Source organism: Maricaulis sp., assembly GCF_039978735.1.
In the GTDB taxonomy this organism is placed as follows: Bacteria; Pseudomonadota; Alphaproteobacteria; order Caulobacterales; family Maricaulaceae; genus Maricaulis.
Genome location: NZ_JBDWAS010000039.1, coordinates 57,672 through 101,057, shown reverse-complemented (window position 1 = coordinate 101,057; position 43,386 = coordinate 57,672). Strand labels below are relative to the sequence as shown.

Here is a 43,386-nt window from a genome sequence, read left to right as displayed (position 1 = left end):
CGCCCTCATCACCCGCCTCGCCATGAGCCTCCTGCAGCGCATCGACGACCCCAAAACATCCATACGAAGACGCATGAAACGTTGCGCCTGGGAAAACGACTACCTCCTCAACGCCATCGCCCATATGCGATAGCCCTGCCGTTGGGGGGAGAGGGAGAGAATGCCCCCTTCTCCCCCACCGGGGAGAAGGGGGGCGAAGCCCGGATGAGGGGCGCGCGGCCCCGCCGCGCCTTCAAAATCCTCGCGTGCCGCTTGCGCGGCGCCCCCTCAGTCGGCTACGCCGACAGCTCCCCCGCAAGCGGGGCGAGCCCTTGTCCAGAACCCGGCCCATGACCTTCACCACGCGTTTCGCCCCCTCACCGACCGGCTATCTCCATCTCGGCCATGCCTTTTCGGCGTGGACGGCGTTTTCGGCGGCGCGAGAGGCTGGCGGGCGGTTTATTTTGCGGATGGAGGATATCGACACGGTGCGCTGCAAGCCGGAATTCGATGCCGCCATCCTGGAGGATCTGGCCTGGCTGGGGCTGGAATGGGAGGAGCCGGTGCGGCGGCAGTCGGCGCATTTCGGCGATTTCGACGGTGTGCTGCAGCGGCTGCAGGAACGGGGTGTCGTCTATCGCTGTTTCAAGACGCGGCGGGAAATCCTGGAGGATATCGCCCGCGCGCCGCATGGCGTCGGCGATGTCTATCGCGGACCGGCCGAACCGATGGGCGCGGACGAGGAAGCGGCGCGTGTCGCGGCGGGCGAGGCCTATGCCTGGCGGCTGTCGCTGGAACGCTGCCGCGATGTGCTGGGCGAGCGCTTTGCGGCAATGTGTTTTGTCGAGGAGGGGCGCTTTGTCGAGGAGGGGCGCTTTCTCGAGGATGGCCGGGGGGAGATCGCTGCCGATCCCGATCCGCTGGGCGATGTCGTGCTGGCGCGCAAGGATGTCGGCACGAGCTATCACATCGCCGTCGTGCATGACGATGCCCTGCAGGGCATCACCCATGTGATCCGCGGGGTCGACCTTTATGATCTCACCCCGCTGCACGTGCTGTTGCAGACGCTGCTGGATCTGCCGACCCCGGTCTACCGCCATCACCGGCTTCTGACGGATGCGAAGGGCGAACGCTTCGCCAAGCGCAACAAGGCCGCCACACTGCGCGCCATGCGAGCAGCCGGCGAGACACCGGCGGATATCCGGGCGCGCTTCGCCTGAGCGTCCACATGAGCGGGATTTAATCCGTCGTCGCGCATCCGGACGGCGGCCGCCACGCATCACCCTCACAGGACGCACACAATCCAGAACGGGGACATCATGCCACTGCTTTCACTCTCGCTCGCCGCGGCCCTGGCCGCCACGACGCAAACCGGTCCGGCGCCGTCGCAGGCCTTCGACGAAACGCTGGTGTTCGGCGCGGACCGGGCGAGCGTCGAACAGGCGCTCGAACCGCGCTGCGACAGCCTGCAGGCCGTCTCCCCGCCAACCGCCGGCTTCCCGCTGGCGCGCGAGCAGGAAACCCATCTCGTCTGCACCGGCTTCACCTTTGACAGCGGCGAACGGCTCGACGCGGCGGTCTTCACCCTCGCCGACGGCGCACTGGTCCAGATCGAGGCCCGCGGCGACACGGCCCCGCTGACCGTCAATGCCGGCGACAGCGTGTCCTATGCCCACTGGACCGCCTATCCGGCCGCCGGGCTGATTCTCGACGATGCCGCAGGCACAGCGCACATCCTCTCGGCCGACGGGCTGCATGCCAATCTTTTCGCCTGGCACAATCCGCTACTGGACGGTGAAACGCTCGACTACGCGCCGCTCGATGTCTCCATTCCTCCGGAAGTGCGTCCGGGCGCCAGCCTCGAGACCCTGATGCCGGAGATCGAGGCGGCCTGCCCCGTCGTCCAGGTGCGCGAGATCGATCCGCCCAGCCTGCCGACCGAGCCGGCGACCCAGACCCAGATCAATTGTTTCGGCTACCCCGTCGCCGGTTTCGAACGCAAGATCGAGTTCGTGTTCGGCGATGACCAGCTTGTGCTGGCCTGGATCCTGACCGGGCGCGGCGAATCCGGGCGCCTGCAGACGGCGATGGATGCGGCCTATGGCACCCCCGTCTATGCCGGTGACACGTTCCGCTTCTACGAGGAGGGCCGGATCGCGCTGCGTTTCGACAAGCCGGAAATCCTGGTCGTCGAACAATCGCTGGGTGCCGGCTATATCGACCAGCTCAACGGGGCGGAGGCGGCCGACTAGTCGGTCAGGCGCCGCGCCTCGACACCTTCCACCCACTCGCCGGTGCGCACCAGCCGGCCCTCGCGCCAGGTGTATTCGCGCACGGTGATGCCGCCGCCCGGCACACCGCGCGCATTCTCCCGGATCTCGATCCGGCTCTCCTGATAATGCTGCACGATGCGCGCCTGATTGCCGGACATCAGGGCCACGGTCTGCCAGGCCTCGCCCTGCGACACGATCAGCGGGAAGGCACAGCTGCCCGTGCCGCAGAAATAGGCCACGGCCGGCCCGTCGCGGCGGGCCTGGCAGTTGAGACTGCGCGTATCGACGACATAATCGGGCCGGCGATCGGAATTGATGTCGCCGGACACCGTCGCGGCGGCAGCGATATCGCCGTCACGGCAAACGAGCGCGCCGCCGCTGATCCGGTCGAGATGATCGTGAAAGGCCGTGAGCACGCCGGCGGGCAGCGCGCTTGCCGGTATGTCGGCCGCGTCCTGCTGCGAGCAGGCCATGGCGGTCAGGGCAGCTGTTCCGGCCAGGCCGAAACGCCGCAAAGCGCGTGTCCACATCGCCGCACCCCGTTTGCGCGCCCCAGCGCTGGCATCAGACTAGGGCCCGCAGGCGGCGCCCCGCAAGCGGATATGCCGCAGGTTTAATGCGGTCTCCATGCTAGGCAGGCGGCACCGGACACGCTATCAGGCGATCCATGTTCGTGCGTGATCTCTGGTATTTCGGCTGCCTGTCGAGCGAGCTCAAACCGGGCCAGCATCTCCATCGCGAGTTGCTGGGGCAACCTATCCTGTTTGGCCGCGACCATAATGGCAAAGCCTATGCGCTGAAGGATATCTGTCCGCACCGGGGCATCCTTCTGTCCGGCGGCGAAGCCCAGCAGCATGATGGCGAGACCCATGTGGAATGCCCCTATCATGGCTGGCGTTTCCGCACGGACGGGTCCTGCGCCGCCATCCCCTCGCTGACCGCCGAGCAGGCCAAGGCGATGGACCTCACCAAGATCCGCACCCGCGCCTTCCCGGTGCACGAGGACCAGGGGCTGATCTGGATCTACTACGCCCGCGAGGAAGACGCCGACAAACCGCCCGCCGTCGAGCCGCCGAAGCTGGATATTCCCGAGGGGGAAAAGCCGCGCCTGGTCGTGCGCGACGTGTTCAACTGCCATGTCGACCATGCCGTGATCGGCCTGATGGACCCGGCCCACATCCCCTATATCCACCGGCAATGGTGGTGGCGCTCGGCCAAGTCGGTGCACGAGAAGGAAAAGAAGTTCGGCCCGGTTGAGCGCGGCTTCACCATGCTGCCGCACACCCCGTCGAAGAATTCCTATCTCTACCGCCTGCTGGGCGAGCCGCAGACCGAGATCCGCTTCCAGCTGCCGGGCCTGCGCACCGAATACGTCAATGCCGGCGGCAAGCATTTCACCGGTTTCACGGCCGTGACGCCGACCAATGAAAACTCCACGGCCATCACGATCGTGGTCTACTGGAACCACCCGCTGATCCACGCCATCCCGAACTTCCTGCTGAAGATGGGTATCTCCATCTTTGTCGGGCAGGACCGCGATGCGGTGAACGCCCAGCAGGTCGGCCTGGCCTATGATCCCAATCTGATGCTGATCCACGATGCCGACGTGCAGGCGAAATGGTATTTCGCCCTCAAACGGGCCTGGGACAAGCACCGCGATACGGGCGAGGCTTTCAGGAACCCCGTCAAGCCCGCCACCCTGCGCTGGAGAAGCTAGGGAAAGAGCCCAGCACTCTGACTATCTGAGCGCTTCCCGGATGCGCTAAGTCAGCAATCGTCGAGATTATCGAGATTGTTCTCGTCGTGCCCGTCCGGCGTGGTCCTCAAGTATGTTGGATTGTCTTTAGGGACAGCGATGACATCGGAGGAATGACCATCTTCCTTCACGTAATAACTGTAGGTCGCTCCTTGGATATCCTTGATCGCCTCCGCGACCGTGCGCTTTCCCCAAACGGCAGTATTCCCGATGTGGGTAATGTCGCCATCATCGTCTCTGGTTACGCAACGCACTCTACGGCGAATAGCCATATCTTCTCTCCAACAGTTGCCGCATGAAAATTCATGCACCTTGGGGATTTGATACGAGCGCAGTACAACCAGTCACCGGGAGGTTTTGGGAAAATTTCCCGTTGACACCGATAACCGGAACAAACAGGGGGCGGCGATGACAATTCACACCAAGAAGCATAGATTGAAACAAGCCATTCGAGAGGTCGTTAGATCCAATGGCGGCGTCGAGGCCGCCGTCGAAGGTCTACGTGTCCAGAAGACGCATCTTGCGCGGTACGGATCAGCGAATGACATGTCCTACTTTATGCCGATCGATATCGTGTGCGAACTCGAAGCCAAATGTAGCAAACCGATTGTGACACAAGCGCTCGCACACGAACTTGGCTTCGAACTTTTCCGAATCCCGCCAACCGATGCGGAAGGCCAAGTTTCGGAGCAACTTCGAAAGGTCTTCAAGGAAAGCGGAGAGGTTTTTGTCGCAGGCGCCGACGCGCTCGCAGACAATCGTGTCGACGAAGAAGAGGCCATCGGCCTGCTAAAGGAAACCGATGAAGCGATTGGCGCACTTGTACGTCTGCAAAAACTCCTTGAGAGAAGGATTGAGGGAAGAAGCGAAGTAGCTGCGGCTTAGCCTTGAACCCGCAAAAACTGCGGGGCATCGATGGGCAATCCCCCTGCGCTGGAGAAGCTGATGCCGCCGATCGACGATATTCTCACCGGACTGCTCTACCTCGCGATGATCGCCGTCGTGGCCGTGCTGGCCTTCGGCATCATCAATCTCTATCGCGGTGACGAGAAGGCGCGCTCGCGCTCGAACAAGCTGATGCGCCTGCGCATCGTGCTGCAATTCTCCGCCATCCTGATCATCATCGCGATCTTCCTGGTCCGGCAGAATTTCGGCGGCTGAACCCGTCAGTCCGCCAGGCCCTGCAGCGCGTCGCGCACGGGCCCGGCCACCCGGTCGATGCGGCCGTCATTGACGCCCACCGCGCGCACCTCGCCCGCCACCGGATCGACGGCGACCACGACGAACCACATCGTGTTCGACCCGGCGTGCTGCAGCCGGCCGCCCTCGCCGACACCCCAGCCCATCGCATACTCGCCGCCGAAGGGTGGGGTGTGCAGCAGCGCCCAGCTGTCGGCAGAGAGATAGTCTTCCGGCTGCTCCAGATGCGCGGTCAGGAAGCGGGCGATATCGCTCATCGAGGCGTGCACCGTGCCGGCCGGTCCCATCACCGGCGGATTGTCGGCACGCGGCCCGGGCACCACGAGATTCAGCCCGCCGAACAGGCCGGCGCGGTGACCGCGCGGCTGGTCGACCGTGTCCGCCGAACCGGGCGCGCCGAAACCGGCGCTGGTCATCCCCAGCGGTTCGAACACCTCGGCCCGGATCAGGTCTTCCCAGCTTTCGCCCGTCACCTGTTCCAGCATCGCCCCGGCGATCACATAGCCGGCATTGGAATAGAGAAACTCCGTCTCGGCCTGCGCCGCCGGTTCGCGCGCCAGCATGTTGGCGGCGTAGTCGAGACGCTGCTCGCCCAGGGGCGCGTCATTGGTGGCGAAACCGACCAGGGCCAGCATGCCCGGATTGGCGTCCAGCCCGGCACGGTGCGAGAGGAGATGGCGGAAGGTCATGTCGCGATAGGCCGGATGGACTTCCTCGACGCGATTGCCCAGATGTTCGGCGACCGTATCGTCCCAGCTCACCACGCCGCGCTCGGCGAGGCGGGCAACCAGGGTCGCGGTCATCGCCTTGGTGTCCGATCCGATATGCCAGAGATCGTCCGGCGCGATCGCGGCCTCGCTGCCGCGGGCCCGCACGCCGGCCGTGCCGATGCGGATATCCCCGCCACGCGCCACCATGACAGACGCGCCCGGCGATCCGGTTTCCCCGATCAGCTGTTCGGCCGTCACGGCAAGTTCGGCATCCTGGGCGGCCGGGGCTGCGGCCTGCAGCATGATGACGGGCGCGGCGGCGAGGCAGAGCGGTGACAGCATGGATATCCTCCGGTTTGCCGGCCGGGCTTTCGCGCGCGGCGCCGGGGCGCTAGACAGGCGGACATGGTCCGACTGACGAAAATCTACACCCGCACCGGCGACGCCGGCACCACCCGGCTCGGCGACATGTCCGAAACAGTCAAGCACGACCCGCGGGTCGATGCCTACGGGGATGTCGACGAAACCAATTCCTCTCTCGGCCTCGCCCGCGCGGCGCTGGGCCCAGGCCATGAGCTCGATGAGGATCTGGCGCGTATCCAGAACGATCTGTTCGATCTGGGCGCCGATCTGTGCGTGCCCGAGAGCGACACACCGCCGGATTTCGAACCCCTGCGCATGACCGCCGGACAGGTGGAACGCCTCGAGGCGGCCATCGACCGGCTGAATGCGCGCCTGGAGCCGCTGAACTCCTTCATCCTACCGGCTGGGAGCGAAGCCGCCGCGCGCCTGCATTTTTCCCGCACGGTCTGCCGCCGCGCCGAACGCAGGATTTCCGCCCTGATCGCGTCGGGCGCCCGGATCAATCCGCAAGCCCTGAAATACGCCAACCGCCTGTCCGACCTGTTGTTCGTGATGGCGCGGATCGCCAATCTGGAGACCGGCGGCGATGTGCTGTGGGTGCCGGGAAAAGACCGCTAGCCACGCGATTGTTTCCGCGCAGGAAACACGAAAGTGATATCTGCCCGGTCGACATGCGCTGCAGAACGCCTATCTCTGGCTGCGACAATTCAGCTCATCCGGAGACCCGCATGACCCGCTTTCTGACTGCCACTGCCGCCCTCGCCCTGATCGGCGCCGCCGCCCAGGCCGAACCGGTTTCGTTCGAGTTCGACAAGTCCCACACGATCATCCAGGCCAGCTGGGTGCACCAGGGCTATTCCACCCAGTCGCTCCAGTTCACCGATTATGACGGCACGCTGGACCTCGACCTGGAAGACCCGTCCGCCTCGACGGTCGACATCACCTTCAACCTGGCCGACGGCATCTGGGCCGGCGCCAACCAGGAGCGTTTCCTGGGCCACCTCGCCTCGGACGACTTCTTCGGCCTGGACGCCAACCCGACGGCGCATTTCGCCGCCACCGGCTTCGAGACCGAGGATGGCGAGACCGGCACGATGACCGGTGACCTGACGATGAACGGCGTCACCGCACCGGTCACGCTCAACGTCACCCTGAACCAGGTCGGCGAGACCCAGGACGGCAATACCAAGGCCGGCTTCACCGCGACCGGCAGCCTGATGCGTTCGGAATGGGATATGGGCTTCGCCGTCCCCTACGTCTCCGACGAGATCGAACTCTTCATCTCCACCGAGCTCGTCGCTGCGGCGGAATAGTCAGAACCATCGCGTCACGGAAGGCCCGGGCGACACGCTTCACCCGGGCTTTTCTGCCCCTGCACGTCCCCACACAAGACGGGACTCGATGCTACACATGTAGCATCATTAACTTGCCGCCCGCATGACCTGCCGCCAATACTCCTCCCGGTCAAACCGGGAGAGACCGAACATGCCCGCTCACCGCCCCGTGGCTCATATCGTTCTGGCCCTGTGCCTGACCGGGTTGGCGGCCTGTCAGAACCCGGAGACCGCGACACGGGAGGCCGGTCCGCCCGACCCCCAGGCCCTGGTCGAAGCGGCCGTAGCCGACGCCCCCCTGTTCTCCGGCATTGCCGTGATTTCCCGTCAGGGCCGGATTGCCGGCATTGCCGTCCAAGGTATCGCCGATAGGGAAACGGGTCGTATGGTGACACCGGACACCCTCTTCTCCATAGCGTCGGCCGGCAAGATGCTCACCGCGCAGGCCATCGACAGACTGGTCCGGGAGGGCCGGCTCGGCTTCGACACGCCGGTCGCGGACCTGCTGCCGGAACTGGCAGACGCGATGCCCGCGCACCTCACAGTGGACCACCTCCTGCAGCACCGGTCCGGATTCCGCATTACCCGCACGCCCGACGACGCCGCGCTCGACGCCGTCACCGGCAATCACGACATGTTCGCGCTCTACATGACACTGGGTCTGTCCAGCGAGGGCCCGGCCGATTTCCGGTACGATAATGCGAACTTTGTCCTGCTGGGCGAAATCGTCGCCCGCCTGTCCGGCGAGCCCTATGAGAGCCTCGTACAACGGGCCGTACTGGCGGATCAGGGTCTCGAGACACCCGTCTTCCAGCAACCGGCCGCCGGCCGCGACCGGCTTGTGGCGCACCCCTATATGCCGGTCGATTTCCAGACCTGGTGGAACAGCGAAACGCCGGTCCGCGGCGATCGCGCGGATGACTATGTCCATCCGGCTCCCGTCCCAGCGCCAACGGCGGGCGGCGGCGCGCTGGCTTCGGGCCCGGACATGGCCCGTTTTGTCGCCTCATTCGCCGCCTCGCCCGTCGGCGAGCGGCTGTGCGGGATCGTCGCGGCGACCGAGGCACGCGGGTACGGGCGCGGCTGCGCCGTCCGTACCGGCCCGTACGGTCGACGCTACGGACATACCGGATCGACCGCCGGCGTGCAGGCGCGCGTCTTCGCCTATCCAGACCGCGGCTATGAGATCGTGGTGCTGTCGAACCATGACGGAGAAGCAGCACCCGTGTTCGACGCGCTTGAAGCGCGCCTGTTCGCCCTCGCGCCGCCCGTGGACGGCACCGGGGAATAACATACCTGTTATTCTATTTTGCCCGCGCCGCCGGACCACATCGAGGATTGAAAGACGCACGGGTCCGCTTGCGGGGTCGATATGCCGAACTGTCGACCGCGGCAAAGCAAGATACCGCAGCTGCGAATTGACGCATGCGTAAGCCAGCGGGCTGCATTGACTTACCGCACGCGCGAAGGCAGTTTCGCCGCCTGTTCTTTGTAGGTGCGCAGAATATCCCGCGCGCGGCCAACCGGAGCCCCAGCATGAAGATTCTCGTCCCCGTCAAACGGGTCGTCGATTACAACGTGAAGGTCCGCGTGAAGCCCGATCAAACGGGCGTCGACCTCGCGAATGTGAAGATGTCCATGAACCCCTTCTGCGAGATCGCCGTCGAGGAAGCGATCCGCCTGAAGGAAAAGGGCGTCGCTGAAGAAATCGTCGTCGTGTCCATCGGACCGGCGCAGGCCCAGGAAACCCTGCGGACCGCCCTCGCCATGGGCGCCGACCGCGGCATCCTGATCCAGACCGACGAGACCGTCGAACCGCTCGCCGTCGCCAAGCTGCTGAAAGCCGTGACCGACGAGGAGAAGCCGGAAGTCGTGCTGCTGGGCAAGCAGGCGATCGACGATGACGCCAACCAGACCGGCCAGATGCTGGCCGCGCTGCTGGACTGGCCGCAGGGTACGTTCGCCTCCAAGGTCGAGATTGCCGACGGCAAGGCCACCGTGACCCGCGAGGTCGATGGCGGCCTGCAGACGATCGCGCTGGAACTGCCGGCCGTGATCACCACCGATCTGCGCCTGAACGAGCCGCGCTACGCTTCGCTGCCGAACATCATGAAGGCCAAGCGCAAGCCGATCGACACCAAGGCTCCGGACGATTTCGGCGTCGATATCGCCAAGCGTCTGGAAGTCGTGAAGGTCTCCGAGCCGCCGAAGCGCGAAGCCGGTATCAAGGTGGAGAGCGTCGCCGAGCTGGTCGACAAGCTGAAGAATGAAGCGGGAGTGATCTGATCATGACGGTTCTCGTTATTGCCGAGCACGACAACAGCGCGCTCAACGACGCCACCCGCGCCGTGATCACCGCCGCCAAGAAGATCGGTGGCGATATCCACGTCCTCGTGGCCGGCAAGGATGCCGGTGCCGTGGCCGAAGCCGCCGCCAAGCTGGACGGTGTCGCCAAGGTGCTGCACGCCGAAGCCGACGTCTTCGCCTCGCCGACGGCGGAAGCCATGGACGCACTCGTCACCCCGCTGATGGACGATTACGACGCCGTGCTGTCGGCTGCGACCACGATGGGCAAGAACTTCATGCCTCGAGTCGCCGCCCGCCTCGACGTGATGCAGATCTCCGACATCACCGCGGTGGAAAGCGCCGACACTTTCGTGCGTCCGGTCTATGCCGGCAACGCGATGATGACGGTGAAGTCCAGGGACGCGAAGAAAGTCATCACGGTCCGCCCGACCACGTTCGAGAAGGCCGGTGACGGTGGCTCGGCCTCGGTCGAGGATCTCGGTGCCTCCTCCGGCCCGTTCAAGTCGGAATTCGTGTCCGAGGAGCTGTCGGAATCGGATCGTCCGGAACTGACCCAGGCCAAGATCGTCATCTCCGGCGGCCGCGGCATGCAGTCCGGCGACAATTTCCACCTGCTGGACAAGATCGCCGACAAGCTGGGCGCCGCCGTCGGTGCCTCGCGCGCCGCGGTCGATGCCGGCTTTGTGCCGAACGACTACCAGGTCGGTCAGACCGGCAAGGTCGTCGCGCCGGAACTCTACATCGCGGTCGGCATTTCCGGTGCCATCCAGCACCTGGCCGGGATGAAGGACTCCAAGGTCATCGTCGCGATCAACAAGGACGAGGAAGCGCCGATCTTCCAGGTCGCCGATTACGGCCTCGTCGCGGACCTGTTCCAGGCCCTGCCGGAACTGGACGAAGCGCTGGGCTGAGCCCCGCCGCACCGGACAAATCAGGAAACGCCCGGCCATCCAGCCGGGCGTTTTCTTTTTGGGGCTGTCCGCCAAGAATTCTTGAGTGGTCGCATTTTCGAACCGCAAAACCGGTCCCCACTTTTGCTGAAAATGCTTTAGCCAATCGCCAGCAGATGCCGGCCCAGCCGCCACCAGGTGCGAAGCTCGGACGGCTGCCGCCCGGCCTCTTCCAGCGCATCGAGCGCATCGCGGTCGAGCCAGCGCCCGTCGCGCATCACACCGCGCGGTGCGTAGAGGATGGACGGGCTGGTCAGCGGGTCACCGTCGACCAGAACCAGATCGGCAAAGCAGCCCACGGCCACACAGCCGATCTTGCCGTCCAGCCCCAGCACATCGGCCGGATGCACGGTCGCCGACCGGATTGCCTCCAGCGGTGTCAGCCCGGCCCGGACCAGAAGCTCGATCTCGCGCACCGTCGACACGCCATGCGGCGAGGCCATGATGCCGGAGTCCGAACCAACCGTCAGACGCACGCCGGCCTCGTGCATCATGCCGGTGAAGGCCTCGTAGAAGGCTTGCATCTGCGTGCGGTCCTCATGGACATAGCGCGACCAGAAATCGAACGTGTCCCGCTCGAAGCCGGCGACCACCGGGTTATAGCCTTCCATCTCCGGGCGCAGCAGATGTGCGCCACGCGTCTCGACGATCCGCGCCAGGTTCTCGTGCACGACAAGCGTCGGATCGACCGTGGCACCGGCCGCGGCGACCGCCTGTGCCAGGGTCTGTGCGCCCTCGGGATCGGTATCGTCGGACAGGCCATGCCAGACAATCGACTCGGTGTGCTCGATCGTGGCGAAATCCGCCGGCAGCGTATCGGTGAAGGGCAGCGGGTCGTCTTGGGTACCCTCGACCGGGTGACCGCTCATCGTCATCCCCAACGCTGCCGCCTCTTCGCGGATCGCGGCAAAGCTCTCGCGCGACAGGTTGGAATAGAGTTTGAGGTGGCGGAAACCGGCTGCGTATTGACGCCGGACGGCCGCGCGCGCCTCGTCGCCACCGCTCACCAGCTCGTGCAGCAGGTTGGCATTGCGGCCGCCGCGCTCATTGATGATCGCGCCTGTCGTGATGAGGCGCGGGCCATAGAGACGGCCCGCATCGATGCGGCGGGCGAGCGGCAGATGGAAGGGCATGCCGCCCATATTCCGCACGGTCGTCACGCCAACTGCCAGCCCGGCCGCCAGGTCCACCTCGTCGAAAACATGGACATGCATGTCGATCAGGCCCGGCATCAGGGTGCGGCCCTGGGCATCGATACGCGGAATGTCCGGATCGATGCCGGACATTCCGTCCGGGCCGATGCGGGCGATCTGCCCGTCCTGCACCAGAACCGACTGGCCGGCCTGCCGCGTGCCGGCGTCCGGATCGAACAGTGTGGCGTGCTCGATCAGCCAGGTGCGCGATGCGTTGCGGTCCGGCACCATCGCCCCGGGCAGCCGGGCGATGATGAGGGCCGAAACGGCGATCGTGGCGAGGATGACGGCAAGGCCGCCGGCGAGGATGCGAAGCATGGATCTCTCCCGTCTGGATTTCGGGAGAGATCAGCATGTCCGGAGACCGGCATCGTCCGGAATCCGGATTCCGGACGTGCGGAATTCGTCAGGCGCTGCGGATACCGGAAACCGGTCCGCCCTCACCCTCGCGCAGGCGCGCCGCATAGGCCGAGGGCGTCTCGCCGGTCTCGCGCTTGAAAACGGCATTGAATACGGATTTCGAGGAAAATCCGGCCGTGAAAGCCAGGTCGATCACGCGCTGGGCGGTGCCGGCGCGGGCATCCTCCTGCATCATCGCGCACACATCCTCGATCCGCAGGTTGTTGATGTAGTCGTTGAAATTGCGCCCCGTCGCCGTCTTGATCGCGCGTGACACGGCCCGCTCGCCCAGCCCTGCTGCCGCCGCGACTTCCGTCCGGGTGAGACGCGGTTCTGAATAAAGCGCCTCGCCGCGCACGGCCTCATCGATGCGCCGGAAGTCCTCGGCCTCGGCCGCCGCATCGCCCGGCGCCGGTGTGGCCGGCTCGTCACGCGGGCGATCCAGCGCACCGGGCTCCAGCCCCTCGAACAGGCGGCTGTGGCGGACGGCGATCAGGATCAGCACCACCACGAAGACCAGCGAGACACTGATCTGGAAGAGATAAGCGGTCTGGGTCTCCAGCCAGGGCCAGTAGGGATGGATCCAGTGCGCATCCATCCGCAGCACGTCAAACACGCCGTCGACGACATAGAAGCCGATCAGGGCATAAAGCCCGTTGAGCTGGATCGCCTGCGCGTCGGAGCGGGTCTCGCGGGTCGCACGGCGGAAACGGTGAATGAGCCAGATCGCGGCAGCGGAGTAGACGAACAGGCTGATCCGGGCGGCGTGCTCGACCCAGGCGATCTGCGCCGTCAGCGCCAGCGCGATGAGGAAGGGCACGGCATGCGGCCAGTCGCGCCAGGTCAGCGCCGGGCCGGCGATCATGATGCCGCGGACAGTGAGATAGACGAGCGGCGGATAGGCCAGGCGGAAGGCCGGCGTGACGAGCCAGATGTCGCGAAACCCGGCCGTCTCCTCCAGCACGTTGAAGATCATCCAGGTGCAGGACATCGCCATCAGCGCCGACACCGCCCGAAGGCGCGGCTGCGAGACGGTCAGCAGCACACCCAGACCGGCAATGGCGATCAGGGCGATGTGGACGAGATTGACCGGCTGGAGCGTCATGACAGGCAGATTAAGGACTGGGACCGGCCTGCCTACCCCTTCCAGCCGCGAAAGTCGCGGTATTCGGCCAGGGCGGACACGGCGCGGCGCAAGAGTTGCGGCGCATCGGGGGTCTCACGCTCGCAAGCGTCGTAGGCGGCGTGCACACTGTCGAAGATGTGCTGAGGGGCTTTGATGAGCGCGTCGCCGGCCTGGCCGGTGTCGATACCGGGCCCGCCGGCAACCGGCCTCTCGCCACGTTCCAGCAGGACCAGGCGGGCGGCGAGATCGCGTTCGATCACGCCGAGCTGCCGCGCCAGCCCCCGGTCCCGGCTGCGGTGCAGCCAGACCAGGGCAATAATGGCGACAAGAAGAATGAGCGGAAGAAGCAGGGCCATGCGGCCCGGACTACTCCGCCGCGCTCCCGCCTTCCAGCACAACGGTCAGCGAGCGCAGGTCGACGAATTTGAAATTCTGGCCGCCGGTCTCGTTCTCATCGTCCTGCACGACGAATATCCCGCCGGGGAAAGTCTCGCCCAGATTGGCGGTCGAGATGTCCAGACCGTCGGTATGGGTCACCCCGTCCACGGCGCCGTCGACGATCCGGAAGCGCGTGACGAAGTCGTGCGTTTCCAGATCATAGGCCGCATAGGCATTGTCGCTCTGGGAAGAGACGACCAGCCAACCGCCGGTCTCGCCGCGCGGCAGAAGGGCGGCGCCTTCGGCGTCGGCGCTGAGCTGCTGGCCATCGACGGCGGCGATCTGTACCGGTTCGGCCGGATCGGTGGGCTCGGCCCCCATCATCCAGACGCCGACATTTTCTTCATTCATGTAGACCGTGCCGGTGCGCTCGTCCGCGACACAGCCTTCCGCGATCGTACCCAGCGTGACGCGGCGGACTTCCTCGGCGGTGACGCTCTCGCCATTCCAGCCCACGCGGACCTGGACGAAAGTGCCCGGATCCTTGTCGGAGACGAAGGCATAGAGTTCGCCATCCTGGCGGCTGCGGTAGAAGCAGAAACCGTAGGGTTCGACGATATTGTCCAGCGGCACGGCGCCGGCATAGCTCACATCGCGGGTATCCGGATCGATGAAGAAGAAGGCGATGCCGATGTTGGAACGGTCGGAGGCGCCGGCAATGTCGACGACACGATCGCCGAGCGCGAAGTCGTAGCGGACATCGACATTGTTGAGACGGCCTTCGGGCAGGTAGGCATGCTCTGCGCCGGTCATGGTGTAGACGTAGACGCCATTATCCTTGTCAGTGCCGAAGATCAGGCTGTCGGCCGGATTGTCCGAGACCCAAACGGCCGGATCATCGGCCGCATCGCCCGTACCGGCGACGCTCGCCGTTTCCAGCACGGCCTCGATCTCGACAGCCGGCAATCCGCCGCCGCAGCCGCCCAGTGCCAGTGAGAATGCCGCAAGGCCGAGAATCCGCTTCATGACTGTCCCTCCAGAAGTCCGGTCCGCCGCGCCATAGCACGGGTTCAACCGAAATGGCACGCGGACAATCGTGACACTTCCTTGACGGGGTGATGCAATTTCGCACCGTCACAAAACTTCAATCCAAACGACACGGAAGTGCAGCCATAGCGTCATCAGTTTGTCGCCGCTTTTCCCCCAATAAGGCGCCGAAATCGGACTGCCAGGCCCGACTCGCCAGTCATTTCCTGAAGGGGGACATCATGACCAGGACATTCGCCATGCTCGGCACCGCCTCGGTGCTGGCACTTGCTGCTGCGACCGCCGCCCAGGCCGGCACCATTGCCGGCCGCGTGATGGACGGTTCCCGGACCGTGGGTCTGGAAGGCGCCACCATCCGCATCGTTGAAACCGGCCAGACCGTTGCCGCCGGTTCGGACGGCGCGTTCCGCATCGTCGGCCTCGCGGCCGGCACCTACACGCTGCGCATCAGCTATGTGGGCGCCGAGCCGGCCGAAACCTCGGTCACGCTCGCCAGCGTCACCGACACGGCGACCCCGGTCATCACGATCGGCGAAGACGTCGATTATGTCGAGAACATCCTGGTGATCGGCCAGCGCGGCGCGCTCAACTCCGCCCTGTCGCGCCAGCGCGCCAATGACGGCAATATCGTCGTCCTCTCCGCCGACGCGATTGGCCAGTTCCCCGACGAGAACGTCGCCGAAGCCGCGCGCCGCGCCGTCGGCGTGAACGTGCTGAACGACCAGGGCGAAGGCCGGTTCGTCTCGATCCGCGGCCTGGATCCGAACCTCGTCTCCACCTCGATCAACGGCGTGCGCCTGACCTCGCCGGAAGCCGAGGACCGCCAGGTCGGCCTCGACGTCATCGACGCCGACGTGCTCTCCAGCGTCGTGATCAACAAGTCGCTGACGCCGGACATGGACGGCGACAGCGTCGGCGGCAATGTCGAGATCGAAACCACTTCGGGCCTCGATGTCGACCATCTCTACATCCGCGGCCGTGTGGCTTCGCTCTACTCCGATATCGAACAGGATTTCGGCTGGCGCGGCTCGGTGAACTTCGCCAACAACTTCCTCGACGGACGTCTCGGCGTGGCCGGTTCGCTGTCGCACCAGGAACGCGTCTTCGGCTCGGAAAGCTATGAGGTCGACGGCGGCTGGGAAACGGACGAAAGCGTGCCTTTCCCGAACGAAGTCGAGATGCGCAACTACCAGATCACGCGCGAACGCACGACGGCGGCCCTGAACTTCGACTATCGCTGGTCGAACGAGCTGAGCTTCTACCTGCGCAACACCTGGTCCGATTTCTCCGATGCGGAGCACCGCAACCGCGTCGAGGTGAAGCTGGAAGACGCCGAGTATAATGACGCGGCCTCCTCCGGCGATCTGGCGGCTTTCGTGGCCGAAGAGATGGAAATCGACCGTGACATCAAGGACCGTCTGGAATCCCAGATGATCTTCGCCACCGACTTCGGCGGCGAATGGCTGCGCGGCAATACGACGGTCGACTGGTCGCTCTCCTACGTCCACTCCGAAGAGGAAGAGCCGAACCGTCTGGACACGGACTTCTCCTATGAATTCGAGGATGACGAGGTCTTCGGCGTCAACGTCTCCAACCCGCTCATGCCGCAGCTGGTCTATGGTGGCGGCGCGACCACGGACGCCGTCTTCGATCCGTTGATCTACGAGAATCAGGGCTTCGAGGTCACCAACGGCCTGTCCCAGGACCGCGAATACGCCGCGGCGCTGAATATCCGTCACGATTTCAACTATGGCGGCATGGCCACCTACATCCAGTACGGGGTGCGGGCCCGCCTGCGCGACAAGAAGTATGTGCTGGATTTCGACGTCTATGAGAGCGACGACAATCTGACGCTCGACCAGGTCGTGCGTTCGGTCGACTACTCGCAGGACCGTCTCGGTCCGGTGCCGGATCCGGTCGCGGTTCGCGACTATTTCAACGCCAATTTCGGCAGCCTGGAACTGGATCCGATCGCCAGCGACATCGACAGCTATGGCGCGACCTACGGTGTCGAGGAAGACATCATGGCCGCCTATCTGATGGGCTCCATCGAGAACGGCCCGCTCAGCGTGGTCGGCGGCTTCCGCATCGAGCAGACCGACGTGTCGGCCTATGGCTATGAAGCCTTCCTCGCCGAGGAAGGCTCGACGGTCGGTGGCGTGCTGCAGGATCAGGACACGGTGATCGTCACGCCGCAATACGTCTCGGACGACTATACCGACGTGCTGCCCTCCATCCTCGCCCGCTATGAAGTGGCCGAGAACTGGATTGCTCGCGCCTCCTATTATGCCTCGATTCAGCGCCCGAATCCGGGCCAGTTCGCGCCGCGCCTCCTGGTCGAGCAGAACAAGAAAGACGAGATCGAGGGTGAGCTCGGCAATCCGGACCTGCAGCGCCTGGAAGCCGACAATTTCGAGATCTCGCTGGAATGGTATCCGAACAACGACGCCGTCGTTTATCTCGGCTATTTCTACAAGGATCTGGAAAACGTCATCGGCCCGATCCAGTACTCGGACCGGGTCATCAATGGCCGCCTGTTCGACGAGGCCGACAGCTATATCAACCTGCCGGAAGCGGAAGTGTCGGGCTGGGAATTCAACTACCAGCAAGCGCTCGACTTCCTGCCGGTCGAAGGCTTCATCGCCGGTTTCAACGCCACCCTCGCCGACAGTGAGGCAACCCTGCCGGACGGCCGTGTCGTACCGCTGCCGCGCCAGTCGGACGAAGTGTGGAACGCCGTGCTCGGCTACGACCAGGGCCCCTGGGACCTGCGCGCCGTCGTCTCGCACCGTTCCGAATTCCTCGACGAAATCCGCGGCGATGCCGACGAGGACCGGATCGTGCTGGACCACACCCAGCTCGACCTGTCGGCGAAGTTCCGCTTCAACGACCATCTCCAGATCTTCGGCGATCTGAAGAATGTCACCGACGAACCCTTCCGCGCCGTCACCCGTCCGGACGGTGTCAGCCGGGTGGAACAGTTCGAAGAATATGGCTGGTCGGCCGTCTTCGGCGTGCGCTTCACATATTAAGCAGCACCGCATTCCACACAGGAAACCCCGGGCCTTTGGCCCGGGGTTTTTCTTTTATTTCATATAGTTAATTATCGATGCGGCCGACGCGAAACTGTCTTCCAGGCGTCACCGTTCCGTCGCGTTATCGGCGTAGACAGGCGCCGACCCGCTCCTCCCCGACCGGGTGACCTTCCCGCTTATCCCTCCGGGCAAGGTTTCAAACTCACAGGGCCGTCCGCGTTGTGGACGGCCCTTTTTTCTTGCCGGCCGCGCGAACGCAGCAGGGGCAACCAGGAGCACCGGCTGGCCCTTACGACACGGTAAGTTGTTCCGCAGCGGCGGCGCTGCTTGACTGACGGCATCCTGCCAACCGGCTGTTTCTCCAAAAGATGCCGATAGATAACGGACCATGCCGATGAGTATTCTGGCGCCGTGCCTGGCCGCACTTGCTGCGCTCTCCCTGCAGGGCGAGACTGTGCCCGGGCCACAATCATCACCCGACCGTATCCGGCAAAGCGTGCTCCCCGCCCACTATCTGGAAGGCCATCTCGATGCGAGGTCGATCCCGCAGGCGATGCTGGAGCAGGATATTCCCGGGCTCAGCATGGCTTTCATCGAGGATAGCGAAATCGCCTGGCAGATGACGTTCGGCTATGCCGACCTTGCCACGGCAGCCCCGGTCACGCCCGACACCGTGTTCGCAGCGGCTTCGCTGAGCAAGCCCGTCGCGGCGATGATGGCGCTGCATCTGGTCGACCGGGGCGCGCTGAGCCTGGACGCGGATGTCGACGATTATCTGCACGACTGGCAGATCCCCGCCAGCGCATTCACGGCCGAAGAACCCGTCACCCTGCGCCGCCTGATCGGCCATACGGCCGGCATCGCCAATCATCTGTGGTCGGCCTACGATCCGGGCGAACCGCTCCCCTCGATCGAGGCCATGCTGGCCGGAACCCCGCCTTCGGTGGATCCGCCGGCCGCCGTGGAAGCCGTCCCCGGCGCGCGTTACCGCTATTCCAATCCCGGCTATGCCATCATCCAGAAACTGGTGCAGGACGCGACCGGCGAAGATTTCCAGAGCGCTGCGGAGCGGATCGTCTTCACCCCGGCCGGCATGACGCGAAGCACGTTTGCACAGCCGATCCCGGCGGCGCTGAACGCAGCGGCCGCAACCGGCTATTCCAACGCGCTGCAGCCCTATCCCGACCAGCTGTTCCCCTTCCTCGCGGCCGGTGGCATGTGGTCGACACCGGCCGATCTGGCCCGTTTCATGGGCACGCTGATGGAGGATCGGGCAACGGGCGCAGGCCGCATCCTCTCCCCTGAACTGGCCGCGGACGTCTTCGCACATTCCGAAGGCCGGCTCGGCTTCACCCGGACGCCAGGGGCCGATGGCGAAGTACTGGTCGAGCACTGGGGCAGCAATGCCGGCTTCACCAGCTACATGGTGGGCCATCTGCCCGGAGATCAGGCGCTGGTCGTCATGACCAACAGCGATAACGGCTTCAACCTGATGGCCTCGATCGCGCGATCGGTGGCGCATGAATACGGCTGGCCGCTGCTGGAGCCCACGGTCTATACGGAAGCCGATCTGCCGGAAGCGGATATCCAGCGCTTTGCCGGCACCTATGGCGACAGGCTGGTCTTCTCGGTGGCAGACGGTGCCCTCACCCTCACAGCCCCCGGCGACGAGACGGCGCAGACGCTCATTCCCGTCGGCCCCGCGACACTCATCTCACCATCGCAGAACACAACCTACCAGTTCATCGAAGCAAATGACGGCGAGGTCCGATGGGTCCGCATGACGCAGGGGGGCGGGTATAATAATGACTTTCCAAGGGACTAGACGCCGCAACGGCACTCACATGCCCCGTGCAATCGCCGCCCGGATCAGGGCCTTGGCGTCCTCGCTGTCCCATTCGGCCGGGGCGGTGACCCGGCCCAGTTCGCGGCCCTGGCGGTCATAGAGGACCGAAGTCGGCAGGCCCGGCGTGCGGATCTGGGAGAAACTGGCCAGATTGCTGTCATGGATGATCGGCAGGTTTTCCAGCTCGATACGTTCGAAGAAGGCCAGCACATCGTCCATCGAACGGTCGAGGCTGACGGTGACGACCTGGAAGTCCTCGCCGCCAAGATCAGCCTGCAGCCGGTCCAGCGCCGGCATTTCCTCCACGCAGGGCCCGCACCAGGTCGCCCAGAAATTCACCAAAATCACCTGGCCGCGATAATCCGACAGGCGGACTTCGTCGCCGTTTTCGTCGACATAGACGGCATCCGGCTGGGGCGGCGCGTCGTCGATCTGGGTGAAACGGCGCATCTCGCCGCGGGCATAGCTTTCCAGCCCGCCCGCATCGCTCTGGTCCATCGCGCTGAACACCACGACAAGGAATCCCACCACGAGGATTGCGGCCATGCCAAAAATGGCTATTCCAAGTGGAGTCTTCATATCGCTTCGCTCCCAAATCCGCAGGAATCCCCGATGGTCGAGAAATCCCCGCAATCTTCCAAGTCCAGCGCCATGTGGGGCGGACGTTTCGAGGCCGGGCCGTCGGCGGTGATGGAAGCCATCAATGCCTCCGTCGATGTCGACCAGCGCATGGCCGAGCAGGATATCGACGGATCCCTCGCCCATGCCCAGATGTTGAGCGAAACAGGCGTGATTTCAAGCGAGGATGCTGCGGCAATCCGCCAGGGCCTGGAACAAATCCGTGAGGAGATCCGCGCCGGGGACTTCACCTGGTCGGCCGCGCTGGAAGACGTGCACATGAATGTCGAGGCGCGGCTGAAGGCGATTATCGGCGAACCGGCCGGCCGCCTGCACACCGCCCGCTCGCGCAATGACCAGGTCGCGACCGACTTCCGTCTCTGGCTGCGCGACGCCTGCGACCGGATCGATGCCCAGCTGGCCGAATACCAGAAGGCGCTGGTCGCCCAGGCCGAAAAGCATGTCGACCAGGTGATGCCCGGCTTCACCCATCTGCAGACGGCCCAGCCGGTCTCGCTGGCGCACCACCTCCTGTCCTATGTCGAGGTGGCCCAGCGCGATCGCGGCCGTTTTGCCGATGCCCGCAAACGCCTCAATGAAAGCCCGCTGGGCTGCGCCGCACTGGCCGGCACCGCCTTCCCGATTGATCGTGAGATGACAGCGAAAGCGCTCGGCTTCGACCGGCCCATGGCCAATTCGCTCGACGGCGTCGCGGCCCGTGACTTCGCGCTGGAAGTGCTCTCGGCCGCGGCGATCTGTGCGGTGAACCTGTCGCGCTTTGCCGAGGAGATCGTGCTGTGGTGCACGCGCCGCTTCGGCTTTGCCTCGCTGTCGGATGCCTGGTCGACCGGATCCTCGATCATGCCGCAAAAGCGCAATCCCGACGCCGCCGAACTGGTGCGCGCCAAGCCGGGCCGCATCATCGGGTCGCTGACCGGCCTTCTGACCGTGGTGAAAGGTCTGCCGCTGGCCTATTCCAAAGACCTGCAGGAGGACAAGGCGCCGGTCTTCCAGGCGATTGACGACCTGGAACTGGCCCTGCTTTCCATGGCCGGCATGGCCGCCGACCTCACCTTCCACAGCGCCGCGATGGAAGCGGCCGCCGGCGAAGCCTATTCCGACGCGACGGATCTGGCCGACTGGGTAGTGCGCGAACTGGGCAAGCCCTTCCGCGACGCCCACCACATCTCCGGCTCGATCGTGAAGCTGGCGGAGAAGCGCGATATCCCGCTGGCACAGCTCTCCCTGGAAGACATGCAGAGCGTCGAGCCGGGTATCGACGAGCGCGTGTTTTCCGTGTTGAGTGCCCGGGCATCGATGGAAAGCCGCACCAGTTTCGGCGGCACCTCGCCGGTGCGTGTGCGCGAACAGGTCGCCGCGTGGAAAGCCCGGCTGGGCTAGCCGTGCAACGCCGGTCCTGAGTTGAGGGAATGGACATGAAACGACGCCTTGCCGCCCTGGTCCTTGCGACCCTGAGCGCCCTGACCGTCGCCGCCTGCGGCCTGCGCGGCGAACTGGAACGCCCGCCACCCCTGTGGGGCGATCCGCCGCCGCAGGACGAAAGCGCCGGCGACGACAGCGAAAACTAGCGCCTGGCTCTCCAAATCGTAATGCATGTGGCTCTCGTCTATCGCGTTGGCCATGATAGGGTTTGTGGATGCGTCGCCGCTCGCTCATAGCTGCCGGGTGCGCCCTTGTGTGGGAAGCCTCGGTTCCGGTGCTCTGGCCCGTTCTGGCCTGGGCCTCTGCCTTTGCGATTCTGGCTCTTCTGGGCCTGTGGGACCGGATCGGCGATCCCTGGCGCGCGATCTATGCCATCGCCACCCTGCTGCCTGCGGCCTGGCTGACCTGGCGCGGCATTCGCACCTTCCACTGGCCCGATGCCGACGCGCTGGCCCGCCGTGTCGAGGAAGACAGCGGTATCGAGGCACGCCCGCACGAGGCGCTCACCGATAAGCCGTCCGACAGCGATCCGGTCGCCCTGCGTGTCTGGCAGGAACACCAGGCGCGCATGCGCCGCCGCCTGGCGTCGGCCCATGCCCGCCGGCCCAAGGCCGCCTGGGCGCGCACCGACCGCTGGGCCCTGCGCGGCACGCTGGGCCTGCTGCTCGTTGTGTCGTGGCTGGTCGCCGGACCGGCGGCCCGCGACCGTCTGGGCGAAGCCTTCGGCCTGACCCCCATCCTCGCGGGCGGTGAAACCCTGAGCATCGACGCCTGGATCGACCCGCCGGCCTATACCGGCCGCGCGCCGGTCTTCCTGGCAGAAACCGAGCGCAGCGCCGAAGTGCCGGAAGGCTCGACCTTTATCACCCGCGTGGCCGGCAGCCGGCGCGAACCGCGTCTCACCCTGCGCAGCGAAGCCGGCACCGAGCGCGGTGAAGTCCGCGAAATCGGCGATGGCGTCTGGGATATCCGCGCGCCGGTCACCGGCGATGCCACCGTCCGCCTGGCAGCACCCGGCACACGCGAAACCTGGACGCTCGACGCCATTCCGGACACGGCGCCGCGCGTGCGTCTGCTCGCCGTCCCCGACGCGACATCCGCCGGCGAACTCGATCTGCGCTTTTCCGTGCAGGACGATTACGGCCCCACCGGCTACGCCCTCGATATCCGCCCGGAAGAGGATGAGAGCGCGGGCTGGGAACGCCTGCCGATCGACGCCGTATCTGTTACGCCGCTCAGCGAGGGCGAGGGCCTGGGCACGCTGCTGGAAACCGCCCGCCATCCGCTGGCCGGTTCGCGCGTAACGATCCGCCTCGCCGTCACCGATGCCGCCGGCAATGAGGGCCTGTCGCCGCCCCTGGGCGTGACTCTGCCCGAACGGGTGTTTCTCGACGCGCTGGCCCGCGCCGTCGCCGAACAGCGCCGCGGCGTGATGGCGGCCGACGCGGCCTATGCCCCCCTGCCCGAACGCCCGGTGATGTATACCGAGGATATCCCGCCCGGCCCGGCCTATCTGGCTGAAGAACCCGAGCGCCGGATCGAGCGCGCGCCGGAAGGCCTGCAATATGCCGCCCGCGCGCTGGACGCCATTTCCGACGCGCCGATCTATTTCTTCGACGATCCGATCGTCTATCTGGGCATTCGCGAGACCGTGCATCGCCTGCGCCGCGCCCGGGATCAGGTCGACCTGACCGGGCTGGACGACGATCTGTGGAATATCGCCCTGCGCGCCGAGCTGGGCTCGCTGGCCGATGCGGAAGCCGCACTGCGCGCCGCCGAGCGCGCGCTGATGGAAGCCATGGCGCGCGGTGCCGACGAGACCGAGCTGGCCGCCCTGTTCGAAGCCTATGAAGAGGCGATGGACAATTACATGGCCGCCCTCGCCCGCGAGGCCGCCGAAGAGGGCAATTTTGCCGAAGGCGGCGGCGGTCCGCAGCTGGACCAGCAGATGCTGCAGGACATGCTCGACGCCCTGCGCGAGGCCGCCGAGCTGGGCGATACGGCCGAGGCACGCCAGGCATTGGCCGCCCTCAGCGAGCTTCTGCGCAACATGCAGATGCAGATGGGCCAGGGCACGGGCGGCGAAGGCGAGAGCGACGCCACCTCGGAAGCCATGCGCGAGGCGCTGGAAGAACTCGGCGAGATGATCGGCGAGCAGCGCGACCTGCAGGACCAGACTTTCGGCCTGAACCAGCAGCAACAGCAGGGCGGCGGCGCTCCGCAAAGCGGCGAGCAGTCGGGCCAGCCTTCCGGCCAGGGATCGCAATCGCTGGCCGAGAACCAGAGCGGCGGTGCGTCGAGCACGCAGCAGCTGGCGGACGCCCAGGGGCAGCTGGCCCAGCGCTTCGGCGAGTCGGCCGAGGCCGTGCCCGGTGAAGGCGAGAGCGGCGAGACGCTCGGCCAGGCCGGCCAGGCCATGCGCGAGGCCGAGGAAGCCCTGCGCCAGGGCAGTACCGAAGACGCGCTCGCCGCCCAGGAACAGGCCCTCGCCCAATTGCGCGAAGGTGCCGAGGAACTGGCTCGCGAACTCATGGAGCGCATGGAAGAGGGCCGCGGGCAGGCCATGGGCGAAGGCGAGGACAATCGCGATCCGCTGGGCCGGCCGTCCGAAGGCGCCTTTGCCGATGGATCCGGTGTCGAGGTCCCCGAAGAGATGAGCCGGGCCCGGGCCCGCGCCATCCTGGAAGAACTGCGCCGCCGGGCCGCCGAAAGCGGCCTGACCCAGGAAGAGCTGGACTATATCGAACGCCTGCTGGATCGGTTCTGAGCAACGGGCCGTTGCCTGCATCAACGCGCATCGCAGCCCGGCGGCATATGGTCAGTTGGCAGCCCGATTTGCCGACACTTCGTTCAACAGCTCCCGCAGCCCGATGGCTTCGACGCCATCGGCCAGCGGGTAGCGTTCCTGACCGCCATATACAAAGAACGCCCTCGCAGGCTGCAGATCCTCGCATGCAGAGTGGAAGCCCCGGGTGAGTTTCGGCGCACTGGTTCGCTTGACTTCGATTGCCCAGATTTCGCCGCCCCGCTCGACGAGAAGATCGATCTCCGCACCGCCCGCCGCCCGGTAGAAGCCGAGTTGATGAGCCTCTAGCTGACCGGCCGCGGCGATATTCTCGACAACAAAGCCCTCCCAGCTCCCGCCCAGCACCGGATGCCCCAGCAAGGCGTCGAAACTGTCGATGCCCAGCAATGTGTGGCAGAGCCCGCTGTCGCGGACATAGACTTTCGGCGACTTGACCAGCCGCTTCTTGGTATTTCTGTGCCAGGGCATGAGCTTGCGGACCAGCAGCAGATCGATCATCAGATTGCGGTAGTTCGCAACAGTCTTGCTGTCGACGCCCAGCGAACGGCCGAATTCGGACGCATTGAACAGGCCGCCCTGGTGATGCGCCAGCATCGTCCAGAAGCGGCGCAGCGTTTCCGCCGGAATACGCGTCCCGAGCTGCGGGATATCCCTCTCCAGATAGGTCCGGATGAAATCGCGGCGCCAATTGACGCTGGCCCGCGCTCTGGCCGCCAGCAGGCTGCGCGGGAAGCCGCCCCGTTCCCAGAGGGTCGAAACCGGGATGTCCTCACCAAGTTCTCTGGCCGTGACCGGCGCCAGCTCGCGGTACGCTACCCGGCCGGCAAGTGACTCCGAGGACTGGTTCATGAGCTCCATGGAAGCGGAGCCGAGCAACAGGTAACGCCCATCACCGCGGCCGAGCCGGCGGGCCTCGTCGATAAGGCCGCGCAGCGTTCCGAAGAGTTCCGGAATACGATGAACCTCGTCGAGAATAACCAGCTTGTCGAGATGATCGCGTAGATAGAGTTCCGGATCCTGAAGCTTGGCGATATCCGACGGCCGTTCGAGATCGAGATAGATCGATGGCCGGGCCGTTGCGATCTCGTGCGCCAGCGTGGTCTTGCCCACCTGACGCGGCCCGAGCAGGACCACCGCGGGGTTTTCATCCAGCGCCTCGACGATTTCCGAAGTCAGATCACGTGATATCATCCTTGCAATTTCGTATATTAATTCCGAATTTGCAAGGATATGATGTCCAGTAACATCGCCGGACGCGGCCGGTGAAATCAGTGATGGCCGTTGTCAGCCGTTTCCTGGTGCTCGGCGACGACCGGCTCGTGTGCGGCAGCCGGAGCCGGAGCATGGTCAGGCGTGTCGTGAGACGGCGCTTCATGGGATGGCTCTGTGTTGGACGGGGCTGCATGCGCGTCCCCATCCTCGCCAGCTTCGTCATGCGCCGCATTGCCGGTCGCCGCATGGGCCATCAGCAACACTTCGACCTCGACGGCCGAAGGCGGCGGGTCGGACACCACGGTGCGGAATTCCTGGCTCTTGCCCGCACGGATCTGGCCCGCAGGTACCGAGACCGTCCATTCCAGAACCGACTCGCCATCGGCATCGCGCAGCACGGCCCGCAAGCCCGGCATGGCGCGCGCGCGGCGGTCGAAATTGCGCACATCGCCCTCGATCACGAGAAGCGGAACGCCGTGATCCACATCGCGGCGGATATCCAGCTCACCGACCGAGAAACCGTAGGGGTTCACCTCGGCGCCGACCGCGGCATAGGCCGAGGAGGCGCGCGGCCAAAGCGTCACGACATCGACCCGGAATATCCAGGCGGTCGTCAGCACGACAGCGCAGGCAACCGCCAGTGCCCCCCAGGCCCCGCCCGCAGCAGCGACCGAAAGGGTGTGACGTTTCTTTTCCTGGCGTTCGCGGAAAGCCTTGTGCGGCTGCTTCTCGACGACCGGTTCGGCCGGGGATTGCGGTGAGACCATGTCTTGCGCCGCGGCCGCTTCCGTTGGAATCTGGGCGTCGGCGGTCCATACATGTCCGCAGGATGCACAGCGCACACGGCGGCCGGCGCTGCCGATTGCGTCGGCATTCGCGCGATACCGCGTAGAACAGGACGGACAGCTCAGTACAATGCTCATCGTGCGTCGTTTTCGTCCAACCAGGTTCACCCGTGTCAGTGGAGGCACTCCATCAACCCGAGTATGACCGCTTCCCCGCACAGCGACCCCGAACCGGTTGTCCGCTTCGACAATGTCGGCATGCGGTACGGACGCGGCCCGGAGATTCTGCGCGATTTGTCGTTTGATTTACCACGGGGTTCTTTCCAATTTCTCACCGGACCGTCCGGTGCGGGCAAGACGTCGCTGCTGAAGCTCATCTATCTGGCCGCCAAACCCTCGCGCGGGCTGGTCTCCTTCTTCGGCCGCGACACCGCGACACTGCCGCGCCGCGACCTGCCGGACCTGCGCCGCCGGATCGGTGTGGTGTTCCAGGAGTTCCGTCTTCTCAATCACTTGAGCGTGTTCGACAATGTCGCCCTGCCGCTGCGCGTGGCCGGAAAGAAGCGCTCCGAATACGCCGAGGACGTCGCCGAACTCCTCGCCTGGGTGGGCCTGGGCGATCGCATGTCAGCCCTGCCGCCGACCCTGTCCGGCGGTGAACAGCAGCGTGTCGCGATCGCCCGCGCCGTCGTCGGCCAGCCGGAAATCCTCATCGCCGACGAGCCCACAGGCAATGTCGACCCCGAGATGGGCATGCGCCTGCTGCGCCTCTTCGCCGAGCTGAACAAGCTGGGCACGACGATTGTCATCGCCACGCACGACCTGCAGCTGGTGCGGATGGTGGACGCGCCTGTGATGACGCTGTCGAACGGCCATCTGCATATCCGCCCCTCACGCGGACGCCGTCAGCGCGAGGCCGATCAGCGTGAAGCCGAAGGCCGCGAGGCGCTGGACGCGATGTCGCCTCCCGATCCGGAGGCCGGCGATGAGTGAGCCCACCGTTCCCAAACCGCCCGCCGGTGGCAATGGCCGGCTTCTGCCGCCCGATGCGGGCCGCGACCGTCCGCTGTTTCTCGTCGCCGCCATCCTGGTCTTTCTGGCCTGTATCGCGGCCCTCGGCGCGCGTGGCGCCTGGCTGCAGGCGCAGACCTGGACCAGCGATCTGGAGTCCAGCCTGACCATCCAGATCCGCCCCGTCGACGAGCGCGACACCACGGCCGATGCCGAAGCGGCTGCGGAGATCGCCCGCTCCATGGACGGCGTCCGGGACGCGACCGCCCGCACACGCGAACACGCACTGGCCCTGCTCCGCCCCTGGCTGGGCGAAGGCAATCTGCCGGACGATCTGCCGCTGCCGCTGATGGTCGAGGTCGAGCTGGAAAGCGAGACTGTCCGCGCCGCAAGCTTCCAGCCCGAGGCCTTGCAGGCCCGGCTGGACGAGGCCGGGCTGGCCGCGACCGTCGATGATCATTCGCGCTGGGCAGCCGCCGTGCGCCGCGCCGCCACGACGGCGCAGACACTGGGCCTAGCGCTTCTGGCGCTGGTTGCCGGCGCCGCCGCGGCCGTGGTCGCCTTTGCCGCACGGGCCAGCCTCGCCGCCCGCGTCGACGTGATCGACGCGTTGCATCTGTGCGGCGCCGAGGACCGGTTTATCGCCGGCCTGTTCCAGCGGCGCTTCTTCATGCTGGGCCTGAAATCCGGTGCAGCCGGCGCGATCTTTGCCGGTCTGGTCTCCATTCTGGTCAGCATCGGCGGATCGCCCGCCGATATGGCTTTCTTCCTGCCGCAATGGGCAGCCGACCCGTTCGAGCTGGTCCTGCTGGCCCTGGCTCCCTTGCTGGCCGGTCTGACCGCCGCGGTTTCGGCGCGACTTGCTGTCGCGTCGGACTTGCGGGGACGCTGGTAGCGCGCCACAAAACGGCCGGGTTCGCGAGGACATGCTGATGCAGGTTTCACGGGCGGCACACGCCGCACAGCGATACGGGATCGGACGGACACGATGAGCCGGGGCTGGATGGCATTGCGCACACTCGCCTTCCTGCTGGTGGCCGGACTGGCCATCGGCTTTCTTGTGTTCGCCGGCCGGATCGCCACCTACGCCACCCCCGATACCGGACGCCAGGCCGATGCCATCGTCGTGCTGACCGGCGATGCGGGCCGCACCACGGCGGGTATCGATCTGCTGCGTGAGGGCCGCGCGCCCCGGCTGCTGATTTCCGGTGTCGATGCCTCGGCCACGCCGGCCGACATCCAGCGCCATTCCGGCCTGTCCGACGACGAGCTGGACTGCTGCGTCATTCTCGGCCGAGACGCCACGGACACGATCGGCAATGCCCGCGAAGCCGGCGCGCTGGTGCGCGAAAACGGCTATCGGAGCTTGATCATCGTCACGTCTGACTATCATCTGCCGCGCAGCCTCCTGGAGATGCGCGCCCTGATGCCCGGTGTCGAACTGATCGCCTATCCCGTCCGCACAACGCCGCCTTGGCAGGATTTCGGGGCATCGCGCCTGTGGCTGCAGGAGTATGCCAAATTCACCGCCGTGTGGCTGCGCCAGACCGTTACACCGCGTCCCGAAAGCGTCTGATGACCCTGATCCGCTCGCTCGTCTTCTACATCTACATGTATTCGCTCATGGTCTTCATGGGCCTGGTCGGACTGCCCCTGCTGCTGGGGCCACGCACCTGGTCGCGCAGCTGGCTTCGGGTCTATCTCAAAATGCTCTGGTTCGGCCTGCGCTGGATCTACGGCATCACCTTCGAGGTGCGCGGCCGCGAACACCTGCCCGCAGGCGGTGCACTGGTTGCCTCCAAGCATATGAGCATGTGGGAGACGCTGGCTTTCTGGGAAATCCTGCCCGATCCGGCGATCATCCTGAAACACACCCTCACCTACATGCCCTTCTTCGGCTGGTTTGCCGTGAAGCTGGGCAATATCTCGGTGAACCGGAAGAAGGGCGCCAGCGCGCTGAAGGGCATGATGCGCGATGCCGCCCGCCGGGCCGGCGAGGACCGGCAGATCCTGATCTTCCCGGAGGGCACCCGCGTGGACCCCGGCGAGCATCCCGACTTCAAGCCGGGAGCGGCCGGCCTCTATCTGAACATGGGCGTGCCTTGCGTGCCGGTGGCGCTGAATTCCGGGGTTTTCCTGAAATCCTATTGCGGCCTGAAACGGCCGGGGCGGATCGTGGTCGAGTTTCTCGAACCCATCCCGCCAGGGCTGGGCAAGCCCGAATTCCTGCGCGAGCTTCACACGCGCATCAACACCGCATCGGACGCCCTGCAGGCGGTCGATGACGCCGGAATGCCGTTGGGGAGGACAGGCCGGTGACCATGAGAACCAAACTGCTCTGGCCGATCGCGGCCATCATCGGGCTGTTCGTGCTGTATTCGGCCTACTGGATTGTCGCCAGCGGACAGATCCGCAAGGGCGTCAACGCGTGGATCGCCGACAAGGAAAATGCCGGCTACACAATCGAGCATGCCGGCCTGCATATCGGCGGCTATCCCTACCGTTTCCAGATCCGGCTCGTGGAGCCGCATTTCCGCGCACCGCAGAGCGATGGCGGCTGGGATGCCCGGCTGCAGGAACTCAGCGCGAACGCAATGCCGCACGACCTGTCGCACTGGATCGTCGCTTTCGGCGGCCCCTTGCTGCTGGAGGACTATGCCAGCGAAGACAGTACGATCGAGGTGACGGGATCGGATGCCCGGATCAGCCTGGTCTACAATGCGGCCGGTGACACTGAACGCGTCGGCGCGGAATTCCGCGATCTTGTCGTGACCACACACGCCGGCACGCCGCCGGATATCCGCTCAATCGACGAACTCCTGATGTCCGGCGTCGTGGACGAGGAAGACGGCTTGCGCATGCGCCTTGCGGTCTCCGGTGTCCGGGCCGCGCCCGGCGTGCTGGAGCCCGATGTCGAGCGCGCCTTCGGTGACACCGCCCGCACGGCCCGGGTCGATCTTGAGGTGACGCACTGGTCGGCCCTGGCTGACGGCGCCAACGCCATCGCCTGGCGCGATGCCGGCGGCGCGCTGCAGATTGCCGATGCCGAGCTGGAATGGGGCCCGGCACACATCACCGGCAATGGCGACTTCACCATCGACAGCCTGGCACGCCCGGACGGGCGCCTGTCGCTGCGCATTACCGACCCGGACACACTCGCAGACGCCCTGATCGAGGCGGGCGTAGTCCCGCGCGAGAACGAGCAGGCGCTCAGGCTGGCAGCCATGATGGCCCCGCGCAGTGCCGAAGGCGTTGCCCTGCCCTTCCGCATCCATGACGGCGGCATCTATCTGGGTCCGGTGCGCCTCGGAGCGATTGACGAGTGATCGCCCGACAGCCGGCGCCTAGCCACGCATGAACTCGGCGAGACCGTCCACCAGGCGGCGGTTTTCCGCGGCCTTGCCGACCGTGGCACGCAGCGCATTGGGCAAGCCATAGGGCTCGACCGGACGGATGATCAGGCCTTTGGACGTCAGGAAGGCGTCGGCGTCCTTCGCCGTGCGGCCCGGTGTCTCCGGGAAGTGGATCAGCACGAAATTGCACACGCTCGGCGTGACTTCCAGGCCCAGACCGCCGATCTGCTGACGCAGCCAGGCGACCCATTCCTCATTGTGGTCGGCCGAGCGCTTCATGAAATCGCGATCGGCGATGGCCGCCGTGCCCGCTTCGATGGCCGGCAGGTTGACGTTGAACGGGCCGCGCACCCGGTGCAGCACGTCGATGATGGACTTGTTGCCATAGGCCCAGCCCAGACGCGCACCGGCCAGACCGTGAATCTTGGAGAAGGTGCGGGTGACGACGACATCGTCGCGCTCGCGCGCGAGTTCGAGACCGGCGGAATAATCGGCATTGCGCACGAATTCGGCATAGGCCGCATCGACCACCAGCAGCGTGGAGGCCGGCAGCGCATCGCGCAGGCGGCGCACTTCGGCGTCGGAGATATAGGTGCCGGTCGGATTGTTCGGATTGGCCAGGAAGACGATTTTCGCGTCGTCGCCCGCCGCCTCGATCAGCGCATCGACATCGGTGGTGTAATTGCGCTCGGGTGCGGAGACGAGCTCGGCACCAGACTGCATCGCCACGAGACGATAGACGAGGAAGCCGTATTGCGACTGCACCACTTTGTCGCCCGGATTGAGATAGGCCCGGCCCAGGAGCTGCAGGAGTTCATCGGAACCGCAGCCGCAGACGATATTCTCCGCTTCCAGCCCTTCCTCGCGCGCGATCGCTTCGCGCAGCTTGGTCGCGCCGCCATCGGGATAGAGATGCAGACGCTTGGCCGAGGCCTCGAACGCTGCTGCCGCCTTGGGCGAACAGCCCAGCGCGTTCTCGTTCGAGGACAGCTTCACCGGATCGGCGACACCCGGCGCTTCAGCGGCACCCGGCTTGTAGGGACGAATGTCGAGAATGCCCGCGCGCGGCTCAATACCCATGAAGCGACCTCTGGTCCTGGAGCGTCCGGTCAGCCCCTTGCCGTCCGGACAGGTGACGGGGAGATAGCGCGGGCTGCGCCTGCCCTTCAAGTGCGCGTTTGCGGACGGGCGCAGTGCGGCGCTGCGGCCTCACTGCGCCGGTATGCTTCACGGCCTCTGCCAGAATGACCCCGCCCAGGCCCGGCCAGGCATATTCCCCGACCTCTTCCCAGACCGACGCGATACGCCGGTGGGTCGCCCAGCCCCAGGGCGGCGCATAGAGCGCCCGCGACCAGGCGGTCGCTTCCAGCAGCGAATCTTCGAGCAGGCCGGACAGCTGGCCGCGCGTGAAGGGCCGGCCATGACCGAAGGGGGTCTTGTCGGACAGCGCCCACATGCCGCTGCGCGACGCCGTCACCAGCATCAGCCGCCCCTCCGGCGCCATCACCCGCCAGATCTCCCGCAGCAGGGCGGGCAGGCTGTCCGCCTCTTCCAGCGCATGGACCAGCAAGACCCGGTCGAACAGGGCTTCAGGGAAAGGCAGGTGAACCTCGTCGCCCAGCGCTGTCGGCGTGCCTTCGCGGGCCGGCACGATCACCCCCTGACCGGCGGGCATGAAGGAGATGCAGCGCCGCGACTGGCGGCGATAGGGATCCAGATAGGGATTGGCAAACCCCAGGCCCAGCACGTCGAGATCGCGCGTCTCGGGCCACAGCGCCCGGATACGCCGCCCGATCATGCGGCGGGCGGTCAGACCCTGGCGGGTCTTGTAGAAGCGATCGAGTTCGGTGGCATCGCGGCGCACTGGCCAGACTCCCCGTTCATGTCCTACACAGTCGGCATTCAAGGTCACACTAACCCAAGCCGCGGCAACGACAATGAGCGACCTCCTTATCCGGCAATTCCCCTGCCTATCGGACAATTACGGCTTTCTCGTGCACGATCCGGAGAGCGGCGAGACCGCCACGATCGACACGCCGGACGCCGACCGCGTCCTGGCCGAGGCCGACGCAGCAGGCTGGCGCATTACCCAGATCTGGAACACGCACCACCATCCCGATCATGCCGGCGGCAATGCCGCCGTGCGCGCCGCCACCGGCGCCCGCATCATCGCGCCCAGCTATGACGCCCACCGCATCCCGGACATCGACGTGCCCGTCAGCGATGGCGACACCGTCGCGCTGGGCCGGCACGAGGCCCGCGTGCTGTTCACGCCGGGCCATACGCTGGGCCATGTCTGCTACCACTTCGCCAACGACCGGATCGCCTTTGTCGGCGACACGCTGTTCGCACTGGGGTGCGGCCGCCTGTTCGAGGGCTCGCCGGAGCAGATGTGGGCCAGTCTGAGCCGGCTGGCGGCCTGGCCCGAGGAGACGCGCATCTACTGTGCGCACGAATACACCCAGGCCAATGCCGCCTTCGCGCTCTCGGTCGATCCGGACAATCGCGACCTGCAGGCCTATGCTGCCGCTGTCGAGGCCGAACGCGCCCGCGGCGAAGCGACCGTGCCGACCACGATCGGCGCCGAACTGGCCGCCAATCCTTTCCTGCGTCCCGCCGATCCGGCCATCCGCAAACGCCTCGGCCTGGAAGCCGCCGACGACACCGCCGTCTTCGCGGAAATCCGCCGGCGCAAGGATAGTTTCTAAGCCATCCGGTGCGGTCGTCAGTTTGTCGTGTTGACACACCCCGCCCTCGGGGGTGACAAAACCTGTCCGGCAAACAGCCTCCGCAATCGGCTCGCCGCCGGGCAATGCGGGATGTGCTGCCATGGAACCATCATCGAGCGACCGCCGGTCCGGTCATCCGCCGGCGCCGGGCTTTGCCGCCCTGTTCACACCCAAGATCGTCACCGTGCTGCGCGAGGGCTACGGGCTGGCGCACCTGCGCGCCGACATGGTCGCCGGGCTCACCGTCGCCATCGTTGCTTTGCCCCTGTCCATGGCGATCGCCATCGCGTCGGGTGTGTCGCCGGCGCAAGGCCTCTATGCCGCGATCATCGGCGGCTTCCTGGTCTCGCTGCTGGGCGGCAGCCGCTTCCAGATCGGCGGGCCTGCGGGCGCCTTCATCGTGCTTGTCGCGGCAACGCTGGAACAGCACGGGCCGGACGGGCTGATCCTCGCCACGCTGATGTCCGGCGCGATCCTGATCGCGACCGGCTATCTGCGGCTTGGCACCTATATCAAATTCATCCCCTATCCGGTGACGATCGGCTTTACGGCGGGCATTGCCGTCATCATCTTCACCAGCCAGCTGCGCCCGATCCTGGGGCTTGAGCTGGACGGGCCGGAACCCAGCGCCTTTGCGCCGAAGCTGGAAGCCCTCGCGGCCGCCCTGCCGACGCTGAACCTGCAGGCCGCCGGCCTTGCCGTTGGGACCATCGCCATTATCGCCGGCCTCAAGGCCTGGCGGCCCGGCTGGCCGGGCATGCTGGTCGCGATCGTCACAGCTTCGGCCTCCGCAGCCTTGCTGGACCTGCCTGTCGAGACCATTGGCAGCGCCTTCGGCGGTATCCCGCACGGACTGCCCGCGCCCTCCCTGCCCGCCTTCTCGCTGGACAAGGCAATCGCCGTGCTGCCCAGCGCCTTTGCCTTCGCCCTGCTCGGCTCGATCGAATCGCTGCTCTCCGCCGTCGTTGCAGACGGCATGACCGGCCGCCGCCACCGCTCCAACTGCGAACTTGTCGCCCAGGGCATCGCGAATATCGGGTCCGGCCTGTTCGGCGGGCTGTGCGTGACCGGCGCCATTGCGCGCACAGCAACGAATATCCGCGCCGGCGCCCGCAGCCCGGTGGCCGGCATGCTGCACGCCGCCTTCCTGCTCGCCTTCATGCTGATCGCCGCACCGCTCGCCCGCTACATCCCGCTCTCCGCCCTCGGCGGCATCCTGGCCGTCGTGGCCTGGAACATGGCCGAGCGGCACCAGTTCTTCGGCCTCTTGCGGGCCTCCCGGGGCGATGCGCTGGTTCTCCTGTCGACCTTTCTGCTGACCGTTTTCTACGATCTGACTGCGGGTATCGTCGTCGGGTTCTCGCTGGGTGCGATCCTGTTCATCAACCGCATGTCGGAGCTGGCGGGCATCGACCGCGACGACGACCTGGTCCAGCGCGATGTCGCCGACAGTGTCGAGCGCGGCGGTTATGATGCGCGTCTCGCGACCGATCCGGACATCGTCATCTACCGCATCCGCGGCGTGTTCTTTTTCGGGGCGGCATCCACGGTCGACAGCGTGCTGGGATCCATCGCCGACCGGCACCGCGCCTTCATTCTCGACTTCACCCACGTCCCGGCCATCGACTCGACCGCAGCCCACACGATTGCCGCCTTTGCCCGCAAGGCGGCGGAACGGCACGCCATCGACATCTGGCTGACCGGCACGAAGGCGACGGTGCGCGAGGCACTGGAACGCCAGGGTGTCACGCCACCCCTTGCCGCCTATGCCGCATCAATCGAGGATGCCGTCTCGTCCGTTCGCCAGAACAACGCCGCCACCGGAACACCGTCATGACCCTCACACCGGAAATCCGCACCCTCATCGATACGCTGGGCATGCAGCCGCACCCTGAGGGCGGCTGGTTTGTCGAGACCTTCCGGGATGCCGACGGACCGGACGGCCGGTCGCGCTCGACGGCGATCTATTTCCTGCTGACCGCGGGGCCCGGCTCGCACTGGCACCGGGTCGATGCGGTGGAGACCTGGCACTGGTATGCCGGCGCGCCGCTTGTGCTGTCGGTCAGTGAAGATGCACAGACAGCGCGCGCAATCGAGCTGGGCCCGGATGTCGCAGAAGGCCAGCGGCCGCAGGGTGTGGTGCCGGAGGGGGCCTGGCAGGCCGCCCGCACGACCGGCGCCTGGACCCTGGTCGGCTGCACGGTGGCACCGGGTTTCGAATTTTCAGGATTTGAACTGGCACCCGAAGGCTGGGCGCCGGGGCAAGATCAGCTCTAGCTCGACATCCGCGCCAGGACCTGGGCGATCATCGCCGAGGACGGCCGTCCGGCATGGCCCGCATCCGGCGCAATCACGATCACCAGCCGGCTCTCTTCGACAAAGGCCGCCGGCCGCTCGCCCAGAACCAGGCTGATCTCCGTCAGATCGCGCAGACGCCGGCGGTCGCCGGGCACCTGCTCGACGGCGCGGTCAATGAGATCGAGCGTGTCGAACTGGATGCCGAGGCCGGCCCGCGGGGCCGGGGCGTACTGCACCGAGATATTGCGGTCGAGCTGGCGGGCCAGATCGCTGGCCAGACGTTCGGCGCGGCTGCGGACTTCACCCGGGGATCGCGGGATCGGCGACAGGCCGGCCGCCGGGCTGGCGAACTCGACGATCACGCCGTCAGGCGCGTCGGCGGGGAAATAGGTCGCACCGCCCAGTGCATTGAGCCGCATCAGCTCGCGGCCGGTGTCGGTGATATAGGCGGTTCCGCCCCCCGGCGCACGGTCGGGATAGAGCACGATCACCTCGCTGTCGGGGGCATCGCGTTCGCGCAGCAGGGCGGCCTCGCCGGACCGGTCGAACAGGAAGAAGGCGCCGGTATCGGCCCGCTGGTACCAGCCGGTACTCTCCTGCGCCCGCTCATTGCGCAGCAGGCGGTCGCGCAACGGGTTCTGCATTCCCGAAGCGGCGCCGGCAGCGAGTGCGGCGATCAGTATGGCGGTTGTCCAGCGTATCATCCCGGTCAGCATCATCAGTGGCAAGACGGCAAATTTGCGGCAGGCACTGCAGCCCGCTGCCGAGCCGCATCAGGCCATGTACTGGCCGCCATTGATGGTGAGGGTTGAGCCGGTCATGAAACCCGCCTCCTCGCTGCACAGATAGACGACGAGCGCGCCGATCTCGCCGGCCTCGCCCAGCCGGCCGGCCGGGATGCCGGCGATGATGCTCTCGAGCACTTTTTCCGGCACGGCGGCGACCATGTCGGTATTGATATAGCCCGGCGCGACGCAGTTCACCGTGATCCCCTTGCGGGCGGTTTCCTGGGCCAGCGCCTTGGTGAAGCCGATCACGCCGGCCTTCGCGGCGGAATAGTTCACCTGGCCCATCTGGCCTTTCTGGCCGTTGATCGAGGAGATGTTGACGATCCGGCCCCAGCCGCGTTCGCGCATGCCGTCGATCACCGGGCGCGTGACATTGAACATCGAGTCCAGATTGACCCGCATCACCTCGCGCCACTGTTCCGCACTCATCTTGTGGAACATCGTGTCGCGTGTGATGCCTGCATTGTTGATCACGATATCGACGGGTGCGCCGGCAGCCTGTTCGGCTTCTGCCAGTCCTGCAGCGCTGGCATCGGCATCGCCGACATCGAACTTCACCACCTTGATGCCGGTTTCCTCGGCGAAGGCCCGGGCGGCCGCTTCATTGCCGGCATAATTGGCGACGACCGTGTGGCCGGCCGATTTGAGCGCGAGACTGATGGCGGCGCCGATGCCCCGAGTGCCGCCGGTCACGATTGCGGTGCGTGTCATTCCATCCCCCGAAATTCGACATGGCTCATCGGCCATTTGCGTTCGCGCTTGCAGCAGACCACATTAAGCGCGTACACCCTTAGATGAAATAGCTACGCGCTCGTGTCGAGCGAATTGCGGCTCGACCGATAAAAAAAGGGCGCACCACAGGGGAGTAAGCGGTGACCAAATCGAATGGAAAGTCGCCCGAGATTATCATCAAGAAGTATGCGAACCGGCGCCTCTACGACACCTCGACCAGCCAGTACGTCACACTCGATTATCTGCGCGACCTGGTGAAGAAGGGGACGGAGTTTCAAGTGGTCGATGCCAAGAGCGGCGACGACCTGACGCGCGGCGTGCTGGCACAGATCATCTTTGAAGAGGAGTCGCGCGGCGCCAACCTTCTGCCCGTCGATTTCCTGCGCCAGCTGATTGGCTTTTATGGCGACAGCCTGCAGAGCGTCGTGCCCGGCTATCTGCAGATGTCGATGAATTCCTTCGCCCAGCAGCAGGAGGAGTTCCGCGAGCGCATGACCGAGGCGATGACCTCGCCGCAGGCCTCCATGGCCATGCTCGAGGAACAGACCCGCCGCAACATGGAGATGTTCGGCCAGGCCATGCGCATGTTCTCGCCCTTCAACCAGCCGGGGGAAACCCCGGAGGAGGCCGGCAAGGCCGCGCCGGAGAAGGAGAGCGAGGATCTGTCCGCCATGCGCGAGGAACTCGATGCGATGCGTGCCAAGCTCGACCAGATCCTCGACAAGAAGAAATAGAGCGGCCCCGCGCCGTTAAGATTTTCGTACCGAATTGACGCACCCGGCAGTCCCGCGACTGCCGGGTGTATTCATTTACAACCTCTAAACCCTGTTTTCGCACCCGGATCGTGGTTAACCTCTCATTAAGAGTTGGCATCGGCCTTGCGAAGCAGAGGGCATGACCACGATCCGCAGTGCATATTCTGTCCCGACCCCGACCCGCCGGCGCGTAGAGCCGGCTGGTCGTGCACGCGGCTCCAGCGACCATCCGCCCCGGCAGGACCGTGCCCTTGTCACCGTCCCGACCCGGCAGAAGACCGACGGCGATGCCGAACGGTCCTTTGTCCGCGCGCGTCCTGCCACGGCGGAGGTCATGGTCCAGATCATCGGTGGCGATATCCCGCGCCGGGGTATCAAGGCCGACCCCAGCGAGGTCGAGCGTTTCCGCCGCACCTACGCCCAGGCCGCACAGCCAAGCGCGCCGGCCCCGAAATGGGAGCGGCGCGCATGAGCTTGCCTCTGGGCACCGCCCGGCGTGTCGGTTTCTGGCTGGATGTCAGCCTGGGCGCCGGACTGGTGTTTTTCCTGGTCTAGACGCAAACCTCCCGCCCCGCTTGCGCGGGGCGAGAGGTTTTGTGCCTATTCCCCGCCGACCGCGAGGTCGCGGCGGGCGGCGACGATCGTCACCACGAAACCGGCCACCGTATCCATCAGCGCCATCATCGTGATGAGGAAGAAGACCGAGGTGCCGAAGCGGCCGACCAGCAGGAAGAGCGCCATGGCGATCACGAAGACGGCCATGGACAGGCCGTGATTGATGATCGTCGCGGTCCCCGTGCCGGCCGACTTCACCAGCTCGATGAACATCATGATCAGCGCGAAGATGATCAGCAGGTCGCCAACCTTCATGCCCCAGGGGCCTGAAACCAGCGGCACCTGGAAGACGGTATTGTCCATCAGCGCGGCTGCAGCTGACGGTTCCCCGCCCGTGAAAATCACCAGCACCGCATAGACGATGACCGGAATTCCCAGCAGTGGAATGACATTGAACATTGAACTTCCCCCCTTGGATCCGCCGGCGCGCCGAGCCTGGTTCGCCGCCGTCATACCTAGCAATACGCCGTTATCCCCGCCTCCGGCCATGTCGCGTCCTTTCGTCCCCTGACCGGCGGCCGCGGGCGGGCGCCGGTATCAATACTCGTCGGTTCCGCGCGGGCTGCGCGCCCGCGAATTTAACCACATCATACCAAGGATGTCTGTCAAAGAGGCGAAAAGACGGCCGAAATTCGTATATTTTGACGAACCGATCGTGCGGTGGCGGTGCGAAACCGGGCGGAATTCGCACAGATAACCCTCGCGATTCATCAGTGCCGGGATGAAGCGGTGCTGGTGATCGAAGAAGGGCAATTCCAGATAGGCCTGGCGCCGGAAGGCCTTCAGCCCGCATCCGGTATCGTTGCAATCATCGTTCAGCAGCCCCTTGCGAATGCCATTGCCGGCCCGCGAGGCGAATTTTTTCCAGGCACTGTCCTGGCGGTTCGCCGTACGGTCGCCACCGACAAGGGCAAGCCCGTCCGGCGCATCGGGCCGCGTCAGGGCGTCGATCACCGTGGGCAGATCCTGCGGCGGGTTCTGACCGTCCCCGTCCAGGGTTGCGACGACCGCACCGCGCGCATGCATCACACCGGTCCGGATCGAGCGCGACTGACCGGCATTGTGGCGGTGCGACACCACCCGCAGCATGGGCAGTTCGGCCTTTGCAGCGACGAGTTCCTCACGGGTCGTATCGGAGGAATGGTCGTCGACGAAGATGATCTCGAAATTCCGGCCCTCGAGCGCTTCAGCGATCTCGCGGGCGAGCGGCACGACATTGCCGGCCTCGTTATAGGCCGGAACGACGACGGAGATTTCCGGCGGGGCGGAGGAGGTCTGGCTCATGGGATGACGGCTTGAGCTTGCGAAACAGGGTCTGCCCGTTACATACCGGGTTTGGTTCGCGACGCGAGGGTTTTCTCATGTCCGGCGTGAACCGGAGAGGTGGATGACCGAACTTTCCAGGGGCCTGCGCGCCTGTTTCATCATTGCTGCGATTGCGGCCGCGGCGGCCCTGGCCGGGATATTCACCCTGCCACCGCTCGACCGCGACGAGAGCCGTTTTGCCCAGGCGACCGCCCAGATGCTGGAAAGCGGCGACTTCGTCGAAATCAATTTCCAGGACGAGGAACGCAACAAGAAGCCGGTCGGCATCCACTGGCTGCAGGCGGCCAGCGTTGCCGTGCTGTCGAGCGCCGAGGCGCGCGAGATCTGGGCCTATCGCATTCCCTCGATGCTCGGTGCCATCCTGGCGGCCCTCGCCTGTTTCTGGGGCGGCGAGCGCCTGGTCGGCCGCGAAGCGGCCTTTGCCGGTGCGGCGCTTTTTGCAGCGACCGTGATGCTGGGCATCGAGGGGGGTATCGCCAAGACCGACGCCATGCTGGCCGGCGCCACGACACTTGCCCTGGCAGCCCTGGCCAATCTGCGCGCCGGCGGCGGCCGCAAGACCGCCCTGCTCTTCTGGTTCGCGCTCGGCCTCGGTGTGCTGATCAAGGGCCCGGTGACACCGATGGTGGCCGGCCTGACGATCCTGACGCTGGTGATCTGGGAGCGCGAGTGGCGCTGGCTGAAACCGCTCCTCTTCTGGGCCGGGCCGGTGCTGGCGGTCGTGATGGTGCTGCCCTGGATCGTCTCCATCCAGATCGCCACCGAAGGCAATTTTCTGCGCGAAGCACTGGGCGGCGATATGGGACCCAAGATCATCTCGGCCCAGGAACGCCATGGCGGCTGGCCGGGCTATTATCTCCTGCTGCTGCCACTGACCTTCTTCCCGGCGATCCTCTTCCTCATTCCCGGCCTGACGCGCCTGATACCGGCTGTGCGCGGACGGATCGATGACAAGGCCACCCGCACGGCCCGCTTCCTCATCGCCTGGGCGCTGCCGACCTGGATCGTCTTCGAACTCATGCCGACCAAACTGCCGCACTATGTGCTGCCGACCTATCCGGCCCTGGCCCTGATCGCAGGCTGGGGGTTTGTGGAGCTGACAAAGACGGCAAGCTGGGCCCGCTGGACCGGCTGGGCGCTGTTCGGGCTGGCTGCGCTGGTCTTTGCGGTTTTGATTCCCTTGATCTTCGTGACCTTTGGCGATGGCGCCAGCCAGGACGCCATAGCCCTTGTGCAGACCAGCTTTGACGGCACCGCCGAACCCGGGCTTTCGCCGGCGATGACGGCACTCGTGCTCGCCACGGCCGCGATCTTTGCCGGCCTGGCAGCTGCGACCCTGATCGCCCACCGGCTGCGCACCGGCTCAGCCGCGCTCGTCCTGGCCGTGCTGTCGGGACTGGGCTGGCACGTGATGACACGCGGCGCGGCCCTGCCCGGCGCCGAGGCCGTGCGCCTGGCCGAGCGGGTACGTGCCGTGCGTGAGATGTCGGAGGAGATCGCGCGCATCGCGCCGCACGATATCGTGACGGCGTCGTCCTACACCGAACCCAGTCTCGTCTTCTCGCTGGGCACGGACACATTCCTCGGATCGGCAGAGGATGTGCTGGCCTTTGCAGAAGCGCGCGAAGCCCCCACATTACTGGTGCTGGACCTGTCGCGCGACGAGGATCTGCGCGCCGCTTTCGCCGGTGAGAGCCGGCCCGGCAGTGCCTGGCCGGAGCACGACCTGTTTGACCGCCTCAACACGCTTGGCGACTGTCATCGGGCTTGGCTTCCCGGTACGAATTATTCCAGAGGCAGTGACACGACGCTGGTCGCGATCTTCACGCGGTGCCAGCCGGACACGGCCCAGATCCCGGAGCTTGATGATCAATGACCCGCAAGATCGAAATCGTTGAAGTCGGCCCGCGTGACGGGCTGCAGAACGACCCGGCGATGATGTCGACAGATACCAAGATCGAATTCGTCGAACGCCTGATCGCGGCGGGCGTCCGCCGCATGGAGGCGGCCAGCTTTGTCCATCCCAAACTCGTGCCGGCCATGGCCGACAGCGATGATGTGATGCAGCGTGTGCCGCGCCAGGACGGGGTGAAATATATCGGCCTTGCGCTCAACGAACGCGGCATGCGGCGCGCGCTGGAGGCCGGCTGCGACGAGGTGAACTATGTCATGGTCGCCTCGCCGGGGTTCGGCCTGAAAAACCAGAATGCGACGCCGGAGCAGACCGCCGACCTGTTCGACCGCATCGCCATCCTCGCCCATGACGAAGGCGTGCCCGTCTCGGTGACCGTCTCCGTGGCCTTCGGCGACCCGTTCGACGGCGAGGTCGATCCTGCGGTCGTCGCGCAGCTGGCCAGCCGGGCCCGTGCCGCCGGCGCGGTCGAGTTCGCCATGGGCGACACGATCGGCGTCGCCGATCCGTGGAAGGTCCGCAGGACGCTGGATCTGGTGCGCGCCGAGAGCGGCGACATGCGCCTGCGCATGCATTTCCACAACACGCGCAATACGGCGATGGCCAATATCTATGCCGCTGTCGAGGCCGGCGTCGACGTGATCGACGCCTCGGTCGGCGGAATTGGCGGCTGCCCCTTTGCTCCGGCTGCGACCGGCAATGTGGCGACGGAGGATGTGGTCTACATGCTCGAGCGCGGCGGTTTCGACACCGGGCTCGACCTTGGCAAACTCATCGAAACGGCAAAATGGCTGGAGACGGACGGGCTGAAACACCCGGTGGATTCCGCGCTGTCACGGGCCGGCGGATTTCCGGCGCCTGCCCGGCAGACGGCCTAGCGGCTACCGCTGGCACGCCGGATGCGGCGCAAGCGGCGTGCCGCGCGCCGGCGATTCAGGAGGTTCTGCGTCTTCGCCTTCAGGCGCAGCAGGGTTACCCGGCCCCAGATCGCCACAAAAATCGGCCCGATCATCGCCATCGTGGCGAGCCGCTGCAGCGGTCCGGGATAGTGCTTCCAGAAATACTTGATGAAACCCAGCGCCTTGTGGGTCTCCACGAAGAAGGGCG

General features: G+C 65.7%; 44 protein-coding genes (1 of these 44 cut by a window edge). 27 read left to right on the top strand and 17 right to left on the bottom strand.

What is annotated here, in order from left to right:
• Positions 1-329 precede the first annotated feature (329 nt).
• Together gluQRS and ABJO18_RS11055 are read left to right on the top strand one after the other, a co-directional pair.
• Entirely contained in the window at positions 330-1,199 is an 870-nt protein-coding gene (gene gluQRS, locus ABJO18_RS11060) for a tRNA glutamyl-Q(34) synthetase GluQRS (RefSeq protein WP_348509006.1), read from the top strand.
• A 99-nt stretch (positions 1,200-1,298) separates the two neighbouring features.
• A complete protein-coding gene (locus ABJO18_RS11055) occupies positions 1,299-2,231 on the top strand; it encodes a hypothetical protein (RefSeq protein ID WP_348509005.1) in 933 nt (310 codons plus the stop codon).
• Here the strand turns inward: ABJO18_RS11055 and ABJO18_RS11050 are convergent.
• A complete protein-coding gene (locus tag ABJO18_RS11050; protein WP_348509004.1) occupies positions 2,228-2,782 on the bottom strand; it encodes a hypothetical protein in 555 nt (184 codons plus the stop codon). The two genes, ABJO18_RS11055 and ABJO18_RS11050, sit on opposite strands and share 4 nt — an antisense overlap.
• A gap of 137 nt (positions 2,783-2,919) precedes the next feature.
• Here ABJO18_RS11050 and ABJO18_RS11045 point away from each other — a divergent pair, with 137 nt between their 5' ends.
• Positions 2,920-3,969 (top strand): Rieske 2Fe-2S domain-containing protein, encoded by a 1,050-nt coding sequence (locus tag ABJO18_RS11045; protein ID WP_348509003.1) that lies wholly within the window; start codon positions 2,920-2,922, stop codon positions 3,967-3,969.
• A 50-nt stretch (positions 3,970-4,019) separates the two neighbouring features.
• On the opposite strand, the gene ABJO18_RS11040 is transcribed toward ABJO18_RS11045, so the two are convergent.
• The gene (locus tag ABJO18_RS11040) at positions 4,020-4,280 is read right to left on the bottom strand and encodes a DUF3892 domain-containing protein (protein WP_348509002.1); all 261 of its coding nucleotides are present in this window, start codon (positions 4,278-4,280) and stop codon (positions 4,020-4,022) included.
• A 136-nt stretch (positions 4,281-4,416) separates the two neighbouring features.
• Between ABJO18_RS11040 and ABJO18_RS11035 the strand changes: the two genes are divergently transcribed.
• Positions 4,417-4,893 carry a phage regulatory CII family protein gene (locus ABJO18_RS11035; protein WP_348509001.1) on the top strand — a complete coding sequence of 159 codons (477 nt, stop codon included), beginning with the start codon at positions 4,417-4,419 and terminating at the stop codon, positions 4,891-4,893.
• Between the two features lie 30 nt (positions 4,894-4,923).
• Positions 4,924-5,169: a twin transmembrane helix small protein gene (locus tag ABJO18_RS11030; RefSeq protein WP_348509000.1), complete on the top strand. Its 246-nt coding sequence runs from the start codon at positions 4,924-4,926 to the stop codon at positions 5,167-5,169.
• 5 nt (positions 5,170-5,174) lie between these two features.
• Here ABJO18_RS11030 and ABJO18_RS11025 read toward each other — a convergent pair whose 3' ends face one another.
• Entirely contained in the window at positions 5,175-6,260 is a 1,086-nt protein-coding gene (locus ABJO18_RS11025; protein ID WP_348508999.1) for a serine hydrolase domain-containing protein, read from the bottom strand.
• A 63-nt stretch (positions 6,261-6,323) separates the two neighbouring features.
• On the opposite strand from ABJO18_RS11025, the gene ABJO18_RS11020 reads away from it, so the two are divergent.
• The 5 genes from ABJO18_RS11020 to ABJO18_RS11000 all read left to right on the top strand — a co-directional run bounded on the left by ABJO18_RS11020 (position 6,324) and on the right by ABJO18_RS11000 (position 10,833).
• Positions 6,324-6,899 (top strand): cob(I)yrinic acid a,c-diamide adenosyltransferase, encoded by a 576-nt coding sequence (locus ABJO18_RS11020; RefSeq protein ID WP_348508998.1) that lies wholly within the window; start codon positions 6,324-6,326, stop codon positions 6,897-6,899.
• A gap of 110 nt (positions 6,900-7,009) precedes the next feature.
• Complete coding sequence (locus tag ABJO18_RS11015; RefSeq protein WP_348508997.1) at positions 7,010-7,594, top strand: YceI family protein; 585 nt, start codon at positions 7,010-7,012, stop codon at positions 7,592-7,594.
• Between the two features lie 172 nt (positions 7,595-7,766).
• A complete protein-coding gene (locus tag ABJO18_RS11010) occupies positions 7,767-8,906 on the top strand; it encodes a serine hydrolase domain-containing protein (protein ID WP_348515906.1) in 1,140 nt (379 codons plus the stop codon).
• A gap of 245 nt (positions 8,907-9,151) precedes the next feature.
• Positions 9,152-9,901 (top strand): electron transfer flavoprotein subunit beta/FixA family protein, encoded by a 750-nt coding sequence (locus tag ABJO18_RS11005; RefSeq protein ID WP_348507621.1) that lies wholly within the window; start codon positions 9,152-9,154, stop codon positions 9,899-9,901.
• 2 nt (positions 9,902-9,903) lie between these two features.
• A complete protein-coding gene (locus tag ABJO18_RS11000) occupies positions 9,904-10,833 on the top strand; it encodes an electron transfer flavoprotein subunit alpha/FixB family protein (RefSeq protein WP_348507620.1) in 930 nt (309 codons plus the stop codon).
• 137 nt (positions 10,834-10,970) lie between these two features.
• On the opposite strand, the gene ABJO18_RS10995 is transcribed toward ABJO18_RS11000, so the two are convergent.
• From ABJO18_RS10995 to ABJO18_RS10980, 4 genes are all read right to left on the bottom strand, one after another.
• Positions 10,971-12,383, bottom strand: a complete 1,413-nt coding sequence (locus ABJO18_RS10995; RefSeq protein ID WP_348507619.1) for an amidohydrolase family protein — start codon at positions 12,381-12,383, stop codon at positions 10,971-10,973.
• 88 nt (positions 12,384-12,471) lie between these two features.
• Positions 12,472-13,569: a helix-turn-helix transcriptional regulator gene (locus ABJO18_RS10990; RefSeq protein ID WP_348507618.1), complete on the bottom strand. Its 1,098-nt coding sequence runs from the start codon at positions 13,567-13,569 to the stop codon at positions 12,472-12,474.
• 32 nt (positions 13,570-13,601) lie between these two features.
• A complete protein-coding gene (locus ABJO18_RS10985) occupies positions 13,602-13,946 on the bottom strand; it encodes a hypothetical protein (RefSeq protein ID WP_348507617.1) in 345 nt (114 codons plus the stop codon).
• A gap of 10 nt (positions 13,947-13,956) precedes the next feature.
• On the bottom strand, positions 13,957-14,994 hold the full coding sequence (locus ABJO18_RS10980) for a phytase (protein ID WP_348507616.1): 1,038 nt from the start codon (positions 14,992-14,994) through the stop codon (positions 13,957-13,959).
• Positions 14,995-15,236: 242 nt separating this feature from the next.
• On the opposite strand from ABJO18_RS10980, the gene ABJO18_RS10975 reads away from it, so the two are divergent.
• Together ABJO18_RS10975 and ABJO18_RS10970 are read left to right on the top strand one after the other, a co-directional pair.
• Entirely contained in the window at positions 15,237-18,047 is a 2,811-nt protein-coding gene (locus ABJO18_RS10975) for a TonB-dependent receptor (protein WP_348507615.1), read from the top strand.
• Between the two features lie 391 nt (positions 18,048-18,438).
• Positions 18,439-19,875 (top strand): serine hydrolase domain-containing protein, encoded by a 1,437-nt coding sequence (locus tag ABJO18_RS10970; protein ID WP_348507614.1) that lies wholly within the window; start codon positions 18,439-18,441, stop codon positions 19,873-19,875.
• A gap of 15 nt (positions 19,876-19,890) precedes the next feature.
• On the opposite strand, the gene ABJO18_RS10965 is transcribed toward ABJO18_RS10970, so the two are convergent.
• On the bottom strand, positions 19,891-20,442 hold the full coding sequence (locus ABJO18_RS10965) for a TlpA disulfide reductase family protein (RefSeq protein ID WP_348515905.1): 552 nt from the start codon (positions 20,440-20,442) through the stop codon (positions 19,891-19,893).
• A 66-nt stretch (positions 20,443-20,508) separates the two neighbouring features.
• On the opposite strand from ABJO18_RS10965, the gene argH reads away from it, so the two are divergent.
• The 3 genes from argH to ABJO18_RS10950 all read left to right on the top strand — a co-directional run bounded on the left by argH (position 20,509) and on the right by ABJO18_RS10950 (position 24,724).
• Positions 20,509-21,915, top strand: coding sequence for an argininosuccinate lyase (gene argH, locus ABJO18_RS10960; protein WP_348507612.1), 1,407 nt, complete (start codon positions 20,509-20,511; stop codon positions 21,913-21,915).
• A 35-nt stretch (positions 21,916-21,950) separates the two neighbouring features.
• Positions 21,951-22,103: a lipoprotein gene (locus tag ABJO18_RS10955; RefSeq protein WP_348507611.1), complete on the top strand. Its 153-nt coding sequence runs from the start codon at positions 21,951-21,953 to the stop codon at positions 22,101-22,103.
• A 68-nt stretch (positions 22,104-22,171) separates the two neighbouring features.
• On the top strand, positions 22,172-24,724 hold the full coding sequence (locus ABJO18_RS10950; protein WP_348507610.1) for a DUF4175 family protein: 2,553 nt from the start codon (positions 22,172-22,174) through the stop codon (positions 24,722-24,724).
• Between the two features lie 51 nt (positions 24,725-24,775).
• Here the strand turns inward: ABJO18_RS10950 and ABJO18_RS10945 are convergent, their stop codons facing one another.
• Positions 24,776-25,954, bottom strand: a complete 1,179-nt coding sequence (locus ABJO18_RS10945) for an ATP-binding protein (RefSeq protein WP_348507609.1) — start codon at positions 25,952-25,954, stop codon at positions 24,776-24,778.
• Positions 25,955-26,031: 77 nt separating this feature from the next.
• The gene (locus ABJO18_RS10940; RefSeq protein ID WP_348507608.1) at positions 26,032-26,742 is read right to left on the bottom strand and encodes a DUF3426 domain-containing protein; all 711 of its coding nucleotides are present in this window, start codon (positions 26,740-26,742) and stop codon (positions 26,032-26,034) included.
• 219 nt (positions 26,743-26,961) lie between these two features.
• On the opposite strand from ABJO18_RS10940, the gene ftsE reads away from it, so the two are divergent.
• The 5 genes from ftsE (at position 26,962) to ABJO18_RS10915 (ending at position 31,097) form a co-directional block, all read left to right on the top strand.
• Positions 26,962-27,753: a cell division ATP-binding protein FtsE gene (gene ftsE, locus ABJO18_RS10935; RefSeq protein WP_348507607.1), complete on the top strand. Its 792-nt coding sequence runs from the start codon at positions 26,962-26,964 to the stop codon at positions 27,751-27,753.
• A complete protein-coding gene (locus ABJO18_RS10930) occupies positions 27,746-28,666 on the top strand; it encodes a hypothetical protein (protein ID WP_348507606.1) in 921 nt (306 codons plus the stop codon). Before ftsE ends, ABJO18_RS10930 begins: the two co-directional genes overlap by 8 nt.
• A 93-nt stretch (positions 28,667-28,759) precedes the next feature.
• On the top strand, positions 28,760-29,347 hold the full coding sequence (locus tag ABJO18_RS10925) for a YdcF family protein (RefSeq protein ID WP_348507605.1): 588 nt from the start codon (positions 28,760-28,762) through the stop codon (positions 29,345-29,347).
• Positions 29,347-30,090, top strand: a complete 744-nt coding sequence (locus ABJO18_RS10920) for a lysophospholipid acyltransferase family protein (protein ID WP_348507604.1) — start codon at positions 29,347-29,349, stop codon at positions 30,088-30,090. Before ABJO18_RS10925 ends, ABJO18_RS10920 begins: the two co-directional genes overlap by 1 nt.
• A gap of 2 nt (positions 30,091-30,092) precedes the next feature.
• Positions 30,093-31,097 (top strand): DUF2125 domain-containing protein, encoded by a 1,005-nt coding sequence (locus ABJO18_RS10915; protein WP_348507603.1) that lies wholly within the window; start codon positions 30,093-30,095, stop codon positions 31,095-31,097.
• Between the two features lie 18 nt (positions 31,098-31,115).
• Here the strand turns inward: ABJO18_RS10915 and hisC are convergent, their stop codons facing one another.
• Positions 31,116-32,204 (bottom strand): histidinol-phosphate transaminase, encoded by a 1,089-nt coding sequence (gene hisC, locus ABJO18_RS10910; RefSeq protein WP_348507602.1) that lies wholly within the window; start codon positions 32,202-32,204, stop codon positions 31,116-31,118.
• On the bottom strand, positions 32,194-32,988 hold the full coding sequence (locus tag ABJO18_RS10905; protein WP_348507601.1) for a methyltransferase domain-containing protein: 795 nt from the start codon (positions 32,986-32,988) through the stop codon (positions 32,194-32,196). The genes hisC and ABJO18_RS10905 overlap by 11 nt, the downstream gene beginning before the upstream one ends.
• 73 nt (positions 32,989-33,061) lie before the next feature.
• Between ABJO18_RS10905 and gloB the strand changes: the two genes are divergently transcribed.
• The 3 genes from gloB (at position 33,062) to ABJO18_RS10890 (ending at position 36,130) form a co-directional block, all read left to right on the top strand.
• Positions 33,062-33,832, top strand: a complete 771-nt coding sequence (gene gloB, locus ABJO18_RS10900) for a hydroxyacylglutathione hydrolase (RefSeq protein WP_348507600.1) — start codon at positions 33,062-33,064, stop codon at positions 33,830-33,832.
• Between the two features lie 121 nt (positions 33,833-33,953).
• A complete protein-coding gene (locus tag ABJO18_RS10895; RefSeq protein ID WP_348507599.1) occupies positions 33,954-35,690 on the top strand; it encodes a SulP family inorganic anion transporter in 1,737 nt (578 codons plus the stop codon).
• Entirely contained in the window at positions 35,687-36,130 is a 444-nt protein-coding gene (locus ABJO18_RS10890) for a cupin domain-containing protein (RefSeq protein WP_348507598.1), read from the top strand. Before ABJO18_RS10895 ends, ABJO18_RS10890 begins: the two co-directional genes overlap by 4 nt.
• Here ABJO18_RS10890 and ABJO18_RS10885 read toward each other — a convergent pair.
• A complete protein-coding gene (locus ABJO18_RS10885; RefSeq protein ID WP_348507597.1) occupies positions 36,127-36,855 on the bottom strand; it encodes a DUF4908 domain-containing protein in 729 nt (242 codons plus the stop codon). The two genes, ABJO18_RS10890 and ABJO18_RS10885, sit on opposite strands and share 4 nt — an antisense overlap.
• 69 nt (positions 36,856-36,924) lie before the next feature.
• Entirely contained in the window at positions 36,925-37,650 is a 726-nt protein-coding gene (phbB, locus tag ABJO18_RS10880; protein ID WP_348507596.1) for an acetoacetyl-CoA reductase, read from the bottom strand.
• A gap of 161 nt (positions 37,651-37,811) precedes the next feature.
• Between phbB and phaR the strand changes: the two genes are divergently transcribed.
• Positions 37,812-38,405: a polyhydroxyalkanoate synthesis repressor PhaR gene (phaR, locus tag ABJO18_RS10875; RefSeq protein WP_348507595.1), complete on the top strand. Its 594-nt coding sequence runs from the start codon at positions 37,812-37,814 to the stop codon at positions 38,403-38,405.
• A 160-nt stretch (positions 38,406-38,565) separates the two neighbouring features.
• Positions 38,566-38,898, top strand: a complete 333-nt coding sequence (locus ABJO18_RS10870; protein ID WP_348507594.1) for a hypothetical protein — start codon at positions 38,566-38,568, stop codon at positions 38,896-38,898.
• A 128-nt stretch (positions 38,899-39,026) separates the two neighbouring features.
• On the opposite strand, the gene ABJO18_RS10865 is transcribed toward ABJO18_RS10870, so the two are convergent.
• Positions 39,027-39,440: a hypothetical protein gene (locus ABJO18_RS10865; RefSeq protein WP_291889270.1), complete on the bottom strand. Its 414-nt coding sequence runs from the start codon at positions 39,438-39,440 to the stop codon at positions 39,027-39,029.
• A 138-nt stretch (positions 39,441-39,578) separates the two neighbouring features.
• Positions 39,579-40,325 (bottom strand): glycosyltransferase family 2 protein, encoded by a 747-nt coding sequence (locus tag ABJO18_RS10860; RefSeq protein WP_348507593.1) that lies wholly within the window; start codon positions 40,323-40,325, stop codon positions 39,579-39,581.
• A 103-nt stretch (positions 40,326-40,428) separates the two neighbouring features.
• Here ABJO18_RS10860 and ABJO18_RS10855 point away from each other — a divergent pair, with 103 nt between their 5' ends.
• Complete coding sequence (locus ABJO18_RS10855) at positions 40,429-42,243, top strand: glycosyltransferase family 39 protein (RefSeq protein ID WP_348515904.1); 1,815 nt, start codon at positions 40,429-40,431, stop codon at positions 42,241-42,243.
• A complete protein-coding gene (locus tag ABJO18_RS10850) occupies positions 42,240-43,157 on the top strand; it encodes a hydroxymethylglutaryl-CoA lyase (RefSeq protein ID WP_348508361.1) in 918 nt (305 codons plus the stop codon). The genes ABJO18_RS10855 and ABJO18_RS10850 overlap by 4 nt, the downstream gene beginning before the upstream one ends.
• On the opposite strand, the gene ABJO18_RS10845 is transcribed toward ABJO18_RS10850, so the two are convergent.
• Positions 43,154-43,386 carry the end of a glycosyltransferase family 2 protein gene (locus ABJO18_RS10845; RefSeq protein ID WP_348508360.1) on the bottom strand. The gene runs 778 nt beyond the window's last position, so only the last 233 of its 1,011 coding nucleotides appear in the window; the start codon falls outside the window, past its right edge; it ends in the stop codon at positions 43,154-43,156. The two genes, ABJO18_RS10850 and ABJO18_RS10845, sit on opposite strands and share 4 nt — an antisense overlap.

Coding starts and splice junctions, on each gene's coding strand:
- gluQRS (WP_348509006.1), top strand. CDS start 330: ATGACCTTCACCACGCGTTTCGCCCCCTCACCGACCGGCTATCTCCAT.
- ABJO18_RS11055 (WP_348509005.1), top strand. CDS start 1,299: ATGCCACTGCTTTCACTCTCGCTCGCCGCGGCCCTGGCCGCCACGACG.
- ABJO18_RS11050 (WP_348509004.1), bottom strand. CDS start 2,782: ATGTGGACACGCGCTTTGCGGCGTTTCGGCCTGGCCGGAACAGCTGCC.
- ABJO18_RS11045 (WP_348509003.1), top strand. CDS start 2,920: ATGTTCGTGCGTGATCTCTGGTATTTCGGCTGCCTGTCGAGCGAGCTC.
- ABJO18_RS11040 (WP_348509002.1), bottom strand. CDS start 4,280: ATGGCTATTCGCCGTAGAGTGCGTTGCGTAACCAGAGACGATGATGGC.
- ABJO18_RS11035 (WP_348509001.1), top strand. CDS start 4,417: ATGACAATTCACACCAAGAAGCATAGATTGAAACAAGCCATTCGAGAG.
- ABJO18_RS11030 (WP_348509000.1), top strand. CDS start 4,924: ATGGGCAATCCCCCTGCGCTGGAGAAGCTGATGCCGCCGATCGACGAT.
- ABJO18_RS11025 (WP_348508999.1), bottom strand. CDS start 6,260: ATGCTGTCACCGCTCTGCCTCGCCGCCGCGCCCGTCATCATGCTGCAG.
- ABJO18_RS11020 (WP_348508998.1), top strand. CDS start 6,324: ATGGTCCGACTGACGAAAATCTACACCCGCACCGGCGACGCCGGCACC.
- ABJO18_RS11015 (WP_348508997.1), top strand. CDS start 7,010: ATGACCCGCTTTCTGACTGCCACTGCCGCCCTCGCCCTGATCGGCGCC.
- ABJO18_RS11010 (WP_348515906.1), top strand. CDS start 7,767: ATGCCCGCTCACCGCCCCGTGGCTCATATCGTTCTGGCCCTGTGCCTG.
- ABJO18_RS11005 (WP_348507621.1), top strand. CDS start 9,152: ATGAAGATTCTCGTCCCCGTCAAACGGGTCGTCGATTACAACGTGAAG.
- ABJO18_RS11000 (WP_348507620.1), top strand. CDS start 9,904: ATGACGGTTCTCGTTATTGCCGAGCACGACAACAGCGCGCTCAACGAC.
- ABJO18_RS10995 (WP_348507619.1), bottom strand. CDS start 12,383: ATGCTTCGCATCCTCGCCGGCGGCCTTGCCGTCATCCTCGCCACGATC.
- ABJO18_RS10990 (WP_348507618.1), bottom strand. CDS start 13,569: ATGACGCTCCAGCCGGTCAATCTCGTCCACATCGCCCTGATCGCCATT.
- ABJO18_RS10985 (WP_348507617.1), bottom strand. CDS start 13,946: ATGGCCCTGCTTCTTCCGCTCATTCTTCTTGTCGCCATTATTGCCCTG.
- ABJO18_RS10980 (WP_348507616.1), bottom strand. CDS start 14,994: ATGAAGCGGATTCTCGGCCTTGCGGCATTCTCACTGGCACTGGGCGGC.
- ABJO18_RS10975 (WP_348507615.1), top strand. CDS start 15,237: ATGACCAGGACATTCGCCATGCTCGGCACCGCCTCGGTGCTGGCACTT.
- ABJO18_RS10970 (WP_348507614.1), top strand. CDS start 18,439: ATGCCGATGAGTATTCTGGCGCCGTGCCTGGCCGCACTTGCTGCGCTC.
- ABJO18_RS10965 (WP_348515905.1), bottom strand. CDS start 20,442: ATGGCCGCAATCCTCGTGGTGGGATTCCTTGTCGTGGTGTTCAGCGCG.
- argH (WP_348507612.1), top strand. CDS start 20,509: ATGGTCGAGAAATCCCCGCAATCTTCCAAGTCCAGCGCCATGTGGGGC.
- ABJO18_RS10955 (WP_348507611.1), top strand. CDS start 21,951: ATGAAACGACGCCTTGCCGCCCTGGTCCTTGCGACCCTGAGCGCCCTG.
- ABJO18_RS10950 (WP_348507610.1), top strand. CDS start 22,172: ATGCGTCGCCGCTCGCTCATAGCTGCCGGGTGCGCCCTTGTGTGGGAA.
- ABJO18_RS10945 (WP_348507609.1), bottom strand. CDS start 25,954: ATGATATCACGTGATCTGACTTCGGAAATCGTCGAGGCGCTGGATGAA.
- ABJO18_RS10940 (WP_348507608.1), bottom strand. CDS start 26,742: ATGGTCTCACCGCAATCCCCGGCCGAACCGGTCGTCGAGAAGCAGCCG.
- ftsE (WP_348507607.1), top strand. CDS start 26,962: ATGACCGCTTCCCCGCACAGCGACCCCGAACCGGTTGTCCGCTTCGAC.
- ABJO18_RS10930 (WP_348507606.1), top strand. CDS start 27,746: ATGAGTGAGCCCACCGTTCCCAAACCGCCCGCCGGTGGCAATGGCCGG.
- ABJO18_RS10925 (WP_348507605.1), top strand. CDS start 28,760: ATGAGCCGGGGCTGGATGGCATTGCGCACACTCGCCTTCCTGCTGGTG.
- ABJO18_RS10920 (WP_348507604.1), top strand. CDS start 29,347: ATGACCCTGATCCGCTCGCTCGTCTTCTACATCTACATGTATTCGCTC.
- ABJO18_RS10915 (WP_348507603.1), top strand. CDS start 30,093: ATGAGAACCAAACTGCTCTGGCCGATCGCGGCCATCATCGGGCTGTTC.
- hisC (WP_348507602.1), bottom strand. CDS start 32,204: ATGGGTATTGAGCCGCGCGCGGGCATTCTCGACATTCGTCCCTACAAG.
- gloB (WP_348507600.1), top strand. CDS start 33,062: ATGAGCGACCTCCTTATCCGGCAATTCCCCTGCCTATCGGACAATTAC.
- ABJO18_RS10895 (WP_348507599.1), top strand. CDS start 33,954: ATGGAACCATCATCGAGCGACCGCCGGTCCGGTCATCCGCCGGCGCCG.
- ABJO18_RS10890 (WP_348507598.1), top strand. CDS start 35,687: ATGACCCTCACACCGGAAATCCGCACCCTCATCGATACGCTGGGCATG.
- ABJO18_RS10885 (WP_348507597.1), bottom strand. CDS start 36,855: ATGATACGCTGGACAACCGCCATACTGATCGCCGCACTCGCTGCCGGC.
- phbB (WP_348507596.1), bottom strand. CDS start 37,650: ATGACACGCACCGCAATCGTGACCGGCGGCACTCGGGGCATCGGCGCC.
- ABJO18_RS10870 (WP_348507594.1), top strand. CDS start 38,566: ATGACCACGATCCGCAGTGCATATTCTGTCCCGACCCCGACCCGCCGG.
- ABJO18_RS10865 (WP_291889270.1), bottom strand. CDS start 39,440: ATGTTCAATGTCATTCCACTGCTGGGAATTCCGGTCATCGTCTATGCG.
- ABJO18_RS10860 (WP_348507593.1), bottom strand. CDS start 40,325: ATGAGCCAGACCTCCTCCGCCCCGCCGGAAATCTCCGTCGTCGTTCCG.
- ABJO18_RS10855 (WP_348515904.1), top strand. CDS start 40,429: ATGACCGAACTTTCCAGGGGCCTGCGCGCCTGTTTCATCATTGCTGCG.
- ABJO18_RS10850 (WP_348508361.1), top strand. CDS start 42,240: ATGACCCGCAAGATCGAAATCGTTGAAGTCGGCCCGCGTGACGGGCTG.